54 protein-coding genes (1 of these 54 only partly in view) are annotated in these 56,319 nt (G+C 62.2%); 16 read left to right on the top strand and 38 right to left on the bottom strand.

All coding sequences use genetic code 11. The features are described 5' to 3' along the window. The 10 genes from M5B42_RS29810 to M5B42_RS29765 all read right to left on the bottom strand — a co-directional run. On the bottom strand, positions 1–479 hold the 5' portion of the coding sequence (locus M5B42_RS29810) for an amino acid ABC transporter permease (protein ID WP_103499549.1). It extends 187 nt beyond the left edge of the window; the window shows 479 of its 666 coding nt (coding positions 1–479); its start codon is at positions 477–479; its stop codon lies beyond the left edge, outside the window. Then, positions 472–2,253, bottom strand: a complete 1,782-nt coding sequence (locus M5B42_RS29805) for an aconitase family protein (RefSeq protein ID WP_248747839.1) — start codon at positions 2,251–2,253, stop codon at positions 472–474. The genes M5B42_RS29810 and M5B42_RS29805 overlap by 8 nt, the downstream gene beginning before the upstream one ends. Positions 2,254–2,263: 10 nt before the next feature. Next, a complete protein-coding gene (locus M5B42_RS29800; RefSeq protein ID WP_152742021.1) occupies positions 2,264–3,082 on the bottom strand; it encodes a transporter substrate-binding domain-containing protein in 819 nt (272 codons plus the stop codon). A gap of 378 nt (positions 3,083–3,460) precedes the next feature. Further along, entirely contained in the window at positions 3,461–4,210 is a 750-nt protein-coding gene (locus M5B42_RS29795) for an AraC family transcriptional regulator (RefSeq protein ID WP_103499587.1), read from the bottom strand. 74 nt (positions 4,211–4,284) lie between these two features. Further along, on the bottom strand, positions 4,285–5,541 hold the full coding sequence (locus M5B42_RS29790) for an FAD/NAD(P)-binding oxidoreductase (protein WP_248747838.1): 1,257 nt from the start codon (positions 5,539–5,541) through the stop codon (positions 4,285–4,287). Continuing rightward, entirely contained in the window at positions 5,538–5,774 is a 237-nt protein-coding gene (locus M5B42_RS29785; protein ID WP_103499553.1) for a (2Fe-2S)-binding protein, read from the bottom strand. The genes M5B42_RS29790 and M5B42_RS29785 overlap by 4 nt, the downstream gene beginning before the upstream one ends. After that, positions 5,767–6,882: an FAD-dependent oxidoreductase gene (locus tag M5B42_RS29780; protein WP_248747837.1), complete on the bottom strand. Its 1,116-nt coding sequence runs from the start codon at positions 6,880–6,882 to the stop codon at positions 5,767–5,769. The genes M5B42_RS29785 and M5B42_RS29780 overlap by 8 nt, the downstream gene beginning before the upstream one ends. Continuing rightward, a complete protein-coding gene (locus M5B42_RS29775) occupies positions 6,879–7,811 on the bottom strand; it encodes a 4-hydroxyproline epimerase (RefSeq protein ID WP_152742018.1) in 933 nt (310 codons plus the stop codon). The genes M5B42_RS29780 and M5B42_RS29775 overlap by 4 nt, the downstream gene beginning before the upstream one ends. A gap of 114 nt (positions 7,812–7,925) precedes the next feature. Then, positions 7,926–8,597, bottom strand: a complete 672-nt coding sequence (locus M5B42_RS29770; protein WP_103499588.1) for a GntR family transcriptional regulator — start codon at positions 8,595–8,597, stop codon at positions 7,926–7,928. Between the two features lie 98 nt (positions 8,598–8,695). Next, complete coding sequence (locus M5B42_RS29765; RefSeq protein WP_248747854.1) at positions 8,696–8,995, bottom strand: hypothetical protein; 300 nt, start codon at positions 8,993–8,995, stop codon at positions 8,696–8,698. Positions 8,996–9,125: 130 nt separating this feature from the next. On the opposite strand from M5B42_RS29765, the gene M5B42_RS29760 reads away from it, so the two are divergent. Both M5B42_RS29760 and M5B42_RS29755 read left to right on the top strand, forming a co-directional pair. Continuing rightward, the gene (locus tag M5B42_RS29760) at positions 9,126–10,007 is read left to right on the top strand and encodes an NmrA family NAD(P)-binding protein (RefSeq protein ID WP_248747836.1); all 882 of its coding nucleotides are present in this window, start codon (positions 9,126–9,128) and stop codon (positions 10,005–10,007) included. Positions 10,008–10,059: 52 nt separating this feature from the next. Continuing rightward, on the top strand, positions 10,060–10,518 hold the full coding sequence (locus M5B42_RS29755) for a MarR family transcriptional regulator (protein WP_248747835.1): 459 nt from the start codon (positions 10,060–10,062) through the stop codon (positions 10,516–10,518). A gap of 167 nt (positions 10,519–10,685) precedes the next feature. On the opposite strand, the gene M5B42_RS29750 is transcribed toward M5B42_RS29755, so the two are convergent. Beyond that, entirely contained in the window at positions 10,686–12,170 is a 1,485-nt protein-coding gene (locus tag M5B42_RS29750; RefSeq protein ID WP_248747834.1) for a PLP-dependent aminotransferase family protein, read from the bottom strand. Positions 12,171–12,248: 78 nt separating this feature from the next. On the opposite strand from M5B42_RS29750, the gene M5B42_RS29745 reads away from it, so the two are divergent. Further along, a complete protein-coding gene (locus M5B42_RS29745; protein WP_248747833.1) occupies positions 12,249–13,919 on the top strand; it encodes a M24 family metallopeptidase in 1,671 nt (556 codons plus the stop codon). A 40-nt stretch (positions 13,920–13,959) separates the two neighbouring features. Here the strand turns inward: M5B42_RS29745 and M5B42_RS29740 are convergent, their stop codons facing one another. The 6 genes from M5B42_RS29740 to M5B42_RS29715 form a co-directional block, all read right to left on the bottom strand. Beyond that, positions 13,960–14,595, bottom strand: a complete 636-nt coding sequence (locus M5B42_RS29740) for a LysE family translocator (protein ID WP_248747832.1) — start codon at positions 14,593–14,595, stop codon at positions 13,960–13,962. 172 nt (positions 14,596–14,767) lie between these two features. Then, positions 14,768–15,610 carry an ABC transporter ATP-binding protein gene (locus tag M5B42_RS29735; protein WP_152742015.1) on the bottom strand — a complete coding sequence of 281 codons (843 nt, stop codon included), beginning with the start codon at positions 15,608–15,610 and terminating at the stop codon, positions 14,768–14,770. Further along, positions 15,598–16,401, bottom strand: coding sequence for an ABC transporter permease (locus tag M5B42_RS29730; protein ID WP_100941672.1), 804 nt, complete (start codon positions 16,399–16,401; stop codon positions 15,598–15,600). Before M5B42_RS29730 ends, M5B42_RS29735 begins: the two co-directional genes overlap by 13 nt. Before the next feature lie 8 nt (positions 16,402–16,409). After that, positions 16,410–17,396 (bottom strand): ABC transporter substrate-binding protein, encoded by a 987-nt coding sequence (locus M5B42_RS29725; RefSeq protein WP_103499576.1) that lies wholly within the window; start codon positions 17,394–17,396, stop codon positions 16,410–16,412. A 297-nt stretch (positions 17,397–17,693) separates the two neighbouring features. Next, a complete protein-coding gene (locus M5B42_RS29720; protein ID WP_248747831.1) occupies positions 17,694–19,328 on the bottom strand; it encodes a GMC family oxidoreductase N-terminal domain-containing protein in 1,635 nt (544 codons plus the stop codon). 74 nt (positions 19,329–19,402) lie between these two features. After that, positions 19,403–20,893: an aldehyde dehydrogenase gene (locus M5B42_RS29715; protein ID WP_248747830.1), complete on the bottom strand. Its 1,491-nt coding sequence runs from the start codon at positions 20,891–20,893 to the stop codon at positions 19,403–19,405. 348 nt (positions 20,894–21,241) lie between these two features. On the opposite strand from M5B42_RS29715, the gene M5B42_RS29710 reads away from it, so the two are divergent. Then, entirely contained in the window at positions 21,242–22,156 is a 915-nt protein-coding gene (locus tag M5B42_RS29710; RefSeq protein WP_103499579.1) for a LysR substrate-binding domain-containing protein, read from the top strand. A 4-nt stretch (positions 22,157–22,160) separates the two neighbouring features. Here M5B42_RS29710 and argE read toward each other — a convergent pair whose 3' ends face one another. The 3 genes from argE to M5B42_RS29695 all read right to left on the bottom strand — a co-directional run bounded on the left by argE (position 22,161) and on the right by M5B42_RS29695 (position 25,544). Continuing rightward, positions 22,161–23,312: an acetylornithine deacetylase gene (argE, locus tag M5B42_RS29705; protein ID WP_248747829.1), complete on the bottom strand. Its 1,152-nt coding sequence runs from the start codon at positions 23,310–23,312 to the stop codon at positions 22,161–22,163. Continuing rightward, positions 23,313–23,987: a DUF1028 domain-containing protein gene (locus tag M5B42_RS29700; RefSeq protein WP_248747828.1), complete on the bottom strand. Its 675-nt coding sequence runs from the start codon at positions 23,985–23,987 to the stop codon at positions 23,313–23,315. A gap of 174 nt (positions 23,988–24,161) precedes the next feature. Then, positions 24,162–25,544 (bottom strand): aspartate aminotransferase family protein, encoded by a 1,383-nt coding sequence (locus M5B42_RS29695; protein ID WP_248747827.1) that lies wholly within the window; start codon positions 25,542–25,544, stop codon positions 24,162–24,164. A gap of 130 nt (positions 25,545–25,674) precedes the next feature. Between M5B42_RS29695 and M5B42_RS29690 the strand changes: the two genes are divergently transcribed. The 3 genes from M5B42_RS29690 (at position 25,675) to M5B42_RS29680 (ending at position 28,234) form a co-directional block, all read left to right on the top strand. After that, positions 25,675–26,307: a TetR/AcrR family transcriptional regulator gene (locus tag M5B42_RS29690; RefSeq protein ID WP_248747826.1), complete on the top strand. Its 633-nt coding sequence runs from the start codon at positions 25,675–25,677 to the stop codon at positions 26,305–26,307. A gap of 114 nt (positions 26,308–26,421) precedes the next feature. Beyond that, positions 26,422–27,741, top strand: a complete 1,320-nt coding sequence (locus tag M5B42_RS29685) for an NAD(P)/FAD-dependent oxidoreductase (RefSeq protein ID WP_248747825.1) — start codon at positions 26,422–26,424, stop codon at positions 27,739–27,741. A 55-nt stretch (positions 27,742–27,796) separates the two neighbouring features. After that, positions 27,797–28,234 (top strand): RidA family protein, encoded by a 438-nt coding sequence (locus M5B42_RS29680; RefSeq protein ID WP_103499585.1) that lies wholly within the window; start codon positions 27,797–27,799, stop codon positions 28,232–28,234. Between the two features lie 3 nt (positions 28,235–28,237). Here the strand turns inward: M5B42_RS29680 and M5B42_RS29675 are convergent, their stop codons facing one another. The 6 genes from M5B42_RS29675 to M5B42_RS29650 all read right to left on the bottom strand — a co-directional run bounded on the left by M5B42_RS29675 (position 28,238) and on the right by M5B42_RS29650 (position 35,106). Next, positions 28,238–29,629, bottom strand: coding sequence for a PepSY domain-containing protein (locus M5B42_RS29675; RefSeq protein ID WP_248747824.1), 1,392 nt, complete (start codon positions 29,627–29,629; stop codon positions 28,238–28,240). 45 nt (positions 29,630–29,674) lie between these two features. Then, positions 29,675–32,074 (bottom strand): TonB-dependent receptor, encoded by a 2,400-nt coding sequence (locus M5B42_RS29670; protein ID WP_248747823.1) that lies wholly within the window; start codon positions 32,072–32,074, stop codon positions 29,675–29,677. 105 nt (positions 32,075–32,179) lie between these two features. Further along, a complete protein-coding gene (locus M5B42_RS29665) occupies positions 32,180–32,554 on the bottom strand; it encodes a DUF2946 domain-containing protein (protein ID WP_248747822.1) in 375 nt (124 codons plus the stop codon). 96 nt (positions 32,555–32,650) lie between these two features. Next, a complete protein-coding gene (locus tag M5B42_RS29660; RefSeq protein ID WP_248747821.1) occupies positions 32,651–33,673 on the bottom strand; it encodes an FUSC family protein in 1,023 nt (340 codons plus the stop codon). Positions 33,674–33,720: 47 nt separating this feature from the next. Beyond that, on the bottom strand, positions 33,721–34,788 hold the full coding sequence (gene mdtN, locus M5B42_RS29655) for a multidrug transporter subunit MdtN (protein ID WP_248747820.1): 1,068 nt from the start codon (positions 34,786–34,788) through the stop codon (positions 33,721–33,723). A gap of 15 nt (positions 34,789–34,803) precedes the next feature. Beyond that, the gene (locus M5B42_RS29650) at positions 34,804–35,106 is read right to left on the bottom strand and encodes a YtcA family lipoprotein (RefSeq protein WP_177103248.1); all 303 of its coding nucleotides are present in this window, start codon (positions 35,104–35,106) and stop codon (positions 34,804–34,806) included. 208 nt (positions 35,107–35,314) lie between these two features. Here M5B42_RS29650 and M5B42_RS29645 point away from each other — a divergent pair, with 208 nt between their 5' ends. Continuing rightward, positions 35,315–36,337, top strand: a complete 1,023-nt coding sequence (locus M5B42_RS29645; RefSeq protein ID WP_248747819.1) for an AraC family transcriptional regulator — start codon at positions 35,315–35,317, stop codon at positions 36,335–36,337. A gap of 149 nt (positions 36,338–36,486) precedes the next feature. After that, positions 36,487–36,837, top strand: a complete 351-nt coding sequence (locus M5B42_RS29640) for a BON domain-containing protein (RefSeq protein ID WP_248747818.1) — start codon at positions 36,487–36,489, stop codon at positions 36,835–36,837. 93 nt (positions 36,838–36,930) lie between these two features. Here the strand turns inward: M5B42_RS29640 and M5B42_RS29635 are convergent, their stop codons facing one another. Then, positions 36,931–37,260, bottom strand: coding sequence for a hypothetical protein (locus M5B42_RS29635; RefSeq protein WP_248747853.1), 330 nt, complete (start codon positions 37,258–37,260; stop codon positions 36,931–36,933). A 167-nt stretch (positions 37,261–37,427) separates the two neighbouring features. Beyond that, positions 37,428–38,351, bottom strand: coding sequence for an AraC family transcriptional regulator (locus M5B42_RS29630; RefSeq protein ID WP_248747817.1), 924 nt, complete (start codon positions 38,349–38,351; stop codon positions 37,428–37,430). A 229-nt stretch (positions 38,352–38,580) separates the two neighbouring features. Between M5B42_RS29630 and M5B42_RS29625 the strand changes: the two genes are divergently transcribed. The 5 genes from M5B42_RS29625 (at position 38,581) to M5B42_RS29605 (ending at position 42,864) form a co-directional block, all read left to right on the top strand. Beyond that, the gene (locus M5B42_RS29625; protein WP_103494281.1) at positions 38,581–39,192 is read left to right on the top strand and encodes a paraquat-inducible protein A; all 612 of its coding nucleotides are present in this window, start codon (positions 38,581–38,583) and stop codon (positions 39,190–39,192) included. Next, entirely contained in the window at positions 39,189–39,803 is a 615-nt protein-coding gene (locus M5B42_RS29620; RefSeq protein WP_103494282.1) for a paraquat-inducible protein A, read from the top strand. Before M5B42_RS29625 ends, M5B42_RS29620 begins: the two co-directional genes overlap by 4 nt. After that, positions 39,796–41,469, top strand: a complete 1,674-nt coding sequence (locus M5B42_RS29615; RefSeq protein WP_152741999.1) for an MlaD family protein — start codon at positions 39,796–39,798, stop codon at positions 41,467–41,469. The genes M5B42_RS29620 and M5B42_RS29615 overlap by 8 nt, the downstream gene beginning before the upstream one ends. 5 nt (positions 41,470–41,474) lie before the next feature. Continuing rightward, entirely contained in the window at positions 41,475–42,083 is a 609-nt protein-coding gene (locus M5B42_RS29610; RefSeq protein ID WP_248747816.1) for a PqiC family protein, read from the top strand. Positions 42,084–42,189: 106 nt separating this feature from the next. Further along, positions 42,190–42,864 (top strand): DUF3313 domain-containing protein, encoded by a 675-nt coding sequence (locus tag M5B42_RS29605; protein WP_103494285.1) that lies wholly within the window; start codon positions 42,190–42,192, stop codon positions 42,862–42,864. Between the two features lie 46 nt (positions 42,865–42,910). Here the strand turns inward: M5B42_RS29605 and M5B42_RS29600 are convergent, their stop codons facing one another. The 10 genes from M5B42_RS29600 to M5B42_RS29555 all read right to left on the bottom strand — a co-directional run bounded on the left by M5B42_RS29600 (position 42,911) and on the right by M5B42_RS29555 (position 53,160). Next, positions 42,911–43,939: a DUF2157 domain-containing protein gene (locus tag M5B42_RS29600; protein WP_103494286.1), complete on the bottom strand. Its 1,029-nt coding sequence runs from the start codon at positions 43,937–43,939 to the stop codon at positions 42,911–42,913. Next, positions 43,936–44,925: a DUF2157 domain-containing protein gene (locus tag M5B42_RS29595; RefSeq protein ID WP_248747815.1), complete on the bottom strand. Its 990-nt coding sequence runs from the start codon at positions 44,923–44,925 to the stop codon at positions 43,936–43,938. Before M5B42_RS29595 ends, M5B42_RS29600 begins: the two co-directional genes overlap by 4 nt. A gap of 98 nt (positions 44,926–45,023) precedes the next feature. Then, positions 45,024–45,995 carry an oligopeptide/dipeptide ABC transporter ATP-binding protein gene (locus M5B42_RS29590; protein WP_248747814.1) on the bottom strand — a complete coding sequence of 324 codons (972 nt, stop codon included), beginning with the start codon at positions 45,993–45,995 and terminating at the stop codon, positions 45,024–45,026. Then, complete coding sequence (locus M5B42_RS29585; RefSeq protein WP_248747813.1) at positions 45,995–46,990, bottom strand: ABC transporter ATP-binding protein; 996 nt, start codon at positions 46,988–46,990, stop codon at positions 45,995–45,997. Before M5B42_RS29585 ends, M5B42_RS29590 begins: the two co-directional genes overlap by 1 nt. Further along, the gene (gene ddpC, locus M5B42_RS29580; RefSeq protein WP_103494290.1) at positions 46,987–47,868 is read right to left on the bottom strand and encodes a D,D-dipeptide ABC transporter permease; all 882 of its coding nucleotides are present in this window, start codon (positions 47,866–47,868) and stop codon (positions 46,987–46,989) included. Before ddpC ends, M5B42_RS29585 begins: the two co-directional genes overlap by 4 nt. Position 47,869: 1 nt before the next feature. Next, a complete protein-coding gene (locus tag M5B42_RS29575) occupies positions 47,870–48,886 on the bottom strand; it encodes an ABC transporter permease (protein ID WP_103494291.1) in 1,017 nt (338 codons plus the stop codon). Positions 48,887–48,961: 75 nt separating this feature from the next. Beyond that, positions 48,962–50,542 carry an ABC transporter substrate-binding protein gene (locus M5B42_RS29570; protein WP_248747812.1) on the bottom strand — a complete coding sequence of 527 codons (1,581 nt, stop codon included), beginning with the start codon at positions 50,540–50,542 and terminating at the stop codon, positions 48,962–48,964. A gap of 208 nt (positions 50,543–50,750) precedes the next feature. After that, positions 50,751–51,290 (bottom strand): D-alanyl-D-alanine dipeptidase, encoded by a 540-nt coding sequence (gene ddpX, locus M5B42_RS29565; protein WP_248747811.1) that lies wholly within the window; start codon positions 51,288–51,290, stop codon positions 50,751–50,753. Between the two features lie 36 nt (positions 51,291–51,326). Beyond that, positions 51,327–52,187, bottom strand: a complete 861-nt coding sequence (locus tag M5B42_RS29560; protein ID WP_248747810.1) for a MurR/RpiR family transcriptional regulator — start codon at positions 52,185–52,187, stop codon at positions 51,327–51,329. A gap of 163 nt (positions 52,188–52,350) precedes the next feature. Beyond that, positions 52,351–53,160, bottom strand: a complete 810-nt coding sequence (locus tag M5B42_RS29555; RefSeq protein WP_248747809.1) for an isocitrate lyase/phosphoenolpyruvate mutase family protein — start codon at positions 53,158–53,160, stop codon at positions 52,351–52,353. 1,069 nt (positions 53,161–54,229) lie between these two features. Here M5B42_RS29555 and M5B42_RS29550 point away from each other — a divergent pair. Beyond that, positions 54,230–55,054 carry a hypothetical protein gene (locus tag M5B42_RS29550; protein WP_248747808.1) on the top strand — a complete coding sequence of 275 codons (825 nt, stop codon included), beginning with the start codon at positions 54,230–54,232 and terminating at the stop codon, positions 55,052–55,054. Positions 55,055–55,221: 167 nt separating this feature from the next. After that, positions 55,222–55,863, top strand: a complete 642-nt coding sequence (locus M5B42_RS29545) for a hypothetical protein (RefSeq protein ID WP_248747807.1) — start codon at positions 55,222–55,224, stop codon at positions 55,861–55,863. Positions 55,864–56,319: the final 456 nt, after the last annotated feature.

Genomic DNA, 56,319 nt, shown 5'->3' with positions numbered 1-56,319 from the left:
ACCGCCCAGACCATCTGATTGCTCAGCGGATAGAAGACGATGCGCAGCAGCTGCGGGACGATGATCATCCGGTAGGCCTGGAAGGCGCTCATGCCCAGTGACCGTGCGGCGCGCACTTGGGTATCGGGCACCGCCTTGAGGCCGCCGCGAAAGTTTTCCGCGAGATAACCGGCGTTGTTGAAGGTGATCCCGGCCAGCAGGGCGAACCATGAACTGACATGCAGGTCCAGCGAGCCGAGGCCGAAGTAGAGGATGTAGATCTGGAACAGCGACGGGGTGTTGCGGGCAATCGATACCCAGCCGTTACCGATGCCACGCAGCAACGGATTCCTGGTTTCGCGCATCACCGTCAGGGCCAGGGCGATCAGCACGCCGAAGATCATCGACAGGGCGGCGGTCTCGAAGGTGACGACGGCCCCGGCGAGCATATCCGGCAAGGCGCGCAGGGCCGCGCGCCATTGGAAGGTGTAGTCAAACATGCGCGGGAGTCTCCTGTGGGACGGCCGGTGCCAGCCAGGCCGGCAAGCGCCCGCTGGCGTTGGCGGTGCAGGCGGCGTCGACGCATTCGGCCAGGCTGGCGAAGTGCACCTTGCGCCCCACCAGGCCAGGGGCGTAGTGGGCGTACTTGCCCGAGTTGGTCATCAAGGTGGTGGCGGCCGGCGGGATCACCGGTTCGCCAAGCATGCACCAGCAGGTGTCGGTGACCAGGGTTGCGCCGAAGGCTTCGATCGCCGCGATATGCCCGGCGGCGCGGGCCTGTTCCAGTACCGCACGCCCGCAGGTGATGGCCAGGACCACGTCGGGGTGCTTGTGCCGACCCCGGCAGAGACGGGCCAGATGGGCAAATTCGCTGAGGGAAAAATGCGGGTTGCCCAGGGACACCACCTCCACACGCGGGTCGCGGGCACTGTTGAGTTCACGCCAGCTCAGCAGCAGGTCTGGCAGACGGATTTTTTCCACCGGCAGCACAACACCCGGTTCCAGCACCTGGGTCGGATCGAGCGCTTCCGGGGTCACCCCGGCAATATGAAACAGCGGCGCCGCGGACGTGGTGGCGAAGGCCGCGCCGAAGGCTTTCAGGTCGTCGAGGCTTGGTTGGCGCTGTTCCAACCCGAGCACCAGGGGAATCCGGCTGCCGGACAGGGCACCGATGTGATAACCGAGCAATGGATAGAACGAGTCGTCCAACTCACCCAGGGCGGGCAGTTCGATTTGCAGCCGGGCCTTGCGCTGGGCGTCCAGATGGCAGCCGATCAACGGCGCGCGACCGGTCAGGGCAATGCAGATATCCAGGTAGTCCGGGTACTTCTGGGTGCGGGCGCCGAGCACGCTGTTGGCGTAGACCACGGCGTTGGATTCGGCCCAGACGATCTGTTCGCCGGCCTTCGGTGCGCTGTCGAGCAAGTAGGGCGCACAGGTGAAGCTGAGCTGCGCGCCCATCGCCATATAGGCATCGCCCAGGGCACTGGCGGGTACGCCGAGAGCCGGATCGACGCCCAACTCGCGCCAGCGGCGCTGGTCCACGGAAATGGAATTGAGGGTGGTCGGGACGCGAACGCGCGCGCCCCATTGCACCAGTTGTTCGGCAAAGCGCAGGCTCGCCGGGCCCGTATAGATGCAGCCGTCGATATGCGCCTGGGTCACGTCCAGCAAGGCGGGTGCACCTTGCAGTTCGGCCATTTGCAGGATGATCTGCATGGCCACCTGGGCGGCCTTGCCGTATTGGCCGTCCAGCAGGGCGAGGTCGTGTTCGCTGAGGGCGACGCGGTTTGCCGCAGGTTGTGCCTGCACCGGTGTGGTCGGTGCCTGCCAGTGATCGGCGGGTGTCTCGTCGAAGAGCGTCAGGCGGCTGCCTTCTACCCGGGCAAAGGCCTGGCCGCGCAAGGCGGAAAAGGCCTCCCGGCCGATGCACAGCACCGGCAGGGAACGCTCGAAAATCACCTGGGCCACCAGCACGCCGAGAGTCAGGATTTCATCCGGTTCGGCCAATACCAGCGCTGCCGGCGCATGACCATTGCTGATCAACTCCATCATGACGCTGCTGCCGGTACAGGAACCGCGGCCGCTGGGCAACGCCAGCACGCGGCCGGCCAGGTGCTCACCACTCAAGGGGTGATGGCGGTCGATCACCTCGCCACTGAACGGATCGACTCCGCCCCAGAAACTCAGGCCGACGTCGGCGAACAGCAAGGGGCCTTGGGCGGCTCCTTCAACCAGGCTGCGTCCTGGCAGGGAAGTGGGCGTGCTGGGCATTCAGGTTTCCTCAGTAGTAGACGTGGGGCACGGTCAGGTCGGTCGGCGGAATCTCGGTCCCGACCCATTTGACGAACAGCTCCTTGTAACGTCCGGTACGCACCTGTTGGTTGATAAACAGGTTGAGGTAGTTGATCAGGCCGTACTCGTTGCGCTTGGCCCCCAGCGAGACGTAGTCGATCACGTACGGCGCGTTGCCGGCGACCTTCAGGTTCTTGTATTTGCCTGATTTGAGCGTAGCGGCTGCCACGGTGTTGGTGACGACGGTGGCGTCGATATGGCCCTGGGCGACGGCCAGGATGGTGTCGTTCTGCGATTGGTAGGCGCGGAAGCTGCCGGTGCCCCAGCTCTTCTGGTCTTTTTCCAGGGCGAGGGCTTCAAAGGTGCCGCTGGTGTTGCCGACCGGCTTGCCCTTGAGGTCTTCGTATTTGCTGATGCCGGTGTCGGTGCGGGTCAGGACCACCATCTGGAAGGCGAAGTAGGGCAGGGACAGGCCGACGGTCTTGGCCCGCTCGAGGGTGTCGGAGGTGGAGGCGACGATCACGTCGGCACGGCCCGAGACCAGTGCCGGGATCCGATCCGGGAACGGCGTCTCGACGATCTCGGCATCGACCCCGAGGACTTTTGCCAGGTCGTTGCAGTAGTCGACGTCGAAACCCACCGGCTTGTTGCTCTCATCGCGGGAACCCATCGGCGGGAAATCCAGGGTCACGGCGCAACGCAGCTTGCCCGAACCGATGATGTCGTCGAGCTTGTCGGCCTGGGCCGTGGCGATAAAGGACGAACTGAGAACCACACTGAGCGCTGCGGCAAAAACGGGATTTTTCATGGAGACCTCGTTATCGGTGAGTGGTGTTGGCTGTCGTATTAGGAATTTCGTATACGATATTAGATTAGCAATGACTGTGCCTGTTTCAATCTCAGGACATGAATTCTTCGTGGGTCCTCGGGTTAGAGGGGTTACGGGGGGGGGGCCAGGACTCAGGCGTTCGCCGATAGGGGGTGAGAGGGTGTTACAGAAGGGAGCATGTTTTCGCGACCGCGCCCTTTAAAGGAACACCGCCTTCAGCCAGTGCCGACTCGGTCATTGTGGGAGCGGAGCTTGCCCGCGAAGCTTTTGGCGGTCTCAAGGGCCTCTTCGCGGGCAAGCTCCGCTCCCACAGTGACACCACACAACAGTGTTGTGGGTTTCAAGGGGATGGGAGGCTCAGCGACGGCTGTCGCGGTACTGGCTGGGCGCCAGGCTGGTCAGGGCGCGGAACTGGCGGCTGAAAGCGCTGTGGTCGGTGTAACCGCAGCGCAGGGCGATCTCGGTGATCGGCAGGTCAGTGTCCAGCAACAGCCGCGAGGACTCTTCCAGGCGCGCCTTGTGAATCATCTGCCGTGGAGTGAGCTGGAACACCCGTTTGCAGTGGCGCTCCAGTTGCGCCACCGAGAACCCGGCAATCGCCGTCAGTTCGGCCAGGCTGATGGGCCGGGCGAAGTGGCTGCGGATATGGGCATCCACCGCCGCGAGTTTCGGGAAGGCCGGGTGACTGGATTGCGGCAGTTGCAGATCCCGGGAAATCCCGGCCAGGCCGACGATATGGCCTTGGGTATCCAGTAGCGCGAGTTTGTGGGTCAGGCACCAGATCGGCTGGTTGCCGTAATAGAGGTGCAGTTCGAGTTGGTCGGCCAGCTCGCGACCGCTGGACAGCACCCGCCGATCCTGCGCGGTGTACAGCGGGCCGAAGCGTTCCGGAAAGACCATGTCGGCGGTGCGCCCGAGCAGCTCGGCGCTCTCCTTGAAGCCGCAGCGCCGGGCCAGGGTCTGGTTGACGAAGGCGTAGCGGGCCTCGCTGTCCTTGATGAAAAACACCACGTCCGACAAGGTATCGAGCAGCGGCGCAATCGGCTGCAAGCTGCTTAACAGGGTCGGCAGATCGCAGGGTTTGAAGTGGCTGAGCGAGGCATACATGGTGCTGGAAGCCTGGGGGCGATCTTCTGGATCATAGAGGCTCGGCGCCGGGCCCGGAAGCCCCGGGCCGGCATTCAGGCCGGTGGCGCGTCGTCCAGGCACAACAAGGTCTCGATCCGCGCCGGGCTGAAGGGCGGGCGCGGTGCCGAGGGTTGCCAGCCGAACAGGTGTTGCGCGGCACCGCCGCAGACCCGGCCCTGGCAGGCGCCCATGCCGCAGCGAGTGGCCAGTTTGGCTTCGCGCCAGTCGAGGTGTGTTGCCAGTGCGGAGTAGGGTACATCTTCGCAGCGGCACACCAGGGTGTCGGGTTGGGCCAGTGACTTGAGTGTCGGCTTGAGGCGGAAAGTGTGGTTCAAGACCTTGGCAAAGCCCTGCCAGCGTGCCCGCAACGGCCACAACGTCTGGGCCTGCGCACGTTCACCGACCGCCGCATGCCCGGCAATCGCGCCCTCGAGCAGGGCCAGCTCACTGCCACCGAAACCGGTGCATTCGCCCGCCGCGTAATGATCGGCGCGGCTGCCGGCTTGCCAGGTATCGACCGCCAGGGCCTGGCCATCGAGGGCGTAGCCCAGGGCCTGGCCGAGCTGGGTGTTGGGGATCAGGCCGAAACCGCAGGCCAGTCGATCACAGGCCAGCTCGACGATTTTTCCCTGCTGTTGCAGGCGCACGCCTTCCAGGCGATCCGTGCCCAGGGCGGCGAGCACATGGCTGTTGGTTCGATAATGGTGGTCGAACAGGCTGAACGATTGCAGCAGTTTGTCCGGCCAGCGCGGCAGTTGCGCGGCGAAACCGGCGACGGCGCTTGTGCTCGCCTGCTCGGCGATACGCAGCACCCGGGCGCCGTTGTGCCTGGCGGTCGCGGCGCTGGCCAGCAGCAAGGGGCCGCTGCCGGCGATCACCAGACGCTCTTCCCGCACCGGCAATCCGCCCTTGATCAACGCCTGGAGTCCGCCCACACCGGTGACGCCGGGCAGGGTCCAGCCGGGGAAGGGCAGCAGCAATTCGCGCGCGCCGGTACACAGGATCAGTTTGTCGTAGGCAATCACCCAGCCGCGTTCATCGTCTTCGACCAGCAGCTGTTTCGGACCGGCGCAGGCAATCACCCGGGTGCTGGCATGGCGTTGGATATTGCTGTGGTTCTCCAGTTGCTCGCGCAGACGGTGGGCCTGCTTCGGCAACGTGGCCTGAGGTCCGTCGCGCCAGATCTGCCCGCCCGGCAGCGGGTTGTCGTCGAGGATGACGATGCGTGCGCCGCTGGGCGCCGCGGCGAGGGCGGCGGCCATACCGGCGGGGCCGGCACCGATAATCAGCAGATCGGCGTATTCGCTCATGCTTGAGTCTCCACGCGCATGCCGTCACGGCACAGCGTCTGGCAGGCCAGACGACGGCGACCGTCGATGTTCACCCGGCATTCCTGGCAAATGCCCATGCCGCACAGGGGCGCGCGGCGTTGGCCGCTGACCGATGTGCGGCTGCAACCGTCGCCGCCGAGCGCCAAGGCGGCGGCGACGCTGGTCCCTTCGGCAACCTTCAGGACGTGGCCGTCCAGCAGTAATTCAGGCATAAACCGGCTCCCCGAGAAAACGTTGCGGCAGATAAGGCAGTGCGGCCAGCGGCGGCGCTTCATCGAACAATTGCGCCACCAGCAGGTCGGCGGTGCCGGGTGCCGTTGTCACCCCCAGGCCTTCGTGACCGACGGCCAGCCACAAGCCCTGGCGTTGCGGGTGCTGGCCCACCAGCGGCAAACCGTCGGGGCTGGCGGCGCGAAAGCCGGTCCAGGCGCGGATGCCATTGAGTTGCGCCAGCCCGGGCATGTACTCGATGGCGCGCTTGAGCATTTTGGCGAGCATCCAGCCTTCGACCTGCGGGTCGGTGGTGCCGAATTGCCGTGAGGCGCCGATAAACAATTGCCCGGTGGGACGCGGCTGGATATTGCACGCCGCCGAAGGGCCGCTGGCATTGTGGGCGCTGGTGACGTAACCGAGTTCCACCAGGGTGCGGGTGACTTTTCCGGGGTAACGGTCGGTGATCAGCAAGTGGCCCTTTTTCGGCACGATCGGCAATTCCGGGCACAGTTCGCTGGCCTGGACGCCGTTGGCCAGGATCACCGCATCGGCCTGCAGCCAGTGACCGTCGTCGAGGCGCACACGGTTGCCGTCGACTTCACTGACCCGCGCCCGACGCTGGCGGATATGGGCGCTTTCGAGCATCCAACGGGCGGTCGCCGGGGCATAGAGAATGCCGTCGCCATTGATCAGCAGCCCGCCTTCCAGGCCTTCGCGCAATTCGGGTTCGCACTGGCGCAAGGCGTTGCCGCCGATCAACTCGCAGGCCACGCCCTGGGCCTGCAAGTTCAGGTGTTTAGCCTGGGCGACGGCCATTTCTTCGGCATTGGCCGCCAGCCACAGGGTGCCGTTGCTGCGGTAGGCGCAACCGTCGGGTAGCGTCGGGGCCGTTTCGCGCCAGCGTTGCAGGGAGTATTGGCTGAGGGCCAGTTCGGCCGGATTGTCGTCGAGCACCAGCAAGTGGCCCATGCCCGCCGCCGTCGCCCCGGGCAGGCCGGCGTCGAGCACCAGGACCTGCAAGCCACGCCGGGCCAGCGCCTGGGCACAGGCGGCGCCGATGATACCGGCGCCGATCACGATCACATCGGCCACCCGGCCCTCGTTCACGGGCGAATGCCCCAGGCGAATGGGTCGTCCTGTTCGAGGATCAGGCTGGCCTCGGCGCTGATAAAGGCGCGGCCACGAATGGTCGGCACAATGCGCTCGCCCTGATGCTCGTAGGAACCCTCGAACTCGCTGCCGATCACACTGGCCTGACGCCAGATCTGCCCCGGTTGCAACTTGTCGTCGGCCGCCAGGCACGCCAGTTTGGCGCTGGTGCCCGTGCCGCAAGGGGAGCGGTCGTAAGCCTTGCCGGGACAGAGGACGAAGTTGCGGCTGTCGGCGTGGGCGTCATCAGCGAACAGCTCGATATGATCGATCAGCCCGCCATCCTCACCGCGAATACCCTGGGCCTCCAGGGCTTGCTGGACGGCGAAGGTATAGGCGGTCAGGGCCTCGAGATTGTCGCCGGCGATATCCAGGCCATGCTCGGCAATCAGGAAGAACCAGTTGCCGCCCCAGGCGATATCACCAACCACCTCCCCGATACCCGGCACCTCCAGCGCCAGGGCTTTCTGGTAACGATAGGCCGGGACGTTGCGCACGCTCACCGAATGGTCGTCATGCAAGGTCGCCTGCACCGTGCCCACCGGTGTCTCGATGCTGTGGGTGCCGGGGCCGATCCTGCCCAGGTGCGCCAGGGAGGCCACCAGGCCGATGGTGCCGTGGCCGCACATGCCGAGGTAACCGGTGTTGTTGAAGAAAATCACCCCGGCACAGGCGCTCGGGTCCACCGGCTCACAGAGCAGGGCGCCGACCAGCACATCGCTGCCCCGTGGTTCGAGGACGCAGGCCGCGCGCCACTGATCGTGCTGTTCGGCCAGCCGCTGCCGGCGCACGGCCATGCTGCCGTTGCCCAGGTCAGGAAAACCGGCGATCACCAGGCGGGTAGGTTCGCCGCCGGTGTGGGAGTCGATCACGCTGATGCGTTTCATGGGAGGGCCACGTCCGTTCCGATAAGTGACGGACAGAGTGGCCTGCAGAGGGGGGCGGCGGCTTGAGGGTTTTAGCCTGTGCCGATGACGAAATCAGCACAGTGCGCGATGCCGTCAATGGCTATGGGGCAGGTGCTCGAACAGGGTCTTGCAGACGCCGGCGATATGCTCGTCGAGCAGCGTCACCGCGCGATCCACATCACCGGCGCGACAGGCCGCGAGAATCTCCCGGTGTTCGTGGTCGGCGCGTTCCTTGCCGGCGGAAAGGCTCATCTGCATGCGCAGGTAGCGTTCCAGCTTGTCGTTGACCGAGCGGATCAGGCTGACCAGAAACGGCCGTTGCGCCGGTTCGTAGAGGCAGGCGTGCAACTCCCAGTTGAGTTCGGCCCAGCGACCGACGTCATCTTCACCGATAAATTCCTGGCAGATGCGTTCGGCACGGGCGAAGGTTTCTTCGGTCATGTTCGGAATCGCCAGGCGCAGCGCCTTGTCTTCCAGCAGCATGCGCACTTCGAACATCTGCGCCAGTTCCGCATCCGACACCCGCGTGACCATCGCCCCACGATTGCGCTGGAACATCACCAGGCCTTCGGCTTCCAGGCGCTTGAGGGCTTCGCGCACCGGAATCTTGCTGACGTTGAACTGCCGGGCGATATCGTCCTGGCGAATCGGCTCATCCTCGGCGAAATGCCCGGCGACGATGGCGTCGCGCAGATGGCGGGTGATGATTTCCGACGTCGAAGGCGAGTTGCCGAGGTCGGGAGCGTTGAGTTTTGGTAGGGCCACGGTTCTGATCGTTCGCAATGGGTTGTGCCGATGGTATACGAAATCTTCTGGCTGTTCCTTGGCGATGGTGCGGACGGTCAAGCCAGTGGGCACGGCATCTAGCCGGCGATGGCTTGGGCCGCCTGCGCCAAACGCCGTGTGGCCTCGCGGATTTCATCGCGATCCAGTGAGGCAAAACCCAGGCGTAATGCATTCTCCGGTTGATCCGTGGGCGCGAACTGGCGGCTGTTACTCGCGGTCGGCCACGTGACGGCGTAGCCCGGGCTGTTGCACAGCTCCATGATCGCTTGTCGTTCGACCTCGCTCAGCGCATTGCGCGGCCTGTGCCGTGCCGTGGTCGTTCGGGCGTCCGCCTGAACAGCCTCGGTTTCAGCCAGCGCCTTGTCTTTACGGCGCAACCCGCCGAACGGTCATTGGAGTGGGTTGACAGTAAGAGCATATGCTCTTAATTTAAGTGCATAGGGGCATGTGCTCTTATTTTTAATCATATAGGAGCATATGCTTCTATTAATTGAGAGGACCACGATCATGAGCGAAGCCGAAATTCTTGTAAGCGGTGCAACCGGGCGTACGGGTGGGGCGGCCATCGATGAGCTGCTCAAGATGGGCAAGCGCGTGCGAGCTTACGTGCGCTCGCACGATGAGAGGGCTGCGGTCCTGCGCGAGCGCGGGGTTGAAGTTGCGATTGGTGATTTCACCGATATCGATGCTATCCGCGCGGCGATGGAGGGAATCCGCTCGGCCTATTTCCTTTATCCGCTGGCGTCCGGAATTGTCGAAGGTGCAGCGTATTTTGCCCAGGCAGCGAAGGAAGCTGGAGTCAAGGCGATCGTGAACATGTCGCAGATTTCCGCACGGCGTGAGTCCAGGAGTCATTTGGCACAGGATCACTGGATCTCCGAACGTGTCTTCGACTGGTCGGGCGTGCCCACAACGCACCTGCGCCCCACGTTCTTTGCGGACTGGCTCGTGTACCCTCACTTCGCCAAGGAGATCTGGGCCAAGAAAAAAATCGAGTTTCCCTTCGAGAATGGTCGTCACGCGCCAATCGCGACTGACGACCAAGGGCGGGTGATCGCCCATATCCTGGCCAACCCGGCGGGACACGAGGGTAAGATCTACAGCCTTCACGGCCCGGTCGAGATGAATCAAACCGAGATCGCAGCGGCCATGAGCGAGGTGCTTGGCGCGAAAATCGAGTACGCACCGGCATCGATCGAGGCGTTCGAGCGTAAAATGACGCAGGAGTACAAGTTTCCGCCAGCCTTGGTACAGCATCTGGTTGAAGTCGCTCAGGACTACCGAGAGGGCGTCTTCGCGGGTGTGAACGATGTGGTGGAGAAGGTCACCGGTACGCCCGCGTTGTCCGTGCAGGCTTTCATCGAAAAATACCGGGACGTCTATGCATGAGCCGTACGTCCAGGTCGTAAGTAATCATCTGTGCTAGAGAGGAAATATAGAGATGCTGCCGGTCAACCAACCGCTAGGGATCGCCCAGTGCAATTGTTCCGCAATAAGGAAGGCGAGCCGGCAGATCTCTCGTTTCTACGATGCGCACCTTGAGCCATCGGGGTTGCGGATCACCCAATACCTTACCTTGGCCGCTCTCTATGAGCTGGGGAGTGCTGCAATCAATACCCTGGCTGAGCGGCTCGATATCGAGCGCACGGCGATGGGAAAAATGGCCGGCTTTCTGGAGCGCGAGGGATTGATCTCGATCCGTCCTTCGCCATCGGACGGTAGAAGTCGCCTTGTAGCGCTAACCGAGGAAGGTTTGAGCTTGTTCAAAAGGGCTGCTCCTCTCTGGGAAGAGGCTCAACGAGAGTTTGAGCAATTGAACGGCATTGAAAAGGTAACGTCGCTGCGGCAGGATCTGGCTCGAGTGAAAGTCGGTGATAGGGTTGGGATATCCGACGACTGAAAGCCAGTTCGAACGCCCCGTCGCCCGAGGAAAGCCTTCGTGCGCCGCATGGGGGGAGCCCCAAGGAGTCCGCACAACGCTTCGCGCCAGTTAATGCACCGGCTTCCCAGGAAAAGAAGGCTGCCATTGGGGTTCTCTCGACGCGTTGAGCTGATGTTGGCAAACCTTCAGGCGATGGCTTTCGCCGCCTGCGCCAAACGCTGCGTAGCCTGCTGTATTTCATCACGATTGAGCGAAGCAAAGCCCAGGCGCAGTGCATTCTCCGGCTGATCCATGGGCGAGAACTGGCGGCCGTTACGCACCACCAGGTCGAACTCCAGGGCTTTCTCCACCAGTTGGCAGACGTTTATGTCGTCCGCGAAACGCACCCACAGTGCCAGGCCGCCTTCAGGCTCCTGCACCGAAATGCGCTCGCCAAAGCCCTCCACCAGGCAACGGTGGAGGATTGCCCGACGCTGGCGGTATTCCTTCGAGACCCGGCGCAGGTGCTTTTTCAGTTCACCGTCATTGATCAGGTCCGCCAGCATCTGCTGCGACACCGCGTCGCCGTGGCCCAGGGTCAGCGCGGCGTTGCGGTTAAGCACCTCGATCACATTGCCGGGCGCGACCACATAGCTGCAGCGGAAGGTCGAGCCCAGGGACTTGGACAGCGAGCCGATATAAATCACATGGCGCTGGGTGCTGTCGCTGGCCAGGGGCAGATAGGGGCGACCGTCAAAGTGATACTCGTAGTCGTAGTCTTCCTCGATCACGCAGAAATCATGGCGCTTGGCCAAGGCCAACAGTTGTTGCCGACGCCCGGCATGCAGGCTGACGGTGGTGGGGAATTGGTGATGGGGCGTGAGATAGATCATCCGCACCTGGTGCAGCCGGCACAGCGCGTCGATCTGATCGACCCGGCAGCCTTCGCTGTCCAGGTCCACGGTCACCAGGCGTGCGCCCAGTTTACGGAAGATCTCCCACGCCGGCGGATAGCTCAGGCGCTCCACCAGCACCACGTCACCGGGTTCCAGCAGCGCGCTGGCGGTCAGGTACAGTGACATCTGCACGCCCTGGGTCAGGCAGATATGCTCGGCCTCGACGGCCAGGCCGCGATTATTGCGCAGCATCTCGGCCAGGGCCCGGCGCAGCGCATGACTGGTCCCGTCGCTGCCGTGACGCACGGTATTGGACACGAAACTCTTGCGCAGCGCGTTGCGGTAATAACGATGCAGGACGGCTTGCGGCAGCAAACGGTGGTCACAGGCGCCGTTGTCGAAGAACAGCGCGCCAGGCTGCTGTTGCAGTGCCGTCGCCGGCTGGCCCGGGGTGAAATACGGCACGGCGGGTTGCGCCCGCAGTTCCAGCGCGAAGGAGGGCGGGGCGCTGCGGGCCGTGGCCGTGGGGGCCAGTTGCGCGTTGACGAAGGTGCCCCGGCGCGGTTCGCTGACCAGCCAGCCCTTGGTCATGGCTTCCTCGTAGGCCAGGATCACGGTCTTGCGGTTGACGTCGAGCAAGCGCGCCATTTCCCGCGTCCCGGGCAGCAAGGTCCCGGGCGTGAGGCGTCCGTCGACAATCGCGGTCACCAGGCCTTCGACAATCTTGCGGTAGGACGCTTGAGTCTCGCCTCCCTCCAGGTTGAGCAAGGGTCGCCATTTACGCATCTGGACCATCTGAACTATCCAAAACTGGAGGTTTTAATGGTCCTAGTCTAACGCAACAATTGGCGCACATTCACCCCTGAGGTCCTTATGAACGCACGCCATGTCATTGAGTTGTCGCCCTCGGGCAAAACCTTCGAAGCCGGTGACGAGTTGTTGCTCGACGCCATGCTCGCCAGTGGCCTGTCGGTGCCGTTCTCCTGTCGTCGCGGGGCGTGCGGCTCGTGCAAGGTCAAGGTCGTGGCGGGGCAGTACCGTGACAAGGTCCTGGCTGCGGACGCTCCGGCACCTTCCTATCCGCTGGCCGCCGATGAAATGTTGTTGTGCCAGAGCCATGCCTGCGCCGATATGCGCCTGGAAATCCCCGGCTGGTCGCTGGACACGCCCAAGCTGGAAATCCCCGTACGGGTCCTGGGCAAGCGTGCACTGAGCTCCGATATCACCGAGCTGGTGCTGATGCCGGAAACCCTGGAACCGGTTGAAGTTCGCGCCGGCCAGTACGTCCGGTTTCGCCTCGACGATGGCGACAGTCGGTGTTTCTCCATTGCCAATCTCCCGGCGCAGGATCACGGCCAACTGGTCTTTCATATCCGCCAGGTCCCTGGCGGCGTTTTTTCCGAGCAGATCCTGGCGACGCTGGACGTCGGTCAGACGCTGAAGCTGGAAGGCCCTTTGGGTGCCTGCACCTGGCAGCACGAGGACGCTCGGCCCGTGGTGTTGTTTGCCACGGGGACCGGCTACGCCGGGATCAAGCCGCTGCTGCTGACCGCGCTGGCCCGGGGCACCGAGGTGACGTTGTACTGGGGCGGCTCGCAGCCCGGGGACTTTTACGACCGCGAGTTCCTGGACCAGGCGCGCATCGAGTATCCCGGGTTTGTCTGGTACCCGGTGCTGTCGTCAGAGGCCCGGGTGCAGCAGGTTGCCTTTGAGCGGGCGCATCCTTGGGCAGATGCCCAGGTCTATGCCTGCGGTAACAGCGCGATGATCCGCGATGTCCGCGAGCACTGCCTCGCGGCGGGCGTGCCGGCTCACCGTTTTGTCGCGGAGGCCTTTGTGCCCAGCGGCGTGTCGCTGCCCGAGTCGCCGCCCAAGCCGCTGGATCCGGTCTGGGAAAAAGTCGGTCCGCGCTATTCCCTGGACGGCATGCTGGCCGCCCGCGAGCAATCGGTCCGCGCCCTGGCCTCGATCGCCAGCCAACTGCAGGTCGGGATGACCACCGCCGAGGCCCTTGAGATGGCCAATCAGCAGTTGCAGGCCATGGGCGCGTCCCACACCTGGCATCCGACCTATATCCGTTTTGGCGACGATACTGTGCGCACGCCACGCCAGGGCATCGATCCGCAGCGCAAGCTACGCGCGACCGATATCGCCGTGGTCGATCTCGGCCCGGTGTGGGACGGTTATGAAGGCGACTATGGCGACACCTTCGTCTTCGGCGAGCATCCTCTGCACCAGGCCTGCGTCAAGGCCTTGCATGAGGTGTTCGACGAAACCCGCGAGGCTTGGCACCAGGGGCTGACCGGCCGCGAGCTCTATGATTTCGCCGAACGCAGTGCGGACTCAAAGGGCTGGCGACTGGAGCGAAACCTGGCCGGACACCGCATCGCCGACTTCCCCCACGCGTTGTTCGGCCAGGAGAAGCTGGCCGAGCTGGAGATCGTGCCGAGCGAGATGGTCTGGGTCCTGGAAATCCAGCTCTGCCATCCCACCGAAGCGGTGGGGGCGTTCTTCGAGGATATCCTGATCGGTCAGGGGGGCTGATGGCTGTCGCCCTTTTGCGTTCAAGCGCAAACAGCCGGCTTTAGCGCCGCCCCTCGACGGCCATGCGCACGGCCAAGCCTGTGAGCACCGTGCTCATCAGCCAGCGTTGCACGATCTGCCACACTGGCCTGTTGGCGAGAAATGCCGCGATGGAACCCGCCATCACAGCGATCAGCGCGTTGACGCTGACGCTGATGACGATCTGGGTAAAACCGAGCACAAGGGATTGCGTCAGCACGCTGTCGTGGCCGACGGGGTCGATGAATTGGGGCAACAGTGACAAGTACATGACCGCGACTTTGGGATTCAACAGGTTGGTGACAAAGCCCATGGTGAACAGTTTGCGCGGGCTGTCCTTGGGCAGGTCGCGCACCTGGAACGGCGAGCGGCCGCCGGGCTTGACCGCCTGCCAGGCCAGGTAGAGCAGGTAGAGCGCGCCGCCGAGGCGCAGGACGTCATAGGCGTAGGGAACCGCCAGGAGCAGCGCGGTGATGCCCAATGCGGCGCAAAACATATAGACGATGAAACCCAAGGCCACGCCGCCCAGGGAAATCAGCCCGGCCATGCGCCCCTGGCAGATCGAGCGCGAGATGAGATAGATCATGTTCGGCCCGGGCGTCAGCACCATGCCGAGTGAGATCAGGCCGTAGGCAAGCAGGTTGGACAGTTCGGGCATGGCGTAGCTCCTGGAGGCACCTGGGTGGTGCGCAGGATAATAGAGGGGGCGATGCGAGCCTGTTAGATACAGATTGACTGACAAAACGTCATACAGCGGTCACCGTATTGATTCGGCCCAATCGGTTACGATTGGGCTTTCTCATCCTCGGGAAAAGCGCCCTGCCTGATTCTTAACCGGCCTGGTGGTCTTCCGGCCCATCATGCAGCAGATGAAAGATCTCCCGCTTCATCCGGATAAACCCCGGGTCCATGACCATGTCCAGGGTTCTCGGCCGGCCTATTGGAACGTCCAGCACCTCCTTGATCCGCCCCGGCCGGGCGCCCATGACGAAGATGCGGTCACCCAGCAGGATGGCTTCGTCGATATCATGGGTCACGAACAGCACGGTCTTCTTGGTGTGCTCCCAGACCTTGAGCAACAGTTGCTGCATCTGCAGGCGCGTCTGGCTGTCCAGCGCCCCAAAGGGCTCATCCATCAGCAGGATCTGCGGGTCGTTGGCCAGGGCGCGGGCTATCGCGACCCGTTGCATCATCCCCCCGGAAAGCTGCTTGGAATAGTTATCGGCAAACTTCAGCAGGCCGACTTCATTCAGGTAGTAGTCCACCGTCTCGCGGCGCTCCGCGGCGGCAATGCCACGACGCTTGAGGCCGAACTCGATGTTCTTGCGCACCGTCAACCAGGGAAACAGGGTGTAGCTCTGGAACACCATGCCACGGTCGGCCCCCGGGCCGTCGACCAACTGGCCACCGACATAGATATCGCCCGAGGTGGGTTCGGCCAGCCCCGCCGTCAGGTAGAGCAGGCTCGACTTACCGCAGCCCGAAGGCCCGACCAGGACCGCGAACTGCTGGTCGGGCACCTCGAACGAGACCTTCTCCAGGGCGGTGAAGGTTCCGCCCGAAGGCGTCTTGTACTGCAGGCTGACGCTGTCGACACGCAGGCGCGGGGCGGCGCTGGGGGCGATGCTCATTGGCGTGACGAGCCGGGGGGATGTTGCCGTTACTGAGCCCATGCGGCCACCTTCAAGCGAAGAAGTCTGAACAATTGATCGGTGACCAGCCCCAACAGGCCGATAACAGCGATCGCCAGGAAAATCACATCGACCTGGAAGCCGCGCATGGCCTTGAGGCTGAGGTAGCCCAGGCCGCTGGAGGCCGCCACCAGTTCGGCCACCACCAGGTAGGTCCAGGCCCAGCCCATGGTCACCCGCAGGGTGTCCAGCACCCCCGGCAGTGATGCCGGGGCGATCACATGCAGGACCGCATCCATGCGGTTGGAACCCAGGGTGTAGGAGGCGTTGACCAGGTCCTTGGACACGCCCTTGGACACGTCGGCAATCATCACCAGTTGCTGGAAAAACACCCCGAAGATAATCACCGAGACCCGTTGTTCCAGGCCGATGCCGATCCACAGGATGAACAGCGGCACGAACGAGGTGACCGGCAGGTAGCGGATAAAGTTGACCAGCGGCTCGAGGAACGCCTGCACCACCCGGAAACTGCCCATCAGCAGGCCGATGGGCACCGCCACCAGCGAGGAGATGATAAAACCGACCATCACCACTTCCACACTGGCCCAGACATGCGGCCCCAGGGTGCCGTCACGGCTCAGGCGCAGCGCCGCCTCCAGCACGGCGCCCGGGGTGGGCAGGAACATCGCCGGCACCACGCCGCCATAGGACAGCACGGCCCAGAGCCCGATCAGCAGTACCCAGGCCAGCCCGCTGGCGCTCCAGACCACCTGGACCGGCAAGCCGGTCTTGGGCGTGAGGCAGCGGTTCAACCACGAATTACGCTTGGACATGCCGCCTCCTATTTCGGGGTGATGAAGCGATTGTCGATCAGGTCGGCGTAGCTGACGTTGTAAGGCTTGCCTTGCAACTCGCTGGCGGTTTCGTTGGCCAGCTTGAGCACGCCTTCGGCGGCACCTTTGCTGCCATTGCTGCCCAGCAGGGCTTCGCTCATGGCCTGGTCATAGAAACGCACGCCCTTGGCCGCCGAGGCCAGTTCCGCCGGGTCCGCCAGGTAGCCGCCGACGCCCTTGGCCATGATCGCGTAGGCCTCCTTCGGATGTTCCTGGGTGTACTTCACCGCCTTGTACAGGCCGGCGACCAGGGCTTTGACATCTTCCGGCTGCTTGTCGACGACCTCGCAGTTCAAGGCCACCACATCGACGATCACCCCGGGGGTACTGCTGCTGTCGATCAACACCTTGCCGGTGTGTTTTTCACGCACGGTGCTCAGGTGCGGTTCCCAGGTCACGGCGGCGGGTACGCGGCCGGCGATAAAGGCGGTGGCCGCATCGTCGGCAGTCATGTTCTGGATGGTCAGGTCGCTCATCTTCATGCCGGCGTTCTTCAGTAGGTAGTTGAGCCAGAACTGCGAGACGGAGCCTTCATTGACGGCCACGGCCTTGCCCTTGAGTTCCTGCAGGCTGTTGACCTCCTTGCCCACCAGCACGCCGTCGCCGCCATGGCTTTCATCCAGCGCGGCGACAGCCTTGAAGCAGAATTGCGGGCGATACTTGAGGATTTCATCCAGGGTCGAGGCCGAGCCGGACAGCTTGCCCGAGGCCTGCGCGGCCATGTACATGGAAGCTTCCTCGATGGTCGGCAGTTCCACGGTCAGGCCCTTGTCCTTGAAGTAGCCCAGGTCCTGGGCCAGGTACAGGGTGCCGTAGCCGACCCAGGTGGTGTGGCCGATCGACAGGGTGCCGGCCTGGGCACCACCGGCAACGCCGGCTGCGATAGCGGTCAAGGCCAGTGGACGTATGCAGCGCGAGACGAAAGACTTGATCATTGTGCACTCCCGGAATGTTGGTTTTTTAGTTGGTATATCTCGGGGCAGTGGGGCAAGACGCCAAAAACTGAACAACCTGGGGTCTCTGACGGACCTTGTGCCTCTGTTGGGGCGAGATTGATATTGGCTGATGTGGCGGGCCAGGAAAATGAGTAAATATGTCGTCGCTAAAAAGGAAAAAACTGGGTAGGCCGGCAGCGGCGAAAAGCCTCTGCGGCGCGGTTCTGGCGGGTGGGCAAGCTGGAAAACGCCGCCGCCCGGCTCCGGGTGGCAGCGTTTTTCCTTGGGGGGCTGCTATCAACCGGTCAGGCGCTCGTTGTCGCGAATGCCGGCTGCGCTCAGGGGGCCACGCAGCAGGATCAGGTCGGCGGCTTTCTCGCCGATCATGATGCACGGTGCATTGGTGTTGCCGCTGATCAGGGTCGGCATGATCGAGGCGTCGACCACCCGCAGCCCTTTCAGGCCATGGACCTTCAAGTCCGGGCCGACCACGCTCATGGGGTCGACGCCCATCTTGCAGGTGCCCACCGGGTGGAACACCGTCGAGGCGTAGTCGCGCACGTAGGTCAGCAGCTGCTCATCGGTCTGTACGGCCTCGCCGGGAAGCATCTCTTTACCGCGAATGCCATCGAACTGCGGGGCGGCGAGAATGCGCCGGGCCAGCTTCAAACCTTCGATCAGCACCTTGGCGTCGGCGGGATCGGAGAGGAAGTTGAAATCGATCACCAGCTTGCCGTTGCGGTCCAGGTGCAGCTCGCCGATGCTTTTGGGCCGCAGTACACAGGTGTGGACCGCATAACCGTGGCCCCACTCGAACAGCCGGCCTCGATGGCTGCGATAACCGGGCACGAAATGGAACTGCACATCCGGCAGCATCTCTGCGAGGGGCGTTCGGGCAAAGCCGCCGGCCTCGACATAGTTGGTGGTCAGCCAGCCTTTTTTGGCCAGCAGGTAGCGCAGCGGCGCGCTGAGAATGCTGGGCAGGGAGCCGAGGGAAAAGCCCAGGGTCAGCGGGCTTCTGGAGCGAACGGTGACCAGGCCGTCGAGATGGTCCTGCAAATTCTTGCCGACGCCGGGCAGGTCGTGCTCGACCGGGATCCCGGCGGCTTGCAGTTCCTGCGCCGGGCCGATGCCGGAGGCCAGCAGCAACTGCGGGCTGCCCAGGGCGCCCGCGCAAAGGATGACTTCACGGTTGGCGTGCAGGGTCTGTTGGCTGCCGGCCATTTCGAGCCTGACGCCCTTGGCCGTGCGCCGCTCAAGGATCAGCGAATGCACGGTGCAGTCGGTTAGCACGGTCAGGTTCGGACGATCGATCACCGGTGCGACAAAGGCCCGGTAGCTGGAGAGGCGGCGGGCATCCTTTTGCGTCAGGTTGTAGATGCCGCAGCCTTCGAGCCGGTCGCCGTTGAAGTCGTCGTTGCGGCGCAGGCCCAGGCGTTCGGCGGCCTGGACGAACAGCTTCGACAGCGGATTGGGATCGCGCGCGGCCTCGACGTTCAGCTCACCGGCGCTGCCATGCCGGTGCGGGTCCTGGCCGAGTCGGTTGTTCTCCGACTTCTTGAAGTACGGCAACACACTGTCCCAGTCCCAGCCGGGGCAGCCGGCCTGCGCCCAGCGATCATAGTCGCTGGCGTGGCCGCGAATATAGATCATGCTGTTCATCGAGCTGGAGCCGCCGAGGGCCTTGCCCCGTGGCGTGTGCAAGGTACGGCCGGCGAGGTTCTTCTGCGGAGCGCAGAAGAAGTTCCAGCTGTACTTTTTGCTCTTGTAGAGGGTGATGGTGCCGGCCGGCGTCTGGATTCGCGGGCTGTTGTCGTGGCCGCCGGCTTCGATCAGGCAGACGCTGAGGCTCGGGTCGGCACTCAAGCGGTTCGCCAGTACACAGCCGGAGGAGCCGGCACCGACGATGACATAGTCGAAGTGCGTCTTCATGCGCTTTTCCCTGCTGGTTGATGGATTGACGCGGGCGGCGGTGCCGGCCCGCGAGGTGGTGGACTACCGGGGATTCAGCGCAACTGAAACCAGGTGGTCTTCAACTGGGTGTATTTGTCGAACGAATGCAGTGACAGGTCGCGGCCAAAGCCGGACTGCTTGCCGCCGCCAAAGGGCACGCAGACGTCCAGGGCATCCACGGTATTGACCGAGACGGTGCCGGCATTCAAGCGGGCCGCGACGCGATGGGCGCGGTTGAGGTCGTCGCTCCACAGCGACGCGGCCAGGCCGTAGATATGCTCGTTGGCCATCCGTACGGCATGGTCTTCATCGTCGAAGGCGGTGATCGCCAGCACCGGGCCGAAGACCTCCTCACGGGACAGGCGCATCTCGGGGCTGACCTGGGTGAACAGTGTCGGCTGGATAAAATTGTTCGAACCGTTGATCGTCACCTGCTTGCCACCGGCTACCCGTCGGGCGCCGTCGGTACTGGCTTGGCCGATGTAATCCATCATCCGAGCGACCTGCCGGGCGTCGACCATCGCACCCATCCGGCTGGCCGGGTCCAGCGGATCGCCCGGTTGCCAGTGGCGGGTCTTTTCCTGCAGGCGTTCGACGAACTCATCGTGAATGCAGCGCTCGACCAGCAGCCGCGAGTTCGCCGAGCAGACTTCACCCTGGTTGAAGAAAATCCCGAAGGCGGCCTTTTCCGCCGCCAGGTCCAGGTCCTGGCAATCGGCGAACACCAGGTTCGGGCTCTTGCCGCCGCATTCCAGCCAGACCTGCTTGAGGTTGGATTGCGCCGCGTACTGCATGAAGTATTTGCCGACCTGGGTCGAGCCGGTAAAGGCCAGCGCATCGATATCCGGGTGCAGGCCCAGGGCGCGCCCGGCCTGTTCGCCAAGGCCGGTGACCACATTGAACACCCCGGGCGGCACACCGGCTTCAAGCGCCAGCTCAGCCAGGCGCAGGGCGGAGAAGGGGGATTGCTCGGCGGGCTTGAGAATCACACTGTTGCCTGCCGCGAGGGCCGGCGCGACTTTCCAGGCCGCCATGTCCAGGGGGAAATTCCACGGCACCACGGCCGCGATCACACCCAACGGCACCCGGGTGATGGTCGCCAGGGTGCCGGGGCCGGTGGGCGCCACCTGGTCGTAGAGTTTGTCGAGGCTTTCGGCGTACCAGGCAAAGACCTGGGCCGCGCCGGGGACATCGATGTTGTAGGCATCCATGACCGGTTTGCCCATGCTCAAGGAGTCGAGCAACGCCAGCTCCTCGCGGTGGGCCAGGGTCAACTCGCTGAGCCGCAGCAGGATCGCCTTGCGCTCCCTGGGCTGCATCCGGGCCCAGGGCCCGTTGTCGAAACTGTTGCGGGCCACCCGCACGGCCCTGTCGATATCGACGTCCGAGCAGGCCGTGACCCGCGCGAGCAAGGCGTTGGTGGCGGGGTTGATCACGGCGAATGTGGCGCCGTCCCGGGCCGTATGGGCCCGCCCGTCAATACAGGCGACATCGATCAGGCGCTGCTGTCCCGCCAGGCGTTGCCACGTGTTCAAGTCAGTCACTGCACCCTCCAAAATAGCCTCTGATGGGCCATGTCCACGATCCGTTGTGCCGATAGTGGGGGAAGTGCGCGGTCCACGAAATGAGTAAAAATGTCTTCGCTATCGATAAAAAAACTCATCAGGCGTGCACTGAAATGGCGCGTGCCTGGACAGGTTTTTTAGCGTCAGGCCCCAGGAAATTAATGGTTTCTCGCGTTTCGTGAACACCGCAGAATCGGCTGGATGCTCACGTCGTCGGGGCAGTGCGCGCGGTACGGTTTTTACCGGTGGCGTGTAAGCTTCTGAGGACCCGGCCCGATTCTTGATGGGCGATGTGGATGCATTCGCTTTGCCATTTCCGAGGTAGCCATGGCCGCTTACAACTTGCGACAACTCAGATATTTCGTCACCACTGTCGAGTGCGGCAGCGTCGCCGAAGCCTCCCGCAAGCTCTATATCGCCCAGCCTTCGGTGTCGACCGCGATCAAGCACCTGGAAGAAAGCTTTGCCGTGCAATTGTTTATCCGCCATCACGCCCAGGGCGTATCGCTGACCCCCAGTGGTGCACGGTTCTACCGCAAGGCCCAGGAACTGCTGCGGGTGGCCCACGAGTTCGAGCAGAATGCCTTGGCGGACAACGATGTGGTCGCCGGGCAGATCGATATCGGCTGTTTCGAAACCGTCGCGCCGCTCTATCTGCCGCGCCTGATCGCCGGCTTTCGCGACCGCTGGCCGGGGGTGGAGATCCGTATTCGCGATGGCGAACAACAGGAACTGGTGCAGGCGCTGACGTCGGGCAGTATCGATCTGGCCATTCTTTATGAACATGACCTGGACAGCACCATCGATACCGTACCGCTGATGGCGCCGCAGCAACCCTATGCGCTGTTGCCGGAAGGGCATCGTTTCGCCCACCAGGCCAAGGTCTCGTTACACGACCTGGTGCTGGAGCCGATGGTGCTGCTGGATGTGCAACCCAGTCGGACCTACTTTGTGAGCATCTTCGAGGAGCTGGGCCTGACCCCGCATATCCTGTTCAGCTCGCCTTCCATTGAAATGGTCCGGGGTATGGTCGGGCGCGGGTTCGGCTTTTCAATTCTGGTCACCCGGCCATATTCCGATTACACCTACGACGGGCAGAAGGTGGTACGCGTGCCGTTGGCCGAGCAGGTCACCGGCTCCGGGTTGTCCGCCGCCTGGTTGCGCCGTGGGCAACTGACCAAGCCGGCGCAGTTGTTTGTCGACCATTGCCGCGAGGTCTTGGCGCCCAAGCTGGACGCCTGAGGGATCAGCTTCGCAGCGCCTGGATCAGGCGCTGGAGCATTGCATCGCAGCCCTGGAGCTGCTCAAGGCTGACAAACTCATCGGGCTTGTGGCCCTGGTCCATGCTGCCGGGGCCGCAGACCACCGTCGGAATGCCGATGGCGTCGAACAACCCGCCTTCGGTGCCGAAGGCCACGGTGCTGAACTCGCTCGATCCACAGAACTGCGCGATCAACCGCGCCGCTTCGCTCTGCGGGTCGGTGGCCAGTCCGGGGTAGGCCGAGAGTTCGGAAAAGCGGATGTTGCTGGCCTCGTTGACGGCACGCATTTTCGGCAGTACCTGTTGTTCGGCGTACTGCTCCAACTGCTGGGCGACTTCACGGGGATCGAGGTTGGGGAGTGCCCGCACTTCGAAATCAAAGCGGCAGTCGGCGGGGACGATATTGAGCGCCTTGCCGCCGCTGATCACCCCGGTCTGCACGGTGCTGAAGGGTGGGTCGAAGCGTGGGTCGTGCAAGTGCGGGGCGCGCAGCCGTGAACCGATACGCCCCAGTTCGCCGATCAATTCGGCGGCGTATTCGATGGCATTGACGCCCTGGGGGGCGTACGCCGAGTGACAGGCCGCGCCGTGGACATCGCAGCGCATCGCCAGCTTGCCCTTGTGGCCGAGCACCGGCTTGAGTTCGGTGGGTTCGCCGATAACGCACAGCAGCGGCTTGTGCGGCCGCTGTTCAAGTTCGGCGAGCAGCGAGCGCACGCCCAGGCAACCGACTTCTTCGTCATAGGACAGGGCGATGTGCACCGGCATGCGCAACGGCGCGGCCAGCAATTGCGGCACGGCCGCCAGCACACAGGCGATATAGCCCTTCATGTCGGCGGTGCCGCGACCGTAGAGCTTGCCGTCCTTTTCGCTCAGCTCGAACGGTGCCACCGTCCAGGGTTGCGCATCCACCGGCACCACGTCGGTATGGCCGGAGAGCACGATGCCCGGACGGTCGTCCGGGCCCAGGGTGGCGAACAGGTTGGCCTTGCTGCGCGCCTCGTTGAAGATCAGTTGGCAAGGAACATCCAGCCGCGCCAGGTAGTCGCGGACAAACTCGATCAAGTGCAGGTTGGACTCGCGGCTGGTGGTGTCGAAGGCGATCAGCGCGGCCAGTAGATCGCGGCTGCTGTTCATCTATTCATCTCCGGGCACGCCGTAGCTGGGCGCCTTGGTCGGGTCCAGGGCGCGGACGATATAGTCCTGCACTTGCGGGCTGTAGTCGGCCCAGAGTTGCGCCAGCTTGCCCACCGGGTCTTCATCCGCCCAGTCGACCCGCAGGTCGATGATCGGCCAGATCAGTTCGCCGACCACCACCATGGCCGCCGAATGCACGGGTCCTGCTTCGCCACCGGCCGCCACCGCGGCTTGCATGGCGGCGACCAGGCGATCGGCGAGTTGCCCGCCGCTGGTTTCGAAGGTGTACACCAGGGCTTCGATCACACCCGGGTTCGCCAGCATGTTTCCGGCGGCCACGCACTGCTCGCCGGACAGCGCATTGTGGCAGCCCAGGGTTTCGCCGCCACTGAAGTGCGCGGTGTTGCCCACGTGATCGATGGCGGTCAACTGCCTGAATTGACTGTAGCCGTTGCGGGTCAGCGCCTTGTCCAGGGCTTGCGCAGGCGACAGCCCGAGTTCCAGTTGGTCGAGCACCTGCGGGCCGAGGGCGGGAAGGGTGATGTTCTGGGTGGCGACCGCCCCCACGCTGGGGCGCAGCCAGGGGCAACGGGCGCCGACGGCAATGCTGGATGAACTGATGGCTATGCCCAATTGGCCTGTTTCGGCACAACGGGCGACGATTGAAAACGTCATGGTGGGGTGATCCTGTTTCCGTCCAGAGTCGCCATCCGCGCCCCGGACAGCCTGCGCAGAGGCTGCCCGGGCGGGGATTGGGTATGACTGCATTCTGTCCATCAGCGGCAGCGGGCGAAACGAGGTTTTTTATGGCGCTTGGTTAAGTAAAAACTTGTCAGTGGGCGTCGGGCGTTACAGGCGGCCGTACTCGCGGGCTGTGCGATCAACCGCGATGCGAGTCTTGTCCACCAGTTCGTCCAGCTCCGCCCGCGTGGCGATCAGGGCCGGCGCCATGATCATGCGGCCCAGGGTCGAGCGGATGATCAGGCCTTCCTCGAAACCGAGGGTGCGGCAGCGCCAGGCGATCTCGTTCTCGTTGGCAAAGCGCTTGCGACTGGCCTTGTCTTCGGCAAACTGCAGCGCGGCGACCAGGCCGACGCCCTGGATCTCGCCTACCAGCGGATGCTCGCCGAACACTTCCCGCAAGCAGTTCTGCAGATAAGGCCCGGTGTCGGTTTTCACCTGCTGCACCACGCCTTCATCACGCAAGGCCTTCAAGTTGGCAATGGCCACTGCCGCCGCCACCGGGTGGCCGGAGTAGGTCAGCCCGTGGGCGAAAACACCGCCTTTTTCCACCAGGGCTTCGGCCATGCGCCGCGACAGGATCAGGCCACCCATGGGGATGTAGCCCGAGGTCAGGCCCTTGGCAATCGACAGCGTATCGGGCTCGAAGCCGAACGTCTGGTGGGCGAACCATTCGCCGGTTCGGCCAAAGCCGCCGATGACTTCGTCGGCGCACAGCAGCACGTCGTACTGACGGCAGATGCGCTGGATTTCCGGCCAATAGGTGGCGGGGGGAATGATCATGCCGCCGGCACCCTGGAAGGGCTCGGCGACAAAGGCGGCGACCTTGTCGGCCCCCAGTTCGAGGATTTTCTCTTCCAACTGGCGGGCCGCGCGCAGGCCGAATGCCTCCGGGCTCAGGTCACCGTCGTGGGCGAACCAGTAGGGTTCGTCGATGTGCGCCACATCCGGGATGGTGCCGCCCATTTCATGCATGAATTTCATGCCGCCCAGGGCGGTCGCCGCCAGGGTCGAGCCGTGGTAGCCGTTCCAGCGGCCGATCATGACTTTTTTCTCCGGCTTGCCCATCACCTGCCAGAACCGGCGCACCGTGCGGATCAGCACCTCATTAGCCTCAGAGCCGGAGTTGGTATAGATGGCGTGGCTGTAGTGGGACGGCAACAGGCTGAACAGCAGCTCGGAGAGTTCGATCACCGCCGGGTGGGTGGTGTGGAAGAACATATTGTAATAGGGCAGTTGTTCCAGCTGCGCGTGGGCAGCGGCGGCCAGGTCCTTGCGGCCATAACCGAGGTGGGTGCACCACAGGCCCGACATGCCGTCCAGGTAGCGCTGGCCATCATTGTCCCAGAGCGTCAGGCGGTCGCCGCCGACCATCACCCGCGGGCCTTGCGCATTGAGCGCTTTCTGGTCGACGAACGCATGGATGTGGTGGGCGGCATCGGACGCCTGGTAGTCGCGGGTGCTGCGATTGGGGTCGAGTTCGGCGGACATGGATTATCTCCTTGGGGTGGGGTGGCTAAATAATATTTGGCACTTAAAAATATTTTTGTAAAGAAAATATTTGTTGGTGGAAAACTATTTCAGTAGGCTTGGACCTACGAAAAATCACCTCAGGACCTACATGAGCGGACTCAGAGAGCGGCAAAAGGAACAGCGCCGGCAAGTGATCGCCGAGGCCGCGCTGCTGCTGTTCAAGGCCAACGGTTTCGCCGCCACCAGCCTGGAGCAGATCGCCAACCAGGCCGGGGTCTCGGCACCTACGGTGGTGAATTATTTCGGCGGCAAGCAGGAGATTCTCGTGGCCTTGCTCAAGGCCCCCGACGAGCAGGCGATGCGCGAGGCGCGCGCCCATCTCGATGACAACAGCGACCCGCTGGAGGCCTTGTGCGAGCTTGAAGGGCTGATGACCCATTATCAGTTGCAGGCCATGCCCGCTTCCCTGTGGCGGGAGCTGGCGCCGTCACTGTTTACCGGCGAGCTGTCCCAGGCCTTGCAGCCGTGGAACAGCGCGGTCATCGAGGAAACCAAAGCGCTGCTGGTGCACTTTCAACGCCTGGGCAAAGTGCGCGACAGCGTGGATATCGAGGTGGCGGCGACACTGTTCAACCAGTACGCCAATGTCGCCTTTATCCGCCTGGCCACTGAACCGACCCCGGACCGTGGGGCCCACGCCCGGCACATGCGCAGTGTCCTGGGGCTGATGTGCCACGGCATGCTGGTCCAACAGGAGGGGGCCACTCCAGCGCTGGCCTGAGGTTTCCCCCCAGGCCTAGTTTTTTCCTGCCTTGCGACGACAAAAATCATAATTTCGCTATTCCCTGTATCTGCACAGAATGCCTGCACACTCGCCTTCGAGAAGGACACAGGCATGACAGCTGGAATCATTGAAATCGATACGCTTGTTGTGGGCGCCGGCCAGGCCGGCGTGGCCATGAGCGAGCATCTGAGCAAACTCGGCGTGCCGCACCTGGTGCTCGAACGCAATCGTATTGCCGAAGCCTGGCGCAGCGGCCGCTGGGATTCGCTGGTGGCCAATGGGCCGGCCTGGCACGATCGTTTTCCAGGCCTGGAGTTCGATGATCTCAGTCCGGATGCCTTCGCCCCGAAAGAGCGGGTGGCGGATTATTTCGAGGCCTATGCCCGCAAGTTCAACGCGCCGATCCGCACCGGTGTGGAAGTGAAAAAGGTCGAGCGCAATAGTGGCCGGCCGGGCTTCACCGTGGAAACCTCCGAGGGCGTGATCCAGACCCGTCGCGTGGTGGTGGCCACCGGGCCGTTCCAGCGCCCGGTGATTCCGGCGATTGCGCCCCAGGACCCCGGCCTCAACCAGATCCACTCCGCGCAGTACCGCAATCCCCAGCAATTGCCCGCGGGCGCCGTGCTGGTGGTGGGTGCCGGTTCTTCGGGGACGCAGATCGCCGATGAGCTGCAACGCGGCGGCCGCACCGTGTACCTTTCGGTGGGCCAGCACGACCGGCCTCCACGGGCCTATCGCCAGCGGGATTTCTGCTGGTGGCTGGGAGTGCTCGGCGAATGGGATGCGGCGGCCATGAAGCCGGGTAGGGAGCACGTGACCATTGCCGTCAGCGGCGCCGACGGCGGGCGCACGGTGGACTTCCGCGAGCTGGCCCAACGCGGCCTGAAACTGGTGGGGCTGACCCGGTCGTTTGATAACGGTGTGGTCAGTTTCCAGGCCGACCTGGCGGTCAATCTGGACCGGGGCGACGAGAATTATCTCGCGCTGCTCAATGCCGCTGACGCCTATATCGAGCGCAACGGCCTCGACCTGCCGCCGGACCCGGAGGCCCGTCGCACCTTCCCGGATCCCGAGTGTGTGACCCGGCCGATCCTCCAACTCGACCTGGCCGAAGCGGGCATCACCACGATTATCTGGGCCACCGGCTTTGCCACCGATTACAGCTGGATGAAGGTCGATGCTTTCGACGACAAGGGCAAGCCACGCCATCAGCGCGGTGTGTCCAGCGAGTCGGGGATCTACTTTCTCGGGCTGCCGTGGCAGTCACGCCGGGGTTCGTCGTTTATCTGGGGTGTTTGGCATGATGCCAAATACATCGCCGATCAGATTGCCATCCAGCGCCAGTACCTCACCTATCGCGATGCCGCCCAGCGTGAGGCGGATATGGCCGCTGCCAGCCCCTCAGTGACCCGGTCCGCCGTCAGCGCTTGATGTCCGCCAGCCGCACTGCGCTGTGCGGCGTTGTCTTTCTTTCGAGGAGTTATCAATGTCCACGCCCACCCATACGCGTATCCGCATGTTCAACACCAAGGACACCTACCCGAACCAGTCGCTGGACAATGACCTGTGCCAGGCCGTGCGGGCGGGCAATACGGTGTATGTCCGCGGCCAGATCGGCACCGATTTCGACGGCAATCTGGTGGGGCTCGGCGACCCCGGGGCGCAGGCCGAGCAGGCGATGAAAAACGTCAAGCAACTGCTGGAAGAGGCCGGCTCGGACCTCTCCCATATCGTCAAGACCACCACCTATATCATCGACCCGCGTTACCGCGAGCCGGTGTACCAGGTGGTCGGCAAATGGCTCAAGGGGGTGTTCCCGATCTCCACCGGCCTGGTGATCTCGGGGCTTGGCCAGCCGCAATGGCTGATGGAGATCGACGTGATTGCGGTGATCCCCGACAACTGGCTGGCGCCCCGGGCCTAGGCCTTATCCGGCGGCCAGGCCGAGGAAGTTGCGTAGCGGCCTGACCCGTGACAGCAGGCAACGCTCCAGCAGCCAGAGCACCAGCATGGAGGCGCCGAGCAAGGGCAGGTACAGGCCGAGCAGCACCAGCACACCGAGCATGACGGCCGGATAACGGCTTTCGGCCAGGGCCGGCGGTGCGCCGAGGGCGCCCTGGGGGCGTCGGCGCCACCAGAGCACCAGGGCGCTGAGGGACAGGGTCATCAGGCCGAAGGTGGTGAGCAGGCCGAGCAACTGGTTGGCCAGGCCGAACAGTTGGCCTTCGTGGACCGCCACGCCGTAGCCGATGACACGGTCGAGCAGGGGACGCTGGCTGAAGTCGACACGCTTGAGCACCGTGCCGCCGACCGGGTCTAGCGTCAGGTTGACCCGCTGTGGGCGGTTCGCAGCGTCGGAGCGGGCGGTCCATTTGGGTGACTGTGCCGAGGGCGGGGTGATCAGAACCGGCGACGGCAGGTGTAGCGCCTGGACCATTGGCACCAAGCGCTCCAGCGCGCTGTAGTCCGGAGTGGCGGAGGCTGTCATCGGCATGGACACTGGTTTGTCATGGTGCATACCGGGCATATTGGCGTGCTCGTCGGTCATGGGCATGTTCATCGCCCGCCGCTGGGCCATTTCCGAAGCCCGGCCGGTGGTCCAGTCCTGTTCCACGGCGTGGCTCGCGGCCCACTGCCGCACTTCCTTGAGGGCGCCGCCCCAGACAGTCGCCCAGGGCAGGCCGCTGAGGATCAGCAGGACCGCGAACAGCGAGATCCAGAAGCCGACCACCGCATGCAGGTCACGCCAGAACAGCCGGCCACGTTGGCCCAGTCGCGGATAGATGACCCCGGCCAGGCGACCGCCTTTCGGCCACCAGAGATAGAGCCCGGAAAGCAGCATGACAATGGTCCAGCCGGCGGCCAGTTCCACCAGCGCCGAACCCAGGCCGCCCATCAGCAATTCACCGTGCAAGTGGAACAGCTGGCGGGTGAAGCGCTCGTCATCCGCCACCTGGTGCACCACCTTGGCCGTCACCGGGTCGATATAGACCCGCTGCAACGCATCGCCTTTACCCACCAGGATCTGCACGGCCTCGGTCGGGCCGTCCGGCAGTTGATAGGCGTTGAGTACGCTGCCGGGCACCAACGCCAGGGCCGCTTGTATCTGTTCACTGATCGGCCTCCGTGACGCATCGGCCTGGACGTGGTTGTAGGGGCTGTCGAGCAACGCGTCGATCTGCGGACGGAACAGGTAGATCGAACCGCTCAGCGACAGGGCGAGGACAAAGGGAATGCAGAACAGGCCGGCATAGAAATGCCAGCGCCAGATCAGCCGATAGAGCCCTGCGCGCTTGTTGGCCGTTGTGAGCGTGGTCATGGGGCGAGGCTCCCGCTCTGGTGAATGGCGTCGTGCAGTGCCGGATCAATAGTCATAGTTGAGCCCCAGGAAGGCGGTGCGCTGCTGATAGGGATGCGGGCTGACGAAGTACTTTTCATTGCCCAGGTTGTCGACGCCGGCCGAGGCCGTCAGGTGCGCGTCGATCTTGTAGCTGGCCTTGATGTCGAACACGCTATAGCTGCTGATGCCGCCATAGGTGTCATGGTTGCTGTCGGTGTTCAGCAGGGTGCTGTAGGCGCCGCTGGAGTAGCGGTAGCCGAGGGCGTAGGTCAACTTCGCGTTCTGGTGGTAGACCGCCGAGATCCGGCTGCGCCAGCGCGGGATACGCGGGAACTCCTTGCCTTCGGCGGCCGGCGCCAGGCTGTCCTGCTGCACCTCGGATTCGGCATAGGTGATGCTGCCCGACAGGTCCAGTCCGTCGAGGCCGACGTCGTGGGCATCGAGGGCGGTTTCCACGCCACGGATACGTGCGCGGTCGATATTCTCGACCTGGGTCAGGTTGGGGCTGACCGTGGTGTCGGTCTGCGAGAACAGGGCGTTGCGGCGATTCTCCTGGAACAGCGAGACGCGCATCTGGTACTGGCTCCAGCTGTACTGCGTGGTCCAGTCGTAGGATTGCACGTCCTCGGGTTTGAGGTTGGGGTTGTTCTGTACCAGTTGGTTGCCGCTGGTGACCTGCTGGAACAGCTCGGTCACCGTCGGGTAGCGCACCGCGCGGCCGTAGGACAAGCGTGTTTGCAGTTCCGGAGTGATGTCGAAGGCCAGCGCCGCCTTGGGCGAGAAGTTGTGGCGACGCTGGTCGGGGTAGCTGACCTGGGCCGGGGTGGTCGCGGTGTTGAGGTTGAAGCCGTCGAAGGCTTGCCAGTATTCCTCGCGGCCACCGAGGGTCAGGGTCCAGCGCGGCGCCAGTTTCCAGACGTCCTGCAGGTACAGTGCCTGGGTGCGGGTCTCGCCGCCGGAGGCCGCGCTCTTCGCTCCGCCATTGCCGTTCTGCCAGTCGCTGACCTGGTAGGTGTCCTGCTTCAGCAGGTAGTCATCAATGTGATAGCCGAAGGTGACTTCATGGGCCTGGCCGAACAGCGGTTGCGGCCGCCAGATCCCGCGCAGCTCGCCGGTCTGCCAACCGGTGCCGTCCTGCACCTGGCGGGTGCCGGCCGAGGTCTGGCCATAGTTGGAAGCCGAGCGCGATTCTTCGTTGAGGTACTGGTAGTTGCTGTAGGCGGCATGCCAGTCGAACGGGCCCCGGGTATCGCTGCCCACCGACAGGGCATTGAGGATGTGCAGCTCGTCGGTGCTGCCGGGGTTGAGGCCGGACACCGTGTAGGCCTTGCCGCCGATATTCACCGGGCCGTTGTAGAAGGTCTGGCCGGTGGCGCTGTTTGTCAGGTAGCTGTCGACGCTGGTATGGGACTCATCGGCCCACAAACCCAGGGTGTAGATCGCGGTGACGTCCGGGTTGATGTCCCAGCCAAGCTTGAGCTTGCCCTGGTCCTGGACGCTGTGGTCGATGGCGTAGCCGCCGAACACCAGGCGCGGGTTGCCGTTCTGGTCGGTGTCCTGCTGCGCGCCGCTGACGCGGGTGGCCGAGGCCGCGGCGGTCCTGCTCGAGAGGCTGGAGGTGGCAAAGCTCATCGGCTGGCCCTGGGCGTCGAGATGGTCGTAGGAGACCCAGGCCGAGAACGGCCCGACGCGGTTGCCGCCGGCCAGGCTGACGTTGCCGCTGTTGTAGTTCTCGTGGGTGCCGTAGAGCTTGAAGTCCTGTTGCGCGCCGGTGATCGCCGCGTGGAATTCCGGGCGGGTCGGCATGCGGGTTTCCAGGGTGACCACGCCGCCGAGGGAGTTGCCCGGGTAAAGCGCGCTGAACGGCCCGTACATGACGTCGACCCGGGAAATCTCGCCGGGCGAGACCAGGCCCCAGCGCGGCGGGAAGCTGTAGCTGTTGCCCAGCAGGTTGGAGAGCAGCAGGTCGTCGGCGTAGACCAGCGACTGGGCGCTGGACACGGTCCCGGTGGTGCGGGTGGAGACGATGCCGTTGCGGTCGCCGATATAGCGTTCGCGCACTTCGAGGCTCGGCAGGTATTTCAGGGCCTCGGCCGAGGTCATCAGGTTGACGCTGTCCTGGATCTGCTCGGCGCTGCGGCTTTCCACTACCGCCGGGGCGCTGGCGATAGCATGGGGCAGCGGCTGTACCTGGGCGTCGGCGGTCACCGTGACATTGCCGAGGACGATGGGGTTGGCGTCGGCACTGCTGGTGCTCGGCGCCGGGGTGTCGGCGTGTACCGGCAGGGCGGTCGGCAGCAGCACCAGGCCGCTGGCCAGAGCCGAGAGCAGGGCGTGGTTCAGGGTTGACAGGCGTCCAGCCGGCAAAAGGGCGGCCGGACGCTTCAACGCGCGGAGGGCGCGTTGCTGGGGAGTCATGGGCATCGGTATGGATCCGTGATTCAGGGCGACAAAACACGCGGAAAAACCACGGGCGCCAGCGCGCTCGCGGTGTTCAGCGGATGGTTTGTTGTTGGGGAACTGCCTGGATCAGGCCTGGGGCGGCCCGCGCGGACACAGGTCCAGGGGCCATTGATAGGCCGGGCTGGGTGTTTTGCAGGAAACAAGGGTGGGGGTGGTCGGCACCAGCGGCGGCAGTACCGCCACGGCCCAGAGCAGGGCCGGGCTGTCGTGAAACAGCGAGCAGTAGCCACAGGCGTCGAGCGTCTCGTGGGTGCCGTTATGCTCGTGCCCGCCCGAAGGGTGGGACATGTCCATGGCATGTTCGGGGCACTCGATGCCACTTGGTGGCTGGTGCTCCAGGGCCTGGACGGTACGGGAAATCGTCGGCACGAACAGCAGCAGACCCAGGGCCAGCATGGCCATCCAGGTTGCGAATCGCTGCTGGGTTCGAGTGCGGGGCACGTGGGTTCCCGGTCAGGGGCAGGAAGAGGGCTGTGATCTTGCCACGTCGAGCACGGCGAGCAAAGGCCAGCGGCAATCTGCCGCAGAGGGCAGGCCTCAGGCTTTCGCGGACTCCGGCCACAACCCGGCATGAATCAGGGCTGTCACGATGACCCCCAGCAATATGCCCACCAGCCGATCGCGGATTTCGCTCAGATTGGTCATCGGCGCGAAGTCGGCCAGCAGCGCCAGGGCGAAGCCGAACACGATCTGGATCCCGGCATAGCTGCTGCGCGGCGAACCGGCGCTGACCCAGGCGGCCAGGCCCAGCACCGGCAGGCTCATCAGCAACAGGCCGACGATGCTGTCGATCTGTGGCACCACCCAGACCATGCACATCAGGGCCAGGGCGCTGCCGACCAGGCAGCCGAGGATGCGCAACAGGCCTTTGTGCAGGGTTTTTTCCAGGCTCGGCATGGCCGTGATCAGGCAGGTAAGCATGGCGGTGTGGATACCCGGCCAGTCGACCGCCGTGTACAGCAGGTAGCACACCAGCGCGGCGAGCAGGGTCTTGAAGGCGAACTGCAGATAGACCGGGTTTTCAAAGGCATCGGCCACCAGCAGCGGTGGCTTGGGGGCCGATGCCGCTTCACCGGGTGGCGGCGGTGCCGGCAGCAGCAGGGTGTTGACCGCCACGGTCACCAGCGTCGGATAGACAATCGCGATCCAGGCCCAGAGGCAGGCCCGGGTCAGGGCTTCGGGATCGTTATTGAGGTCCACCTGGCTCTGGATATAGATGGTTATCAGGGCCATCACGAAAAACAACGGACCGAGCCGACAAGTGCGCATGAAAAACACGCTGGCGAAAAACACCAGGCTGGCGCCGGTGATGCGCAGCAGGGGATAGTCGAAGCTGAATTTGAGCAACAGGATAGCCACGCCCACGGCCAGCGTGGTGCTGACGATAAACAGCGTGCCGAGCATCCGGGTCAGGGCCACGCTCGACTGGCTCACGAAGAACACCAGCACCAGGGAGATCGACAGCAACGGCACCTGCAAGCTCATGGCGATCAGGATGACGATCGTGCAGGCGAGCAGATGACGAAGGACCGCGTTCACTCGGCCAGGGTGATCGCTCATTTCTTCCTTGAAAATGTCCCATAACGATTGTCCCCGCGCTTCTCCCTTCATGGCGTCGGGGTCGTCGAGGCGGGCGTCGGGCTGTTACCGGTGTTGATGATCGCCACCGCCGACGCCCCAAGGCGAAACGGCTGCAGGTCCGAGCCATTGACCCGGATGCGCACCGGAAAACGTTGTGAAACCCGGACCCAGTTGATCGACCGCGCGACCTTGGGCAAGCCGTTGACATCACTCCCGCCATCGTCTGGAAATACGCCAAAGCCGATCGAGTCGACATTGCCGCTGAATGTCCGGCGGGTATCGCTCATCAGGTAGACGGTGGAGGCGTCGCCCGGGCGAATGTTTTTCAGCTCGGTTTCGCGAAAATTCGCGACCACGAACCAATGCCCGGTGTCGATCAGGCTGAACACCGACTGGCCTGCCGAGGCGAACTGGCCGGCGGTGGTCTTGAGGCCCACCACACGGCCGTCGAACGGCGCGCGAACAGTGCTGTACTCGACGTTCAGTGCCGCCCGGGCGATCTGCGCTTCAATCACCGCCCGATGGGCCACCTGGGCATCGACGCCGCTGACCGCGGTGCTGGCCTGGCGCGCTTGCAGTTGGCTGACATTGAGTTGCGACAAGGCGCTGAGCCTGGAAGTTCGTGACTGGTCGATGGCTTCCGCGGAGATATAACCGTGGGACAGCAGGGCTTCCTGGCGCCTGAGGGTGTCGCCGCTTTGCTTGGCCTGGGCCTGGACCCGCTCGATTTCGGCATGGGCGGCCTCGGCGTTCAAGCGTTGGGCGGCGATCTGCCGTTCGTTCAGGCCGATCTGCCGATCCAGCTCCACCAGCGACGCCTTGGCCTCGTCCAGTGCCGCCTGGTAGGGCCGTGGATCGATGCGCATCAGCACATCGCCCTGATGGACCTGCTGGTTTTCCCGCACCGGCAACTCGACGATGCGCCCGCTGACCTGCGGGGTGACATTGACGGTATCGGCATAGGCGTAGGCGTCGTCGGTGCGCGGTTGCGCATCCAGCCGGGCGATCACCCAGAGCAGCAGGCCCAGGGCGGCGATGCAGAGGGCGGCGATGAGCAGTCGACGAGGAACCTGTGATGACGAATGTGTTTGCATGGGGAAACGCCCGGGTTAGAAGAAGACCAGCCAGCTCAACAGCGAAAAAACCAGGGCCAGCAGTGGGTAGCTCAGCACCCATGGCTGTAGCCATGGGGTACGCTGTGTCCTGAGCAGCACGGCCCTGACCAGAAGGGTCAGCAGGACGCCGGCGATCGCGCAAAACAGCCAGTCCGGGAAATACGCACCGACCACGCTGATCGACGGCGGTTGCTTGCAGCCGGCCAGTGCCAGGCAGGCCAGTGCGCCGGCCAGCACTTTTGCGCTGCCTGGCAGGCGTCTGTCCGGACGGGGGATACGGGGAGGGCGGGTGTTCATCTCGGTCGAGGCTTCTGGTCAAATGAGCAAAATGGAGAGCGCCGCTGACGGTTAGTGTCCGGATCGAAGCGGGCGAGTGTTGCGCGGTCTTGCGTTAGCAATAGTCTAGAGATGGCGTCTGGGGTGAACATGATCTGTTCGGCCATATTATTGATAGGGAGTGCACTGTGATCGACCTTGGGTTCCTTTCGGCGGAGTCGACGCGCGAGTGAATAATCAACAGCGTAGCATCAGCAGCGCGGTGATCATGGCCAAGGTCGGTGGTGAACGTGGCCTGTCGACCGTGGACTTTCTTGCCGGCTCCGGACTTGAGCCCGCGGACCTGGAAGCCCCGACCCATCTGGTTTCCTTCGAGCAGGAATTTCGCCTGATCCGTAACCTGCTCAAGCACTGTGGGTGCGTCACAGGCCTGGGCCTGGAAGTGGGTTCGCGCTACCGCTTCACTTCGCTGGCCGCGCTGGGCTTTGCCCTGGTCAGCAGTTCCACGTTGCGCGATGCCTTTTCACTGATTCCGTATTACTCGGAGTTGAATGCCAGCCTGGTGCGCGTGGTGGTCGACGCCCAGGCGACGGACCTGCGGATCGAATGCGAAGAGAGCGATATCCCCCTGGATTTGCGCCCGTTTATCGTCGAGCGCTCCTTTGTCGCCGGATTGAAGATCGCCAGCGATCTGCTTGGACGCACGGCGATCCCTCGGGCCATCGAGTTCAGCTTTGCCGAGCCGGCCGATATGGCGCTCTATCAGCAATTCACTGGTGTACGGCCGCACTTCAATGCGCCGAAAAGTGCCCTGGTCTTCAGCCAGGCCGACGCGGATATCCTGCTGGCGTTGGCCGATCCCCTGGCGCTGCATATCGCCCATGACCAGTGTCGCCGAGGTTTGCCGGTCGGGCCGAAGAGCGCCGGGTTGGCCGGGCGGGTGCGCGAGTTGCTGGCCGCGCAGCCGGCCGCCATGCCGGCGATGGGGCCGCTGGCTATCACTTTGTGCATGTCGGTGCGGACCTTGCGGCGCCGCTTGCAGGAGGAGGGCGCGACCTATCTCGGCTTGTGCGACGAAGTGCGCCAGGCCATGGCCGAACGTTTGCTGACGGGCTCGCGCCTGCAGATCGAGCAGATTGCCGAGACGTTGGGGTATTCGGAATCCGCCAGCTTTATCCATGCGTTCAAGCGCTGGACGGGGGAATCGCCCCATGCCTTCCGGCGGGCCCGGGCTCAGTCGCGTTCCGAGTAGGGGTTGGATGGGGTGCCGCCGGGCGCCTGCCGTCGCTTTTGGGCAGAGCGCACTATAATTAATCAGCGTCTGTGTGGCGGTGGCGCGTACTCCACAGCCGCGCCCCGGGTATGAACAGTACGTCTGAAGACTCGACAGAGGGTTCTGCCATGAAAAACCATTCCTTGCAGCATTACTCCCACGATCTGGGCATGGCCGTGCACGACACGTGGACCACCGCCCGGGTCAAATCCGCCCTGGCCATGGCGGACTCCGCGCAAAGCCTGCATATCCATGTGAAAACCCATGCCGGTACGGTGTTGTTGAGTGGCCGGGTGCTGACCCATCGCCAGTGCGAGCAGGTCATTGATCGGGTCCGCGCAGTGCCTGGGGTGCTCGACGTCGATGCCCGCGAGCTGCTGACCCATGTATTCATGCCCGCCAGCTCCATGCAAGCGCCCGATGCCGAAGAGGCCAATGAGTACCGGCCGCCATTGCCGCGGCGTGAGGATGACCAATAACACTCTCGGTATATCAGCGGCAGGGCTGGCGGTTGTCAGTCGGCCCTGCCGGGATGCGCCCCAGCGTCAGCTCTGGACGTGATACCTGGCAGGCTACGGCTCCTCAGACCTGGGGGCAGGTTTGTGTCGAACGCTGGACGCGAGCGCCCAGGCAGTAATGAGCTCCACCAGCACGGCCGACAAGATACCCGGCCCCGCATGACCCGCCCACAGTTCCCCCACACCCAACACCGCCAGGACGCCGCCGGTCACGGCGAAGCCATCGGCTACCGCCGTTCTGGCAACTGAGGGTGGGGCGCTGCGCAAGCGCGCCAGCATCAGGGCGATGCCCAGGAATAGTGCGGCCGAGCGCCGCGCCACCAAACCGGTTGCCTCGGTGTAGCCGACATTCCAGCTTTGCAGCAGAAGTTCTGGCACCCACATCCAGATCAGGGCTAGTGCCAGGCACAATGCACAAACCCATGTACAGACGGTATGAAATCGAAGTGTCATTTTATTGGGCGGCCGATTCGCCTCGGAGTGGAACAGACCTCGAATATATCCGTGCAATCCGGCGCCGTATTGAATGTTTCGGACAAACTGGAGGGGGCCTAAGCCCAGATGCGGTAGACCCAGAAGCTTTCATGGTCCAGGCAGCGTTTCAATTCATCCGGACTGAATCCGGTGTAGCGTCGGAACTCTCGGCACAGATGGGGTTGATCGGAGAAACCGCTGTCAGCAGCCAGCTTGGACCATGCTGGCGCGACACCCGATGCGACTGGATTCGCCGCCAGTAGCACTTCTTCTATCCGACCCAGGCCACGCAGTTGCCGTAGCGTCTGGCCGGTCCAGCTCTTGATCCGCCTGTCGACCTGTCGTTCGCTCTGGCCTCGGCCTTGAACGGTTGCGCGCAGGGCCACGTCGCTGGACCAGTCTGCCAGGCGATGTGCACGGGCCATTGCCGCCGAGTAAGAGGGCACGGTAGTCACTGAGTCGTGGCTCTGCGTGGCTGTCGCCGATTGGGCCGCCGCCCAGCGCGGCCCCAGGAATTCCTCGATCAACCTGACCCGCGCCCCATCATCCGGGGCCGTCAGTACCGCGTGTGCCATGTCCTGCCAGTCTGAATCGAACAGTGAGGCGAACGGGCTGTAACAGTTGATGTGCGGCCTGATCTCCAGGCCGGTGAGTGCCTGTATGGCATCGGGATAGATCAGCAGCGTGAAGAAATGAACCTCGTTTCCGTTGTCGCTGAACGAGGGGCGCGTGTGTGGGCCTGAAAATGCAACGGGCAAGGACGTGCATTTGTCGGGCACGCGAGAATCCTGCCCGCGGATAACCCAAACGATGACGCAGGTAGAGGTGGGTGGGAAGTGATTGCGACGCTCCTCGGGAGTCAGGGCGGCGATTTCGCGGGTGCTGCGCGATAGATAGGCTCGGATGCAGCCGGTGAGGGCTGAATGAGGGGCGTACAAGGCGCTGTGAGTCGAGCCAAGTTTGCCCTGTACTTCTCTGACCGGCCGAGTTTCATCTGTCATCGATTCAGACTAACACACGCGGCGCGCTGGTCAGAGTTGCGCACCACCAGTAACACCGGTGTCCGCTGTGGGGGCTTTGGAGCGGGACCGTTGATTTTATGCGTCAAATAGCAACCGGTTTCGATCCGGGCTTCTATGATGATTTGATCCCACAAGAAACTTGTCCCTTGAGCCTGGCGATCTTGTCCGGCTCGTGGGAATGAATCCTCTGTAAGCCACGGACGAGCCTATGATCTCTTCTCCAGCCTGGATCATCTGCGAGCATTGCGATTCGGTGTACACAGCCGTACCGCTGGCCAAAGGGCAGACTGCGCGTTGTGTCCGTTGCTCGGCCATTCTGGCCCGTGGCGGCCAACTCAGCCTTCAACAACTCCTCGCGCTGTCCATCAGCGCGGCGCTGCTTTTCGTTTTCGCCAATGCATTTCCGGTGATCTCCATCAGCCTGCAAGGCCTGAGTAACCAGGCGACGCTGTGGCAGTCCGTGGAAGCCCTGGCACAGGGACAAATCAGCGTAATAGCGGCCGTGGCGGGACTGGCGATCATCCTTGCGCCTATGCTGCAAATCATCTTGTTGTGCTGGGTACTCAGTTTTGCCCTGGTCGGGCGCGCGGCTCCCGGCTTCAAGATCTGTATGCGAACCCTGGAGCAATTGCGTCCCTGGAGCATGCTCGAAGTGTGTTTGCTGGGGATTCTGGTGGCCATCATCAAACTGGCCGGCATGCTCGATGTGCATCCGGGACTCGGGTTGTGGGCACTGGCCATGCTGACGGTGTTGATCATCCTGATTTCGGGCAAAGGTATCCGTCGGCTGTGGCAAGACCTGGAGGGCGTTATTCCGTGAGCAGGCCGCCCTATGCCAGTGAAATGAATCTGGCCCTGTGTCACACCTGCGGGCAGGCCTGCCCATTGGCGGACGCGAGCTGCTCCCGCTGTGACGCCCGGCTGCATCGACGCAAACCCGATAGCCTGGCCCGCACCTGGGCACTGCTGCTGGCCAGCATGATCTGCTACATCCCGGCCAACCTGATGCCGGTGATGTACACCGACATCTTTGGCAGTGGCAGTGAAAACACCATTTTCAGCGGGATCATGGAGTTCTGGCAGGCAGGCGAGTGGGACCTGGCGTTGTTGATCTTCATTGCCAGCGTGGCGGTGCCGTGCATGAAGTTTCTGGTGCTGGGTACGCTGCTGATTACCTGTCAACGCCGCAGTCGCTGGGCCATGCGTGAGCGCTCCAAACTCTATCGGTTGATCGAAGTGGTGGGTTACTGGTCCATGCTTGATGTGCTGGTGGTGGCCCTGATCGCTGCCCTGGTGCAGTTTCGTTCTCTGAGTACCATCGATCCGCGGATGGGCATCCTGTTCTTTGGCCTGGTGGTGGTACTGACGATGTTCGCCGCCATGAGTTTTGATCCCCGGCTTATCTGGGACGCAGAGGTTGAAAATGCCTGACTACCCAAGTTCTGCCGATACGCCGGTTCCAGGCAGCCCCGAGGTCAAGCGTCGGCGCTTCAACGTATCGCTGGTGTGGCTGGTGCCGATTGTCGCGGCGCTGATCGGGTTGTCGATGGTGGTGCATAACGCCAGGCAGGCGGGGCCGCAGATCACCGTGAGCTTTCTGACGGCTGAAGGGCTGGAAGTCAACAAGACCCAGGTCAAATACAAGAACGTGGTGATCGGCAAAGTGACGTCGATTGCCTTGGCAGACGATCGCAGCCACGTCGAGACCACCCTTGACCTGGACGCCTCCGCCAAGTCGTTTGCCACTGATGACTCGCGGTTCTGGGTAGTGCGCCCGCGCATCGGCGCTAACGGTGTCTCGGGGATCGGTACACTGCTGTCCGGCGCTTTCATCGGCGCCGATGCCGGTGAATCGGAGAAGAGCAAAAAGGACTTCATCGGCCTGGAGACCCCACCGCCCATCACCTACGGTCAGAAGGGCAAGCGTTACACCTTGTACACCGACAATCTCGGCTCGCTGGATATCGGCTCCAACGTCTACTACCGCCGCATTCCGGTTGGCGAGGTGGTGTCCTACAAACTCTCAGAGGACGGTAAAGGTGTCGAGGTGGAGATCTTCGTCCACGCGCCAAACGACCAATTCGTGACGAGCGATACGCGCTTCTGGAATGCCAGTGGCGTTGATATCAGCCTGAGCGCCGACGGCCTGAAGGTGAACACTGAGTCCGTGACCTCGATTCTCGCCGGAGGGATAGCCTTTGTTGAACCCAAATACAGTCCCAATCCTCAGCAGGCTGAAGAACGGGCGCGGTTTACGCTGTTCAAGGATCAGGACACCGCCATGGCGCCCGCCGATGGCGAGCCGCGCTACTTCCGCATGCGTTTCGATCAGCCCCTGCGCGGCCTGGTGGTCAATGCACCGGTGGATTTTCACGGGGTGACCCTTGGCCGAGTGGTGTCGGTAGACCTGGATTATGACGAGGTCAAGAAAGACTTCCCCACCCTAGTAGGGGCCGTGATTTACCCGAACAGGCTGGGTAAGGCCCATGAAAAAATATTGAAGCTTCGGGGTGGGGACGATGAAACCCAAGGTGCGCAATTGATGGCCGAACTCGTCTCGCGAGGGCTCAGGGCGCAGGCCCGGAACGGCAACCTGCTCACCGGACAACTCTACATCGCCCTGGATTTCGACCCTGGTGCGAAACCTGTGACGTTCGACGTGGCGGCACGGCCGCTGGAGATTCCGACGATACCGGGCAGCCTGGACAAACTTCAGGAGCAATTGCAAAGCGTGGTCGACAAGATCAGCAAGCTGCCGATCGAGCAGATTGCTGGAAACCTCAATGGTAGCCTCGGCGAACTGCAGAAAACCCTGAAAAAGGTCAATGGCGAAGTTTTGCCGCAAGTGCGCGATACTCTGGCCGAGACCCGGAAAACCGTGGCCTCGGCCAATGACAGCCTTTCCGAAGACTCACCGCAGCGCCAGCAGTTGGGCCGGACGATGGAAGAGCTCCAGCGTACTGCTCGCTCGGTGCGGGTGCTGACCGATTTCCTGGGGCGGCATCCCGAGGCACTGATTCGTGGACGCCTCAAAGAAAACCAGCCCGATCGCTATCAATCCTCGCCGTCCACCTCTCGGGACATTGACCAGGAATGAACACCATGACCCGTCGCTTCCTGGCCGTTTTCACCACCTTGGGCCTGGCGGCCTGCAGCTCGGCGCCGACCCACTACTACACGCTGGTGCCGACGGCGACAGATAGCACAGTGCGCACGAATGTAGCCGCGCCAGCCTTCCAGTTCGAGATGCTGCCCGTGCGCATACCGGTCCAGGTCGATCAGCCACAAGTGGTTGTTCGCCAGGGCAGCGGAGCCTTGACGATCCTCGAAACCTCGCGCTGGAGCGCGCCATTGGCCGACGAGTTCCATGACGCCCTGGCCGGGCAGATGGAACTCAAACTGGGTATCCGAGATCTGGCGGGCTTACCCAAGGCCCAGGGCCTTGCGACACTCTTTCTGCAAACCGACGTCCGACGTTTCGACTCACTGCCGGGTCGGTACGCCTTGATCGATGTGGTCTGGAGTATCAGCCTGCGCGGCGACGGCGAGAAACGTCGCAGCCTGACGTGCAGCAGTGTCATCCGCCAATCGGCCGGCCCGCAGGTACAGGACCTGGTGCTGGCCCATCAGCAGGCCATCGGGCAGTTGGCGAGCATTATTGCTGGCGCCGCGCGCAACTGGTCGACATATCAGGGTATAGGGTGCCCTTAGGGGATGCGCCGGCAATCTGTGGCTACACTCGTTCCTGCCACATTGATTCGCAAATGACGTGGTCGGCTTGCCTGAAGGAACAATCAAACCCAAAAGTGAGGAACACATGAACACGGTCCGTAAATGCCTGTTAGGTGTTGCATTCGGTAGCCTGTTGCTAGGTGGCTGTACCTCGAAAATCACCGAGAAGTCGCAGTACTCTGGCTTCTTGTCCAACTACAACAACTTGCAGGAAGTTACTACCAGCAGCGGCCAGAAGGCGATGCGCTGGGTCATCCCCTCCTGGAACCCGAACGCCTACGATACGGTCGCGTTCAAGCAACTGGATCTTTACCCGGCACCTCGGCCCGACGATAGGGTCAATCTCAAGACCCTTGAAGAGTTGCAGGCGTACATGACCAACAACGCCAAAAGCGTCCTCGGCCAGAAATACCGGATCGTACCGAACGCTCAATCTGCGCCTGTCGGTTCGCGCACGCTGATCATGCGTGCTGCCATCACTGGTGTTACGGCGTCGAACGAAGGCATGCGCTGGTATGAAATCGTTCCGGTCGCCGCCGTCGTCGGCGGCGTGACTGCCGCCACGGGCCACCGCGACCAGAGCACCGAACTTTATATCGAAGCCGAACTGATCGATGGGAGCAGCGGCCAGACTGTGGCCAAAGTGGTGCGTAAAGTCTTTGGTGAAACCCTGAGAAATTCGAGCCAAGCCGTCACCACCAATGACTTTAAAGTGGCGATCAGGGCTCTAGGCAGCGACTTGCAGGCGTTTATCCGGTAACGCCGGGCACCCTGCGAGGGTTTTGCTCTCGCAGGGTGAATCTGCTTCAAGCCTCGGCAGCCGTGCCACGGCGTTTCTGCCGCTCGGACTCCAGCCAGATCACCAGCGCCAGCAGGCTGCCACCGGCTATCAGCAAACTCATCAGCCAGCCCAGGGTCTCGGCGATCTGGGTGAAGAACAGCGTATAGAACTGGATGATGAAGAAGGTCGAGCCATAGCCCACCAACATGCCGAAACGCAAGCGAATCCCCAGCGCCAGAATCCCCAGGCTGACCAGCGCCCAGAGCACGTTATACATCACCAGTTCTCCGGTATCGGCCAGGTGCCAGGGGCCATCGATCAGCTCGTAGCTGCCAAACAGCGACAGTAGCCACAGGGACATTTCGCCGACAAACAAACCGCAGGAAATCCACACCTTGGCAAAGCCGCCATAACGTCCCAGCCACCCGGCCTCGCCGCGCAGATGCACCACGCCCGCCGCGATCAACGCGACCGCAGCGCCGAGAAAACGTAGCGGGTAGTTCATGCCGAACCAGTAGGCGCCCCAGCCGGACTGATAGCCGCTGCGCCCGCCAAACCAGACAAAGAACAGCACGCTGCACAGGGTCAACAGCAAGACGTTGTTCAGGGCGTAACTGAGGACCAGCAGTATCAGCAGATCGACCAGCAGCAGCGCCGGCCAGTTGCCCGAACCGTCCGAATAGATCATGCCCAGCACAAAACTGGTGCCGATCAAGGCAAAACCACCGAGCAACTCAAGGGTGCCGCCCAACAGTTTCAGCTGCCTGCCGATCAGCCAGCGCCCGCCAACAAACAGTCCCAGGGTTACCAGCGCCAGGCTGACGGCCAGTTTCGGCAAGGTGAATTCCAGGTGTTCGCGCAGAAACAGCAGTAATCCCGCCGCCAGGCTGATCGCGCCAAAGGTCAGGAACCAGCGGCCCAGCGAGCGCCAGTCCCAGCGCGTCAGTACATAACGCTCGCCAATGCGTGCGTGCTGGTCGATGTCGATCTGGCCGTCTCGCAGCCATTGATCCAGTGCGTTGTGCACCTGTTGATTACGCTGATCCGGGCTCATTGTGCTGCTCCCTTGACGCGCAGGGCCATGCGTTCAAATGACCAGCCCAGTAACAGGCCGATGATCCCGGCCACCGCGAAAAACGTTGCAATGCCCAGGCGGTCCCAGGAGTACTCATAAAAGCGGGTGTACAGGTCGATGCCCAGGAACACCACGGCGAAACCGGTAAAGCTCGGATGCTTGAAGCGTGCGCCGACCACCAGTTGCCCGATGGCTACCAGGGTAAACAGCAGGGTCCATATGCGCGTGTCGCTGCCTAAATCATCGAGGCTGAGAAACCAGAGGGAGCAGTTGAGGTAGAGCAGCCCGAAGATCACATACAGTCGGCCAAACCCACAGAAGCGGCGCAATTGGCGCTCCTCGGCCAGCTGGTGGCCTAAACCCAATACCGCCGCCAGCGCGGCAATCACGGCCATCGAACGCGGGTCCTGGATATCGAAAAAATAACCGCCGTGCCCGACGTACCGGCCCCACGCGCCCAGCCCATGGAATGCACACAGCAGGCCCAGGAGAAGCGGCCAGCGTAGACGATAGCGGTAGGCGGTGAGGGCGCTCAGCAGCGCGGTGACCAGCAGCGCCAACGGTAGATTGCCATACTCGCCCACGTCATTATCTGAAGTGCCCAGCAACAGGCTGGCGCCGATCAGGATCAGGCCGATGGTCAGGATCGCCACACCGGTAACCGGCGTGCGCTGGGCCGGATCGCGGGCCATGCGCACACCGCCCCACCACAAGCCGACCCCGGCAAAGAAGAACAGCACGGCGCCGACCGTCACCGACTGGCTGAACAGGCTCAAGCCCCCCAGCACCGCCATGCCGATCAGCAGGACCGCGCCGATCCCCAGCCATTGCAGGACGTTGGATAACAGCTGGCCCGGTTGTTCGTAGGGTGCGCTCAGCCGCTTGCGGGCTTCGGCATCGATCAGGCCGCGGTGATGCCAGTCGGCAATTTCGTGAACCAGCAGCTGCTTTGTTGTTTTTCTCATGGTGTCCAGAGGTCCGTGACGTGAAAAATCCGAATGGCCTACAGAACATTAGTGTCATTCTCAACGCGCGGCGTCACATTTTGAAAACCGAAGTCCTGTCAGCCTTGCACATGGCACCTGACCCGCTGCGGCTCCTCTCCCAGCAAGGCCTGCGGCTTTTCACAGCCGGCAGTACACAAGCTGCACCTTTCACGAAAGAAACAGCCCTCTGGAAGGCGCCGGTTCCCCGGCAGTTCGGTCGGCGCCGCTACCTGTTCCGCCTGTAGGGGCACGCCGAGTCGCGGCACCGCTTCGAGCAGCAGGCGGGTGTAGGGGTGACGTGGCTGCTCCAGCACTTGGGCGGCGCTGCCCAGTTCGACGATCTGTCCCAGGTACATCACCGCCACCCGGTCGGCCATATGCCGCACGACCGACACGTTATGGGAAATCAGGATGTAGGTCAGGTTGCGGGCGCGTTGCAGCTCCGCCAGCAGGTTGAGGATCTGCGCCTGAACCGAGATATCCAGGGCGGAGGTCGGTTCGTCGAGGACAATGATGTCCGGGTCCGATGAGAGGGCGCGGGCAATCGCGATCCGCTGGCGCTGACCACCGGAAAACTGATGGGGGAAGCGGTCCAGGTACTCCGGGCGTATGCCCACCTGGGCCGCGACCCGGGCCGCGATATCACGCATTTGCCCACGCGGTGCATGACCCTGGGCGTACAGCGGCTCGGTGATGATTTTCCAGATCGGCAGGCGCGGATCTAGAGAGGATTGCGGGTCCTGGAACACGATCTGGACATTGCTGCTGCCTTTGCCGTCGGTGCGAGCGGCCCAGTTCAGTGCGCCGCTGCTCGGTGCCAGCAACCCCATCAGCAGTTGGGCCAGGGTGCTTTTACCGCAGCCCGACTCGCCGACGATACCCAGGGTTTCGCCGGCCCTGACTTGCAGGTCGATACCGTTCAGGGCGTGGGCGTAACCCCGTGGTCGGCCCAGCCAGTCGTTGCTCACCGGGAAACGTACGCGCACGTCGTCCAGCCGGAGAATCTCGGGGGCCATGTCGGTCACGGCGTGAATCACGGCACTGTTCATCACGAAAGCTCCTTGACCGGTAACCAGCACGCACTTTTGCGTTGCTCATTACCGTTGATTGGGTTGAGGCTCGGACGCTGGGCGCAGATCGGCATGCTGTGGGCGCAGCGTTCCGCGAAGGTGCAGCCGACGGGCAGGGCGGCCAGGTTCGGTACTTGCCCGGGAATGGTCATCAGTGGCAGCCCCGGCTCGACCATCTCGGGCAGGCCGCTGAGCAGCCCCTGGGTATAAGGGTGCTGCGGGTTGTTCATCACATCGGCGGTGAGGCCCTGCTCGACCACGGCTCCGGTGTACATCACATAAACCCGATCGCAGAACTGCGAGACCAGGGCCATGTCATGGGTGATCAGCAAAATGGCGGTGCCTTTCTGCCGGGCTTTCTCCCTGAGCAGCAACAGCACCTGGCGTTGTACGGTGACGTCGAGGGCGGTGGTCGGTTCGTCGGCGATCAGCAGTTGCGGTTCGCAGGAGAACGCCAGCGCGATCATCACCCGCTGGCGCATGCCGCCGGACAGCTCGAACGGATAGCTCTCCAGGACTTGCTCAGGACTGGCGATATGCATGTCATGCAGCAGCGCGATGGCCTTGAGACGGGCCTCGGCCGCGCTGATCTTCTGGTGATGGATGATCACGTCGAGCATTTGCCGGCCGATGCGTCGGGTCGGGTTCAGGGCGGTCATCGGCTCCTGGAAAATCATCGCGGCATCGCGGCCGCGGATCTGCAGCAGCTCCTTCTCGGAGGCCGCCAGCATGTCGCGATCAAGCATGCTCAAGCTGCCGGCGGTAATGCGATAACTGCGTTCGGGCAGCAGACGCATGCTGAGCATCGCGGTGACCGACTTGCCCGAGCCGGACTCGCCGACCACGCCGACGATTTCGCCGGGATTGACGTGCAGCGTGACGCCATTCAAGGCCTTGACGTTGTTCTTGTAGGCCGGGAATTCCAGGCTCAGGTTGTCGATGGCCAATACGGGGGTGGAGGTCGGCATGGTCATTTCCCCTGTTGCCGTGGGTCGAGCAGATCGCGCACGCCATCGCCCAGCAGGTTGAAACCGGTGGCGGTGATCAGGATCGCCAGGCCGGGAAAGGTCGAATACCACCAGTTATCGAGGATGTAGTTGCGCCCGGTGGCGACCATCGCGCCCCATTCGGCGGTCGGTTGCTGTGCCCCCAGGCCGATAAAGCCCAGGGCCGAGGCCATGAGAATGGCGCTGCCGATATCCAGGCTCAGTTGCACCAGCAACGGTGGCATGGCGTTGCGCGCCACGTGCCAGTGGACCATATGCCAGCGCCCGGCGCCGAAGGTCTGGGCGGCTTTGACGTAGCCCATCTGGCGGATGCTCAAGGCCTGGCCGCGGGCCAGCCGCACATAGGATGGGATTCGCACCAGGGTGATCGCCAGCATGGCGTTGAACAGGCTGGCGCCCAGCGCGGCGGCCAGGGCCATGATCAGCACCAGGGATGGCACCGACAGCATGATGTCCATCAGGCGCATGATCAGCGCGTCGAAACGCCCGCCGATCACCCCGGAAAAACAGCCCAGCAAACCACCGATCAAACAGGAAGCAAAGGCCACGAACAGGCCGACGCCCACCGATTGCTGGCTGCCGAACAAAACGCGGCTGAACAGGTCCCGGCCGACCTCATCGGTACCGAACCAATGTTCGGCGGACGGTGGCATCAGGCGCGCGCCGAGGTCCAGGGCATTGGGATCGTGGCTGGCCAGCCAGGGGGCGAAGATCATGCATAGCAGGACGATCAGGCTGATCGTGAGGCCGGCCATGGTCAGCGGGCTGCGGCGGACCTGATAGGCCAGGTAGGCGAGTTTCTCGCCCCAGCGCGGGCCGCGTGCGGCAGTCAGGGTCACGGACATTTCAATTCACCTCGCCGATGCGTGGGTCGATTACGCGGTACAAAAGATCGATGGCCATGTTCAGCAGTACATAGATAAATGACACCAGGATCGCGAAGCCCATTACCGCCGGGAAGTCCAGCGACTGGATCGACTTGACCACATAGGCGCCCATGCCGGGCCAGGCAAATACGGTTTCGGTCAGGACGGCGCCATAGAGCAGGTCACCCAGGGTCAGGCCGAGCACGGTCACCGAGGGGATCAGAGCATTGGGCAGGGCGTGGCGCAGGATCACCGTCCAGCGTGACAGGCCATAGGCGCGGGCGGTGCGGATATAGTCCTCGGACAGTTGCTCCAGCATTGCCGAGCGAATCTGCCGGGCGACCACGCCGAGGGTCACGAAACCCAGGGTCGCGGCGGGAAGAATCAGGTGTTGCAGCACATCGAGAAACAGCCCGCCGTCACCGGCAATCAGTGAGTCGATCAGGTAGAAACCGCTGAAGGTCGGTGGTGGTGCCAGTCCCTCGGACAAGCGGCCGCCACCAGGCAGCCAGCCCAACTGGCCGTAGAACAGCACAATCGCCCCAAGTCCGAGCCAGAAGGCCGGGGTGGAAATACCGGTGACCGCGAGTGTCCGGGCGATCTGGTCAATGGCGCGGTTGTGATAGACCGCCGACAGCACCCCCAGAGGCACGCCCACCAGGATCGCCAGCACCAGCGCCACCAGCGCCAGCTCCAGGGTGGCCGGGAAGAACGCCTGCAGGTCTTCGAGGACCGGGCGGTTGGTGCGGATCGAAGTCCCCAGGTCGCCGTGCAGCAGGTCCATCAGGTAACGGCCATATTGTTGATACAGCGGCAGGTCCAGGCCCAACTGGTGACGGATGCCCGCCACCAGCGCATCGCTGGCACGGTCGCCGGCGATCAGTCGGGCCGGGTCCCCGGGAATCAGGTGCGAAATTGCAAAGGTAATCAGCGAAACGCCGAACACGACCAATACCAGGCCGAGCAGGCGCTTGCGCAATAGAGTCAGGAAGGCCATTGGGCACCTCAGTCACAGCAACGACGAGAATCAGACGCCGCGCCAGCCGCGAACGACCGGCGCGGGGGAGCCGCTTTACTTGCTCATGCTGCCCAGGTTGAAGACCTGTTCGAGCATCGGGTTGAACACGTAGCCTTTGACCGAGTCACGCATCGGCAAGGTGTAGCTCTTCTGATAGAGGTAGGCGTAGACGCTGTCCTTGAGCACCATTTTCTGTGCGGTCTGGTACAGCTCGACGCGCTTGGCGGTGTCGCTGGTGGCGGCCGCTTCGCGGATCAGCTTGTCGACTTCGGGGTTGCTGTAGAACGAACGGTTGCCTTGCAGGCCCTGCATCTTCGAGTCGAACCAGAAGTTCATGAACATGTAGGGGTCGGCAAAGTCCGGGCTCCAGGCGCCCGAGGCAATGTCGTAATCGGCCTGGCCGACGCGCTCGCGCAGGGTCGCGTTGGCGAGTTTTTCCATCTTCAGGTTGATGCCCAGGGGGGCCAGTGCCGCTTGCAGCGTCAGGCCGATCGGTTCCCAGTTGGGATCCTTGTCCGAGTACATGTAGCTGAGGCTGGTGATTTTCTGCGGGGCCTTGGCCAGGCTGTCCTTGGCGGCGGCGAGGTCCTGTTTCATCGGTGGCAACGAACTGTCGTAGGCCCACATGCCGTCCGGGATCGGCCCGTTCATCAGCTTGGCCTTGTCCTTGAGAATACCTTTGACGATGCCGTTGTAATCCACCGCCTGGGTAATCGCTCGACGGGCATCGACGCTGGCCAACGGACCCTTCTTGTTGTTCAGGTACAGGTAGGTCACCCGCAGCGACGGGAACTCCCGGACCACCACGCCGGACTTCTTGGCCAGCGCGCCGAGCTGGTCTTCGGGCATGTCTTCGATGATGTCCAGGTCACCGTGTTCCAGTTGCAGGCGACGCACGGAAGGCTCGGCGATGATCTTGACCACCACGGTTTTCAGCGCGGGCTTGGGCCCGGCGAAGTAGGTGTTCGGCTCCAGGGTCAGCGACTGGCCTTTCTGCCAGGTGCTCAGGCGGAAGGGGCCGGAACCCGCGGTGTGGCTGGACAGCCAGGCATTGACGTCGGGTGTCTTGGTCACCACATCGGGGTTGATGATCGAGGCGCCGTTGTGGGCCAGGGTAAACAGGAAGGGTGCAAAGGGCGTCTTCAGGGTGAAACGGATGGTCTGCGGATCGACCACCGCCACCACCATATCCTCGGGGAAGGCCCCGGACGGCCCCTGCTTGAGGGTCATCAGGCGATCGAAGGAAAACTTCACCGCGGCGGCATCCACCGGGGCGCCGTCATCGAACTTGTTGCCGGGTTTGAGCTTGAATTCCCAGACCAGGTTGTCCGGGGAAACGGTCCAGCTTTCGGCCAGGTCGCCCTGGACTTCGGTGCTGCTTTTATCACCCTCGACCTTGTAACCGACCAGGCGTTGATACGACGGATAGGTGATGGTCCAGTCGTTGTTGTCAAAGGTCACGGCCGGGTCGAGGGTCTGCGGGTCGGCGGGTTTGCCGATGACCAGGGTGTCCTTGGGCACCGCCGCGGTCGCGGCCTGCCAGGCGCCGAGGCTCAAGGCGCTGCACAGAACGCTCAGCAATAGTCTGCCGGTGCCGGGAAAGGGTTTGCGGGTCACGGTGTTCGTTGGGTTCATGCCGGTTTCCTTGATCATTCGATGTATGGAAGTTCGTCAGGTTTTTTATAAAAGCTATAACCGGGCAGTTGCAGGTGAAGCCTGAGTAACGCTGTCTTGTTGTTGTTTTCAGCCGCACCGGAAGTGGGCTGTGCTGTGTTGCCTGCGAAACTCTGTGGTTTCGTCAGTGTTGGCGTTGCGGTTTGATTGGGGTTCTCAGGGCCGTGGTTTACACCTCCTCCAGCAGGGGGTAATCGTCGGCATTCGGTAGTTCGTAATGCCACCATTCGGTATCGATCGCCTGGAACCCGGCGCCGAGCATGATCCCCAGCAACAGCAGGCGATTGCGTTGCACGTCGGCGGGTAGGTCGGGGTAGAACTGATGGGAGCGCTCTTCCATGGCGTCGAAGGCCGTGCCCATGTCCAGCGGCTCGCCATCGGCGTCCACCAGGGTCAGGTCCACGGCCACGCCACGGCTGTGGTGCGAACCCAGGTGCGGGTCGCGCACGTAGTCGTTGTTCGGCAAGGCTTCCCACAGCAGGTATTGGGCGTAGGGCGGGCGGTAGGCGTCATAGATGCGCAGGGTCAATCCGGCCAGGCGCGCCCGTTGGCTGGCCTTGTTCAAACAGTCGGCGGCTTGACGATGCAGCAGGCAACGGGCAGTCGGGTAGATCACTTTTCCAGCCAGGTTGTCCGCGCTGGCGTAGATCAGGTCGATTTGCAGCTGATAACGCTGGGCATCGATCTCTACAAGGGGGCTGTTGTTCACGCAAACACTCCAGTTGGGATTCGCAGAGGCGGTGGGTCAGCCTTCGAACTGGCCGAAGGCTTTTTGCAATTGGCGGTTCTTGGCCAGGCGTTCATCGAGGCGCTCGCCGTACTTCTCCGCGACGGCCGAGACCACCAGGTTCAACAGGCAGGCCAGCGGAGCGGGGGAGTCCCAGAACTGCCCGACATCGGTTTTCAGCTGCAACAGATCCAGCGGGTAGTCCCGGGCCCAGGGGCATTGCAGGTCGGTGATCAGGGCCAGGGGCAGGTTGTTTTCCAGCGCCGCGTTACAGAAGGTCTGGGTCACGCTGGAGTAGGCGCGGAAGTCGGCAATGATCGCGTAGGGATTGGCGAAGCCGGAGTTCAGGGTTTCCGCGTAGATGCCGGAGAGGCCGTCGACGTAGTAGACCTTGGGGCGAATGTATTCGAGGTGGCTGTGAAACGCCGTGAGAATCCCGCGGGTCGACTGGATCCCGAGGATGAACACCGCATCGGCTTCATGGATGCGCTGGACGATCTTGCCAAAGGCCTCGCTGCGCGCCAGCCCATAAGCGTGCTGGATGGCCTCGATCTCGCGAGTCATGGAGCGGTCGAGCGCGTCGTCCTGGTTGGTTTCGGCGCGAAAGGCGGCAATCCGGTCAGTGATCAGCCATGAGCTCGGCGCTTCGCCGCGCAGGCTTTTTTTCACTTCATCAAGGTTGCGGTAGCCCAGGGAGCGCAAAAAGCGCCCCACGGAAATCCCGGTGGTGGAGGCTTGCTGCGCGATGCTGTCGGCCGACTCGAACGGCAGTTGCTCCGGATTGCCCAGCAGATAGCTGGCGATGCGCTTGCCGGTGGGGGTCAGGCTGGAGAACTGTTGCTCCAGTAACAGAAGAAAGCTGTTCTTTTCCGTGGACATATCGGCGCGCCGGGATTGTTATGTTTGTGTCATTTTGTGTTTCGTTGTTATAAACATAACATTGGCTTTCGAAGCAACACAACGCCTTTTTCAGACGATCTCACAGGGGGGCAGCCAGGTTTTGTATGCAGACGGGGCCGATGGCCCCGTCCGGGAACAGCGATTACTCGGTTTTCGCTGCCATCAAGGCATTCAGTTCGCCGTAGGTATGGGCTTTCAACGCGTGGGTGTCGAGCTGGCCATTGTCCAGGAAGCTGCGGACCAATGTGCCCATGGCGCCATGCAGGAACTCGGCGATGCTCGAACCCGCGCTCAGGCGTCTGACCCCCAGGCGCTGCAATTCGGCGGGGGAAGCCAGCCCGTCCCGGGACAGCAGGTTGACCGGCAGTGGGGTGGCCCGGCAGATGGCGGCAATTTCGTTCGAATCGACCACGCCCGCGGCAAACAGCCCATCCGCCCCGGCGCCGGCATAGAGTGCGGCGCGTTTGAGCAGTTCTTCAAGACGCTGCTCGGCGGGGAACAGGTTTTTCAGGTAGACGTCGGTGCGTACGTTGATGAACAGCTTGACGCCCGTCTGGTTCGCCACCTTTCTCGCCACATCGATCTTGCGCACCAGCAGCTCTGGAGCGCCGAGGCCGTCTTCGATATTGATCCCGACCGCCCCGGCGGCGATCACGGCGTTGATCACCCGGCCGACCTGCTCCAGGTCATCCGAGTAGCCGGCTTCGATATCCACCGTGAGCGGGACGCTGAGCACCCGTGCCATGGACTTGACGGTGGTGCTCAGCAGGTCGAGAGGCAACTGGTTGCCATCCTGGTAGCCATGGGACCAGGCCATGGCGGCGCTGCTGGTGGCCACGGCCTTGCCGCCGAGGCGTTCGACGATGCGCGCACCGCCGGCATCGGCAACGTTGGCCAGGACCAGCAGTCCATTCTGATGCAGGCTGTGAAAAGCGTTATCCAGTGCGGTCATGACTGTTCAATTCCTTTTGAAAAATGTATTGGGCAGCATACAGCCTTACTCAGTTCGGAGGGAACCGAGCTGTTTTTACTGACTTTCCGAGGACAGCAATACCGTTTTTTGCGGGATGGCTGAGCGGGACGCAAGCGATGTTGCAGGCTATGCTGAACTGAGGCTGAACGAGGTTGAAGTTACTGAGTCTGGATTGGCGAAAGTAAGAGGTGTTTCTTGTCTGCAGGAGTGCTTCATGGGCGGGGCAGGGCAGAGGTAGTTGAGTCGATTGTATGGAGTTCGTTACCAGGTAGCTCAATCGAGACAAGGGTTGCAGCTATTGAAATCCAGGGTTCATTGAGCCAGCTGAGCGCATTCAATGTGTCGTTTGGTGTTCTTGTATTTTGTTTTTGATACAAAAGCGTACTTGAAATTTTTGACCATTAGCGAAGTTTTCTGGATAAAAACAATGCTTCTTCTTGTTCGTGAGAGGTGCTAGCCTTTGGTGGCCTTTTGATATCTGATTTTAGTTGGTGTCAAATGATGGTTTTTGGTGTGTCTGGTTTTTAGCTGCAGCACCTTTTTAATGTATTAGCTTGTCCAGGGTTGGTTTGTCGTGCTTGTAATAGCAAGATGCACTTTCATCTTTCGTTAAAAACGTTGAGTTGACATGTCTGATCGTAACGCAGGGAGCAGCGTTTCGTCCGAAACGCGACAACACACAGGAAGTGAAGACAGTGGCATTGCCTCACTCGTCGCCATCCCCAAACTTTCGGGTGTTGCCGTCATCACGGAACACCTCAAACATCTGTCAGGGCTGTCCCTGTCTATCAATGCCCTGACGCTAGCGCGTCTGGCACGGCAAGATGCAGTCAAAGCCCGCTCGACCACGAGCCGGGTCAGTCGCTTTGCCCAAGCTCCGCTCCCGCGATTACCAAACTTTGCGACGGATACTTCCTGGTCGCGGCCAACAAATGTGCAAACGACAACATTTTGAATTCGGTGGCGATCAAGGCCGAGCAGCGCTCGGCGCATTCAGAGCTGCTGATAGCGGGTTAGCTATTGGAATGTTTAAAAAGAGGGAAATATTTTGAAAATTAATGAAATAGCAGTTTTTGCAGTCACTGCAGCTTTGTGCACGACGGCATTCGCCGGAACAGATGATATAAAAGCATCGAATAATCAGTTTGACGTTCAGGCCATTTCCACGAAAGTCGATTATAAGGAAACCACCAAAGGGCGATTTGGCAGTCCTGTCGGAACCTTTGCTACGGAAAACGGCACTGTCCACGGTTTTGCCTTGTCTTTTTCCATGATGAAGGACGTGCTGCTGGATAACGACTATCTTCAATTTCAGTACAGTAAGAACAACGGAAATACCGGGTATAAGGGGACGCTCCAGTCAAGCGGGAAATACGGTTCTGCCGTCGGACAGTCTAGCGCAAACATTTCCGACTATAGTCTGCGCTGGGGAAAAGGTTTTGCGCTTGATGGAGCGTTCATGGTCACTCCTTACGGCGAGCTTGGCCGGCATGAATGGCAGCGCGGCGTTAATTTTGGCGAAACCTATACCCATAGTTGGTATGGCGCCGGCACACTTGTCCAATACTCGCCATTTTCCCGTTTGGTATTTACCGCCAATGCCCTGGTTGGACGCACGTTCGCGTCAGACGTTGATGTGAGTGGCCCTCGTGGCTTTTCTGCTGGGCTTGGAGATTCCAATCTGTATAAGGCCGGTTTATCCGCAGATTATGCATTCACGAAAAATCTTCATGGGAATGTGGGTGTCGATTACACGTCTTTCAAATATGGCATCAGTTCTGCGCATAATATTTCAAGCACTGCGGTGGCGTTGGAGCCAAGCAGTCAGACCGATGAGACGACCCTGAAGATTGGGGTTGGCTACGCTTTTTGAGTATGAAGCGCAGGCGTGTCAGATGTTTTTCATTTTTAAGTAGAAAAAATAGACATTAGACAATCGAAAGAGGCCGGTATGTTTTCAAAGGGGTGCGCCACGAAAATAAAGTGTGCTCCATTTTTTTGGATGTCTATGTTTTCTACTTGGGAGAGGTGCCTGTCATCATGGTGTTTCGTTTGAGGAATGTTCCTGCGGACTATCCGAATGTACCATGGTTTAATTCGGCTCCGATATGTGGTTGTATTTCTGTTCTTGTTGTTTTTTATGCGGTTTGTGGGGTCTATTTTCCGTCCCTGACTAAGGTGTTGGATTTTTTTATAGGTCCTGTGATGAGCGGTCTTGATAGTGTGGGTGTGAAAATCGCTCCCGTTATCACCGGCCCTTTCAATGTGACACTGTATAGAAATTTGAGTGGAATAACATTTGTTGGGGTCTTGATATATAACTTCGTTTCTGTGCTTTATATGATAAAGCATAAAAGGGCCGCTGGGATAGGGTGTGTGGAAACCCACGTGCTTCTGATGAAAAGAAAACAATGGGGCGTAGTGAAGGCTTGGCTGGTGTTACATTTTTATGTTTATGTCGGTGTTGCTTTTTATATGGCGTTTGGGACCTTTGGTCTGCTGAACGGTGTCTACCACTGGGCAGTATTCGGCACTGGGAAAAATGATATTTTGGAGATGTGCTTTGTATCTCTGTACTTCTTCTTTTTAGGCATGACACTTGCGTGTTTTTACTCGGTGTATTTTAAGTATATTGTGTTTGATGTGCGCTATTTATTAAGGAAATGTCGAGCCGACACCTAGTCTACATGTTTCTTTTTTTTGCCAAGGAAAACTATGAGGAAATCAAGCTTGATAAGCCGTTAGGATACATTATTGGGTTTTTGTTTTTTCTCATCGTCTTTATGATCCCGTTTTTTCTTCCGTTTATTGGAAATTCTCCCAATCCTCTTATGAATCAAATGAGTTATTTTTTACCCCTGCGGTTATTGGTTTGGGGCACGACAGCGATGAGCCCATTTGCTTTAGGGTGGTTTGTGGGTTGCATTTATCAACGATTTATTGTTGGCAGAAAGTACTGAAGGGGCGCAGATCGGACGGCCCAGCCAGGCGCCTCTCGATAGGCAGGTCAATCTCTGCTCGATAAACAGACCAATTATTTATTGGGTCATATTCAATTGCCTTATTTACGCATTTTAGTCCTTGGTTTTATTAGTTGAAGAGCGCTATACGTAATGTGTCGTATCAGGCGATCAGTAA

Origin of the sequence: Pseudomonas sp. MWU12-2037 (assembly GCF_023242345.1) — a bacterium.
In the GTDB taxonomy this organism is placed as follows: domain Bacteria; phylum Pseudomonadota; class Gammaproteobacteria; order Pseudomonadales; family Pseudomonadaceae; genus Aquipseudomonas; species Aquipseudomonas gingeri_D.
The sequence above is the reverse complement of the archived record's forward strand: the minus strand, read 5'-3'. Positions and strand labels throughout refer to the sequence as shown.

Bases quoted from the DNA above. Each gene is read 5' to 3' on its own strand.
- M5B42_RS29680 (WP_103499585.1), top strand. From the start codon at position 27,797: ATGTCCACGCCCACCCATACGCGTATCCGCATGTTCAACACCAAGGAC.
- M5B42_RS29750 (WP_248747834.1), bottom strand. From the start codon at position 12,170: ATGGTCCAGATGCGTAAATGGCGACCCTTGCTCAACCTGGAGGGAGGC.
- M5B42_RS29625 (WP_103494281.1), top strand. From the start codon at position 38,581: ATGATCTCTTCTCCAGCCTGGATCATCTGCGAGCATTGCGATTCGGTG.
- M5B42_RS29640 (WP_248747818.1), top strand. From the start codon at position 36,487: ATGAAAAACCATTCCTTGCAGCATTACTCCCACGATCTGGGCATGGCC.
- M5B42_RS29600 (WP_103494286.1), bottom strand. From the start codon at position 43,939: ATGAGCCCGGATCAGCGTAATCAACAGGTGCACAACGCACTGGATCAA.
- M5B42_RS29775 (WP_152742018.1), bottom strand. From the start codon at position 7,811: ATGAAACGCATCAGCGTGATCGACTCCCACACCGGCGGCGAACCTACC.
- M5B42_RS29735 (WP_152742015.1), bottom strand. From the start codon at position 15,610: ATGGGCTCAGTAACGGCAACATCCCCCCGGCTCGTCACGCCAATGAGC.
- M5B42_RS29560 (WP_248747810.1), bottom strand. From the start codon at position 52,187: ATGTCCACGGAAAAGAACAGCTTTCTTCTGTTACTGGAGCAACAGTTC.
- M5B42_RS29545 (WP_248747807.1), top strand. From the start codon at position 55,222: ATGGTGTTTCGTTTGAGGAATGTTCCTGCGGACTATCCGAATGTACCA.
- M5B42_RS29690 (WP_248747826.1), top strand. From the start codon at position 25,675: ATGAGCGGACTCAGAGAGCGGCAAAAGGAACAGCGCCGGCAAGTGATC.
- argE (WP_248747829.1), bottom strand. From the start codon at position 23,312: ATGAACAGCAGCCGCGATCTACTGGCCGCGCTGATCGCCTTCGACACC.
- M5B42_RS29630 (WP_248747817.1), bottom strand. From the start codon at position 38,351: ATGACAGATGAAACTCGGCCGGTCAGAGAAGTACAGGGCAAACTTGGC.
- M5B42_RS29700 (WP_248747828.1), bottom strand. From the start codon at position 23,987: ATGACGTTTTCAATCGTCGCCCGTTGTGCCGAAACAGGCCAATTGGGC.
- M5B42_RS29590 (WP_248747814.1), bottom strand. From the start codon at position 45,995: ATGAACAGTGCCGTGATTCACGCCGTGACCGACATGGCCCCCGAGATT.
- M5B42_RS29585 (WP_248747813.1), bottom strand. From the start codon at position 46,990: ATGACCATGCCGACCTCCACCCCCGTATTGGCCATCGACAACCTGAGC.
- M5B42_RS29760 (WP_248747836.1), top strand. From the start codon at position 9,126: ATGAGCGAAGCCGAAATTCTTGTAAGCGGTGCAACCGGGCGTACGGGT.
- M5B42_RS29785 (WP_103499553.1), bottom strand. From the start codon at position 5,774: ATGCCTGAATTACTGCTGGACGGCCACGTCCTGAAGGTTGCCGAAGGG.
- M5B42_RS29755 (WP_248747835.1), top strand. From the start codon at position 10,060: ATGCTGCCGGTCAACCAACCGCTAGGGATCGCCCAGTGCAATTGTTCC.
- M5B42_RS29740 (WP_248747832.1), bottom strand. From the start codon at position 14,595: ATGCCCGAACTGTCCAACCTGCTTGCCTACGGCCTGATCTCACTCGGC.
- M5B42_RS29610 (WP_248747816.1), top strand. From the start codon at position 41,475: ATGACCCGTCGCTTCCTGGCCGTTTTCACCACCTTGGGCCTGGCGGCC.
- M5B42_RS29685 (WP_248747825.1), top strand. From the start codon at position 26,422: ATGACAGCTGGAATCATTGAAATCGATACGCTTGTTGTGGGCGCCGGC.
- M5B42_RS29635 (WP_248747853.1), bottom strand. From the start codon at position 37,260: ATGTGGGTGCCAGAACTTCTGCTGCAAAGCTGGAATGTCGGCTACACC.
- M5B42_RS29795 (WP_103499587.1), bottom strand. From the start codon at position 4,210: ATGTATGCCTCGCTCAGCCACTTCAAACCCTGCGATCTGCCGACCCTG.
- M5B42_RS29800 (WP_152742021.1), bottom strand. From the start codon at position 3,082: ATGAAAAATCCCGTTTTTGCCGCAGCGCTCAGTGTGGTTCTCAGTTCG.
- M5B42_RS29670 (WP_248747823.1), bottom strand. From the start codon at position 32,074: ATGCCCATGACTCCCCAGCAACGCGCCCTCCGCGCGTTGAAGCGTCCG.
- M5B42_RS29570 (WP_248747812.1), bottom strand. From the start codon at position 50,542: ATGAACCCAACGAACACCGTGACCCGCAAACCCTTTCCCGGCACCGGC.
- M5B42_RS29730 (WP_100941672.1), bottom strand. From the start codon at position 16,401: ATGTCCAAGCGTAATTCGTGGTTGAACCGCTGCCTCACGCCCAAGACC.
- M5B42_RS29695 (WP_248747827.1), bottom strand. From the start codon at position 25,544: ATGTCCGCCGAACTCGACCCCAATCGCAGCACCCGCGACTACCAGGCG.
- M5B42_RS29595 (WP_248747815.1), bottom strand. From the start codon at position 44,925: ATGAGAAAAACAACAAAGCAGCTGCTGGTTCACGAAATTGCCGACTGG.
- M5B42_RS29720 (WP_248747831.1), bottom strand. From the start codon at position 19,328: ATGAAGACGCACTTCGACTATGTCATCGTCGGTGCCGGCTCCTCCGGC.
- M5B42_RS29575 (WP_103494291.1), bottom strand. From the start codon at position 48,886: ATGGCCTTCCTGACTCTATTGCGCAAGCGCCTGCTCGGCCTGGTATTG.
- mdtN (WP_248747820.1), bottom strand. From the start codon at position 34,788: ATGCAAACACATTCGTCATCACAGGTTCCTCGTCGACTGCTCATCGCC.
- M5B42_RS29555 (WP_248747809.1), bottom strand. From the start codon at position 53,160: ATGACCGCACTGGATAACGCTTTTCACAGCCTGCATCAGAATGGACTG.
- M5B42_RS29805 (WP_248747839.1), bottom strand. From the start codon at position 2,253: ATGCCCAGCACGCCCACTTCCCTGCCAGGACGCAGCCTGGTTGAAGGA.
- M5B42_RS29725 (WP_103499576.1), bottom strand. From the start codon at position 17,396: ATGATCAAGTCTTTCGTCTCGCGCTGCATACGTCCACTGGCCTTGACC.
- M5B42_RS29605 (WP_103494285.1), top strand. From the start codon at position 42,190: ATGAACACGGTCCGTAAATGCCTGTTAGGTGTTGCATTCGGTAGCCTG.
- ddpC (WP_103494290.1), bottom strand. From the start codon at position 47,868: ATGTCCGTGACCCTGACTGCCGCACGCGGCCCGCGCTGGGGCGAGAAA.
- M5B42_RS29615 (WP_152741999.1), top strand. From the start codon at position 39,796: ATGCCTGACTACCCAAGTTCTGCCGATACGCCGGTTCCAGGCAGCCCC.
- M5B42_RS29710 (WP_103499579.1), top strand. From the start codon at position 21,242: ATGGCCGCTTACAACTTGCGACAACTCAGATATTTCGTCACCACTGTC.
- M5B42_RS29650 (WP_177103248.1), bottom strand. From the start codon at position 35,106: ATGAACACCCGCCCTCCCCGTATCCCCCGTCCGGACAGACGCCTGCCA.
- M5B42_RS29660 (WP_248747821.1), bottom strand. From the start codon at position 33,673: ATGAGCGATCACCCTGGCCGAGTGAACGCGGTCCTTCGTCATCTGCTC.
- M5B42_RS29745 (WP_248747833.1), top strand. From the start codon at position 12,249: ATGAACGCACGCCATGTCATTGAGTTGTCGCCCTCGGGCAAAACCTTC.
- M5B42_RS29675 (WP_248747824.1), bottom strand. From the start codon at position 29,629: ATGACCACGCTCACAACGGCCAACAAGCGCGCAGGGCTCTATCGGCTG.
- M5B42_RS29790 (WP_248747838.1), bottom strand. From the start codon at position 5,541: ATGAGCGAATACGCCGATCTGCTGATTATCGGTGCCGGCCCCGCCGGT.